Origin of the sequence: Streptomyces sp. NPDC048560, from assembly GCF_040650955.1 — a bacterium.
In the GTDB taxonomy this organism is placed as follows: Bacteria; Actinomycetota; Actinomycetes; order Streptomycetales; family Streptomycetaceae; genus Streptomyces.
The window spans coordinates 56,502-111,839 of record NZ_JBEZIJ010000007.1 but is presented as its reverse complement, the minus strand read 5'-3'; the positions used below and the strand labels follow the sequence as shown (position 1 = coordinate 111,839).

The 55,338-nt window shown below is 70.5% G+C and carries 57 protein-coding genes (2 of these 57 running past the window's edge); 35 read left to right on the top strand and 22 right to left on the bottom strand.

Annotated features, from left to right (window positions below; all coding sequences use genetic code 11):
- Positions 1-619: the start of an acetyl-CoA C-acetyltransferase gene (locus AB0C82_RS19775; protein WP_362844201.1), read on the bottom strand. Its footprint begins 659 nt before the window's first position; the window shows 619 of its 1,278 coding nt (coding positions 1-619); the start codon lies at positions 617-619; its stop codon lies off the left edge, out of view.
- Positions 620-736: 117 nt separating this feature from the next.
- On the opposite strand from AB0C82_RS19775, the gene AB0C82_RS19770 reads away from it, so the two are divergent.
- Both AB0C82_RS19770 and AB0C82_RS19765 read left to right on the top strand, forming a co-directional pair.
- Complete coding sequence (locus AB0C82_RS19770) at positions 737-2,062, top strand: 3-oxoacyl-ACP reductase (protein WP_362843466.1); 1,326 nt, start codon at positions 737-739, stop codon at positions 2,060-2,062.
- A 5-nt stretch (positions 2,063-2,067) separates the two neighbouring features.
- Positions 2,068-2,931 carry a MaoC/PaaZ C-terminal domain-containing protein gene (locus AB0C82_RS19765; protein ID WP_362843464.1) on the top strand — a complete coding sequence of 288 codons (864 nt, stop codon included), beginning with the start codon at positions 2,068-2,070 and terminating at the stop codon, positions 2,929-2,931.
- Positions 2,932-2,945: 14 nt separating this feature from the next.
- Here AB0C82_RS19765 and AB0C82_RS19760 read toward each other — a convergent pair whose 3' ends face one another.
- A complete protein-coding gene (locus AB0C82_RS19760; RefSeq protein ID WP_362844198.1) occupies positions 2,946-3,563 on the bottom strand; it encodes a TetR/AcrR family transcriptional regulator in 618 nt (205 codons plus the stop codon).
- A gap of 283 nt (positions 3,564-3,846) precedes the next feature.
- Here AB0C82_RS19760 and AB0C82_RS19755 point away from each other — a divergent pair, with 283 nt between their 5' ends.
- A complete protein-coding gene (locus tag AB0C82_RS19755; RefSeq protein ID WP_362843461.1) occupies positions 3,847-5,049 on the top strand; it encodes an alpha/beta hydrolase in 1,203 nt (400 codons plus the stop codon).
- 90 nt (positions 5,050-5,139) lie between these two features.
- Here the strand turns inward: AB0C82_RS19755 and AB0C82_RS19750 are convergent, their stop codons facing one another.
- The 5 genes from AB0C82_RS19750 to AB0C82_RS19730 all read right to left on the bottom strand — a co-directional run bounded on the left by AB0C82_RS19750 (position 5,140) and on the right by AB0C82_RS19730 (position 9,660).
- Positions 5,140-6,531, bottom strand: a complete 1,392-nt coding sequence (locus AB0C82_RS19750) for a dicarboxylate/amino acid:cation symporter (protein WP_362843458.1) — start codon at positions 6,529-6,531, stop codon at positions 5,140-5,142.
- Positions 6,532-6,958: 427 nt separating this feature from the next.
- Positions 6,959-7,252: a DUF4229 domain-containing protein gene (locus tag AB0C82_RS19745; protein WP_362843455.1), complete on the bottom strand. Its 294-nt coding sequence runs from the start codon at positions 7,250-7,252 to the stop codon at positions 6,959-6,961.
- Between the two features lie 110 nt (positions 7,253-7,362).
- On the bottom strand, positions 7,363-7,890 hold the full coding sequence (locus AB0C82_RS19740) for a GNAT family N-acetyltransferase (RefSeq protein ID WP_362843452.1): 528 nt from the start codon (positions 7,888-7,890) through the stop codon (positions 7,363-7,365).
- A 102-nt stretch (positions 7,891-7,992) separates the two neighbouring features.
- On the bottom strand, positions 7,993-9,156 hold the full coding sequence (gene mqnE, locus AB0C82_RS19735) for an aminofutalosine synthase MqnE (RefSeq protein ID WP_362843449.1): 1,164 nt from the start codon (positions 9,154-9,156) through the stop codon (positions 7,993-7,995).
- A 48-nt stretch (positions 9,157-9,204) separates the two neighbouring features.
- Positions 9,205-9,660 carry an Lrp/AsnC family transcriptional regulator gene (locus AB0C82_RS19730; protein WP_030803885.1) on the bottom strand — a complete coding sequence of 152 codons (456 nt, stop codon included), beginning with the start codon at positions 9,658-9,660 and terminating at the stop codon, positions 9,205-9,207.
- Between the two features lie 121 nt (positions 9,661-9,781).
- On the opposite strand from AB0C82_RS19730, the gene AB0C82_RS19725 reads away from it, so the two are divergent.
- On the top strand, positions 9,782-9,928 hold the full coding sequence (locus tag AB0C82_RS19725) for a hypothetical protein (protein WP_362843446.1): 147 nt from the start codon (positions 9,782-9,784) through the stop codon (positions 9,926-9,928).
- A gap of 10 nt (positions 9,929-9,938) precedes the next feature.
- Here AB0C82_RS19725 and AB0C82_RS19720 read toward each other — a convergent pair whose 3' ends face one another.
- On the bottom strand, positions 9,939-10,613 hold the full coding sequence (locus AB0C82_RS19720) for a UbiX family flavin prenyltransferase (RefSeq protein WP_362844196.1): 675 nt from the start codon (positions 10,611-10,613) through the stop codon (positions 9,939-9,941).
- 122 nt (positions 10,614-10,735) lie between these two features.
- Between AB0C82_RS19720 and AB0C82_RS19715 the strand changes: the two genes are divergently transcribed.
- Positions 10,736-11,347, top strand: coding sequence for a rhomboid family intramembrane serine protease (locus AB0C82_RS19715; RefSeq protein WP_362843443.1), 612 nt, complete (start codon positions 10,736-10,738; stop codon positions 11,345-11,347).
- On the opposite strand, the gene mqnP is transcribed toward AB0C82_RS19715, so the two are convergent.
- Entirely contained in the window at positions 11,337-12,239 is a 903-nt protein-coding gene (mqnP, locus tag AB0C82_RS19710) for a menaquinone biosynthesis prenyltransferase MqnP (protein WP_362843440.1), read from the bottom strand. The genes AB0C82_RS19715 and mqnP overlap by 11 nt on opposite strands.
- Positions 12,236-13,693: a menaquinone biosynthesis decarboxylase gene (locus AB0C82_RS19705; RefSeq protein ID WP_362843438.1), complete on the bottom strand. Its 1,458-nt coding sequence runs from the start codon at positions 13,691-13,693 to the stop codon at positions 12,236-12,238. Before AB0C82_RS19705 ends, mqnP begins: the two co-directional genes overlap by 4 nt.
- Before the next feature lie 90 nt (positions 13,694-13,783).
- Here AB0C82_RS19705 and AB0C82_RS19700 point away from each other — a divergent pair, with 90 nt between their 5' ends.
- The 3 genes from AB0C82_RS19700 to AB0C82_RS19690 all read left to right on the top strand — a co-directional run bounded on the left by AB0C82_RS19700 (position 13,784) and on the right by AB0C82_RS19690 (position 18,015).
- On the top strand, positions 13,784-14,191 hold the full coding sequence (locus AB0C82_RS19700) for a PLD nuclease N-terminal domain-containing protein (protein ID WP_362843435.1): 408 nt from the start codon (positions 13,784-13,786) through the stop codon (positions 14,189-14,191).
- A 133-nt stretch (positions 14,192-14,324) separates the two neighbouring features.
- Positions 14,325-16,463: a hypothetical protein gene (locus AB0C82_RS19695; RefSeq protein ID WP_362843433.1), complete on the top strand. Its 2,139-nt coding sequence runs from the start codon at positions 14,325-14,327 to the stop codon at positions 16,461-16,463.
- Positions 16,456-18,015, top strand: coding sequence for a hypothetical protein (locus AB0C82_RS19690; protein WP_362843430.1), 1,560 nt, complete (start codon positions 16,456-16,458; stop codon positions 18,013-18,015). Before AB0C82_RS19695 ends, AB0C82_RS19690 begins: the two co-directional genes overlap by 8 nt.
- Before the next feature lie 12 nt (positions 18,016-18,027).
- Here the strand turns inward: AB0C82_RS19690 and AB0C82_RS19685 are convergent, their stop codons facing one another.
- The 8 genes from AB0C82_RS19685 to hemL form a co-directional block, all read right to left on the bottom strand.
- Positions 18,028-18,492: an SRPBCC domain-containing protein gene (locus AB0C82_RS19685; RefSeq protein ID WP_362843428.1), complete on the bottom strand. Its 465-nt coding sequence runs from the start codon at positions 18,490-18,492 to the stop codon at positions 18,028-18,030.
- An 84-nt stretch (positions 18,493-18,576) separates the two neighbouring features.
- On the bottom strand, positions 18,577-19,662 hold the full coding sequence (ccsB, locus tag AB0C82_RS19680; RefSeq protein WP_362843425.1) for a c-type cytochrome biogenesis protein CcsB: 1,086 nt from the start codon (positions 19,660-19,662) through the stop codon (positions 18,577-18,579).
- Entirely contained in the window at positions 19,659-21,377 is a 1,719-nt protein-coding gene (locus tag AB0C82_RS19675) for a cytochrome c biogenesis protein ResB (protein ID WP_362843422.1), read from the bottom strand. Before AB0C82_RS19675 ends, ccsB begins: the two co-directional genes overlap by 4 nt.
- Positions 21,378-21,381: 4 nt before the next feature.
- The gene (locus AB0C82_RS19670) at positions 21,382-22,086 is read right to left on the bottom strand and encodes a cytochrome c biogenesis protein CcdA (RefSeq protein ID WP_362844193.1); all 705 of its coding nucleotides are present in this window, start codon (positions 22,084-22,086) and stop codon (positions 21,382-21,384) included.
- Between the two features lie 55 nt (positions 22,087-22,141).
- On the bottom strand, positions 22,142-22,747 hold the full coding sequence (locus AB0C82_RS19665) for a TlpA disulfide reductase family protein (RefSeq protein ID WP_362843419.1): 606 nt from the start codon (positions 22,745-22,747) through the stop codon (positions 22,142-22,144).
- A 67-nt stretch (positions 22,748-22,814) separates the two neighbouring features.
- Entirely contained in the window at positions 22,815-24,068 is a 1,254-nt protein-coding gene (locus AB0C82_RS19660) for a hypothetical protein (protein ID WP_362844189.1), read from the bottom strand.
- A 286-nt stretch (positions 24,069-24,354) separates the two neighbouring features.
- Positions 24,355-25,047, bottom strand: coding sequence for a histidine phosphatase family protein (locus AB0C82_RS19655; protein WP_362843416.1), 693 nt, complete (start codon positions 25,045-25,047; stop codon positions 24,355-24,357).
- On the bottom strand, positions 25,044-26,351 hold the full coding sequence (hemL, locus tag AB0C82_RS19650) for a glutamate-1-semialdehyde 2,1-aminomutase (protein WP_362843413.1): 1,308 nt from the start codon (positions 26,349-26,351) through the stop codon (positions 25,044-25,046). The genes AB0C82_RS19655 and hemL overlap by 4 nt, the downstream gene beginning before the upstream one ends.
- Positions 26,352-26,636: 285 nt before the next feature.
- Between hemL and AB0C82_RS19645 the strand changes: the two genes are divergently transcribed.
- The 4 genes from AB0C82_RS19645 to AB0C82_RS19630 all read left to right on the top strand — a co-directional run bounded on the left by AB0C82_RS19645 (position 26,637) and on the right by AB0C82_RS19630 (position 29,294).
- Positions 26,637-27,218 (top strand): hypothetical protein, encoded by a 582-nt coding sequence (locus AB0C82_RS19645; protein ID WP_362843410.1) that lies wholly within the window; start codon positions 26,637-26,639, stop codon positions 27,216-27,218.
- 66 nt (positions 27,219-27,284) lie between these two features.
- A complete protein-coding gene (locus tag AB0C82_RS19640) occupies positions 27,285-27,641 on the top strand; it encodes a metalloregulator ArsR/SmtB family transcription factor (protein WP_362843407.1) in 357 nt (118 codons plus the stop codon).
- Positions 27,642-27,737: 96 nt separating this feature from the next.
- The gene (locus AB0C82_RS19635; RefSeq protein ID WP_362843404.1) at positions 27,738-28,862 is read left to right on the top strand and encodes a hypothetical protein; all 1,125 of its coding nucleotides are present in this window, start codon (positions 27,738-27,740) and stop codon (positions 28,860-28,862) included.
- A 117-nt stretch (positions 28,863-28,979) separates the two neighbouring features.
- Positions 28,980-29,294, top strand: a complete 315-nt coding sequence (locus AB0C82_RS19630) for a hypothetical protein (protein ID WP_362843401.1) — start codon at positions 28,980-28,982, stop codon at positions 29,292-29,294.
- Here AB0C82_RS19630 and AB0C82_RS19625 read toward each other — a convergent pair.
- Positions 29,227-29,799, bottom strand: a complete 573-nt coding sequence (locus AB0C82_RS19625) for a TIGR03086 family metal-binding protein (protein ID WP_362844186.1) — start codon at positions 29,797-29,799, stop codon at positions 29,227-29,229. The genes AB0C82_RS19630 and AB0C82_RS19625 overlap by 68 nt on opposite strands.
- Before the next feature lie 80 nt (positions 29,800-29,879).
- Between AB0C82_RS19625 and AB0C82_RS19620 the strand changes: the two genes are divergently transcribed.
- The 4 genes from AB0C82_RS19620 (at position 29,880) to AB0C82_RS19605 (ending at position 33,005) form a co-directional block, all read left to right on the top strand.
- The gene (locus AB0C82_RS19620) at positions 29,880-30,695 is read left to right on the top strand and encodes a helix-turn-helix domain-containing protein (RefSeq protein ID WP_362843398.1); all 816 of its coding nucleotides are present in this window, start codon (positions 29,880-29,882) and stop codon (positions 30,693-30,695) included.
- Positions 30,696-30,782: 87 nt separating this feature from the next.
- A complete protein-coding gene (locus AB0C82_RS19615; protein WP_362843395.1) occupies positions 30,783-31,334 on the top strand; it encodes a GNAT family N-acetyltransferase in 552 nt (183 codons plus the stop codon).
- Between the two features lie 84 nt (positions 31,335-31,418).
- Positions 31,419-32,198, top strand: a complete 780-nt coding sequence (locus tag AB0C82_RS19610) for a phosphodiesterase (RefSeq protein WP_362843392.1) — start codon at positions 31,419-31,421, stop codon at positions 32,196-32,198.
- A 51-nt stretch (positions 32,199-32,249) separates the two neighbouring features.
- Positions 32,250-33,005: a Mut7-C RNAse domain-containing protein gene (locus AB0C82_RS19605; RefSeq protein ID WP_362843389.1), complete on the top strand. Its 756-nt coding sequence runs from the start codon at positions 32,250-32,252 to the stop codon at positions 33,003-33,005.
- Positions 33,006-33,076: 71 nt separating this feature from the next.
- On the opposite strand, the gene AB0C82_RS19600 is transcribed toward AB0C82_RS19605, so the two are convergent.
- On the bottom strand, positions 33,077-33,613 hold the full coding sequence (locus AB0C82_RS19600; RefSeq protein WP_362843386.1) for a hypothetical protein: 537 nt from the start codon (positions 33,611-33,613) through the stop codon (positions 33,077-33,079).
- 107 nt (positions 33,614-33,720) lie between these two features.
- Between AB0C82_RS19600 and AB0C82_RS19595 the strand changes: the two genes are divergently transcribed.
- The 3 genes from AB0C82_RS19595 (at position 33,721) to AB0C82_RS19585 (ending at position 35,981) form a co-directional block, all read left to right on the top strand.
- Positions 33,721-34,071 (top strand): YnfA family protein, encoded by a 351-nt coding sequence (locus AB0C82_RS19595; protein ID WP_362843383.1) that lies wholly within the window; start codon positions 33,721-33,723, stop codon positions 34,069-34,071.
- 97 nt (positions 34,072-34,168) lie between these two features.
- Positions 34,169-34,927, top strand: a complete 759-nt coding sequence (locus AB0C82_RS19590; protein WP_362843381.1) for an SDR family oxidoreductase — start codon at positions 34,169-34,171, stop codon at positions 34,925-34,927.
- Positions 34,928-35,096: 169 nt separating this feature from the next.
- Entirely contained in the window at positions 35,097-35,981 is an 885-nt protein-coding gene (locus tag AB0C82_RS19585) for a hypothetical protein (RefSeq protein ID WP_362843378.1), read from the top strand.
- Between the two features lie 50 nt (positions 35,982-36,031).
- On the opposite strand, the gene AB0C82_RS19580 is transcribed toward AB0C82_RS19585, so the two are convergent.
- Positions 36,032-37,225: an RtcB family protein gene (locus AB0C82_RS19580; protein WP_362843375.1), complete on the bottom strand. Its 1,194-nt coding sequence runs from the start codon at positions 37,223-37,225 to the stop codon at positions 36,032-36,034.
- 172 nt (positions 37,226-37,397) lie between these two features.
- Between AB0C82_RS19580 and AB0C82_RS19575 the strand changes: the two genes are divergently transcribed.
- The 13 genes from AB0C82_RS19575 to AB0C82_RS19515 all read left to right on the top strand — a co-directional run bounded on the left by AB0C82_RS19575 (position 37,398) and on the right by AB0C82_RS19515 (position 51,502).
- Positions 37,398-38,204 (top strand): DUF3558 domain-containing protein, encoded by an 807-nt coding sequence (locus tag AB0C82_RS19575; protein ID WP_362843372.1) that lies wholly within the window; start codon positions 37,398-37,400, stop codon positions 38,202-38,204.
- Between the two features lie 160 nt (positions 38,205-38,364).
- Positions 38,365-39,186, top strand: a complete 822-nt coding sequence (locus tag AB0C82_RS19570) for a DUF3558 family protein (protein ID WP_362843369.1) — start codon at positions 38,365-38,367, stop codon at positions 39,184-39,186.
- 236 nt (positions 39,187-39,422) lie between these two features.
- Positions 39,423-40,817, top strand: coding sequence for a DUF2637 domain-containing protein (locus tag AB0C82_RS19565; protein ID WP_362843366.1), 1,395 nt, complete (start codon positions 39,423-39,425; stop codon positions 40,815-40,817).
- 656 nt (positions 40,818-41,473) lie between these two features.
- Entirely contained in the window at positions 41,474-42,559 is a 1,086-nt protein-coding gene (locus AB0C82_RS19560; RefSeq protein ID WP_362843363.1) for an SMP-30/gluconolactonase/LRE family protein, read from the top strand.
- Complete coding sequence (locus AB0C82_RS19555; protein ID WP_362843360.1) at positions 42,556-43,992, top strand: MFS transporter; 1,437 nt, start codon at positions 42,556-42,558, stop codon at positions 43,990-43,992. Before AB0C82_RS19560 ends, AB0C82_RS19555 begins: the two co-directional genes overlap by 4 nt.
- A 49-nt stretch (positions 43,993-44,041) precedes the next feature.
- Positions 44,042-45,070 (top strand): AfsA-related hotdog domain-containing protein, encoded by a 1,029-nt coding sequence (locus AB0C82_RS19550; RefSeq protein WP_362843356.1) that lies wholly within the window; start codon positions 44,042-44,044, stop codon positions 45,068-45,070.
- Between the two features lie 9 nt (positions 45,071-45,079).
- Positions 45,080-45,736 (top strand): HAD-IA family hydrolase, encoded by a 657-nt coding sequence (locus tag AB0C82_RS19545; RefSeq protein ID WP_362843353.1) that lies wholly within the window; start codon positions 45,080-45,082, stop codon positions 45,734-45,736.
- 88 nt (positions 45,737-45,824) lie between these two features.
- Positions 45,825-46,529, top strand: coding sequence for a 3-oxoacyl-ACP reductase FabG (gene fabG, locus AB0C82_RS19540; protein ID WP_362843350.1), 705 nt, complete (start codon positions 45,825-45,827; stop codon positions 46,527-46,529).
- A 79-nt stretch (positions 46,530-46,608) separates the two neighbouring features.
- On the top strand, positions 46,609-47,052 hold the full coding sequence (locus AB0C82_RS19535) for an ester cyclase (RefSeq protein WP_362843347.1): 444 nt from the start codon (positions 46,609-46,611) through the stop codon (positions 47,050-47,052).
- A gap of 70 nt (positions 47,053-47,122) precedes the next feature.
- Entirely contained in the window at positions 47,123-47,389 is a 267-nt protein-coding gene (locus AB0C82_RS19530) for an acyl carrier protein (protein WP_362843344.1), read from the top strand.
- Positions 47,382-48,605, top strand: coding sequence for a beta-ketoacyl-[acyl-carrier-protein] synthase family protein (locus AB0C82_RS19525; RefSeq protein WP_362843342.1), 1,224 nt, complete (start codon positions 47,382-47,384; stop codon positions 48,603-48,605). Before AB0C82_RS19530 ends, AB0C82_RS19525 begins: the two co-directional genes overlap by 8 nt.
- Positions 48,602-49,726: a beta-ketoacyl synthase N-terminal-like domain-containing protein gene (locus AB0C82_RS19520; RefSeq protein ID WP_362843340.1), complete on the top strand. Its 1,125-nt coding sequence runs from the start codon at positions 48,602-48,604 to the stop codon at positions 49,724-49,726. Before AB0C82_RS19525 ends, AB0C82_RS19520 begins: the two co-directional genes overlap by 4 nt.
- 99 nt (positions 49,727-49,825) lie before the next feature.
- Positions 49,826-51,502: an NAD(P)/FAD-dependent oxidoreductase gene (locus AB0C82_RS19515; protein WP_362843337.1), complete on the top strand. Its 1,677-nt coding sequence runs from the start codon at positions 49,826-49,828 to the stop codon at positions 51,500-51,502.
- Positions 51,503-51,585: 83 nt separating this feature from the next.
- Here the strand turns inward: AB0C82_RS19515 and AB0C82_RS19510 are convergent, their stop codons facing one another.
- Positions 51,586-52,356 carry a 3-oxoacyl-ACP reductase family protein gene (locus AB0C82_RS19510; RefSeq protein ID WP_362843334.1) on the bottom strand — a complete coding sequence of 257 codons (771 nt, stop codon included), beginning with the start codon at positions 52,354-52,356 and terminating at the stop codon, positions 51,586-51,588.
- Between the two features lie 256 nt (positions 52,357-52,612).
- Between AB0C82_RS19510 and AB0C82_RS19505 the strand changes: the two genes are divergently transcribed.
- The 3 genes in view from AB0C82_RS19505 to AB0C82_RS19495 are tightly spaced (at most 39 nt apart) and all read left to right on the top strand, a layout consistent with a single transcriptional unit that may run on beyond the window.
- Complete coding sequence (locus AB0C82_RS19505; RefSeq protein WP_362843332.1) at positions 52,613-53,629, top strand: Gfo/Idh/MocA family oxidoreductase; 1,017 nt, start codon at positions 52,613-52,615, stop codon at positions 53,627-53,629.
- Positions 53,626-54,840 (top strand): ATP-grasp domain-containing protein, encoded by a 1,215-nt coding sequence (locus tag AB0C82_RS19500; RefSeq protein ID WP_362843329.1) that lies wholly within the window; start codon positions 53,626-53,628, stop codon positions 54,838-54,840. Before AB0C82_RS19505 ends, AB0C82_RS19500 begins: the two co-directional genes overlap by 4 nt.
- A gap of 39 nt (positions 54,841-54,879) precedes the next feature.
- A protein-coding gene (locus AB0C82_RS19495) for a hypothetical protein (RefSeq protein ID WP_362843326.1) crosses the window boundary here: on the top strand, positions 54,880-55,338 show its beginning. The gene runs 825 nt beyond the window's last position; 459 of the gene's 1,284 nt are visible here — the first part of the coding sequence; its start codon is at positions 54,880-54,882; the stop codon falls past the right edge of the window.

Sequence of the window (55,338 nt, the reverse complement as noted above, 5' to 3'; positions counted from 1 at the left end):
CCGCCAGAAGGTCCTGGTCCTCGCGGCTCACGGACCAGCGGCGGGCGGTGATCGCGGCGTGCTCGCCCATCGAAAGGCCCGTGCGGGGTTCGGCGTTGCGCGGGATGTCCGGGACGAGGTGGCGGGGGCGTACACCCGCGAGTGCCTTGATCCGGCCGCCCGTCGACTTCGCGCGGCGGGCCGCCAGAAGGATCCTGCGCAGTTCGTCGTTGACGCCGAGGGGCGCGTCGCTCGTGGTGTCCGAACCGCCCGCGACGGCGGAGTCGACGGCGCCGAGCGCGATCTTGTTCGCGGCGGCGATCACCGCCTGGAGCCCGGTGCCGCAGGCCTGCTGGAGGTCGTAGGCGGGGGTACGCGGGTCGAGGCGGGAACCGAGGACCGTCTCCCTGGCCAGGTTGAAGTCCCGGCTGTGCTTGAGGACCGCGCCCGCGACGAACTCGCCCACCAGCTCGCCCTCCAGGCCGTACCGCTGGACCAGCCCGTCGAGCGCCGCGGTCAGCATGTCCTGGTTGGATTCCCGCGCGTACGGTCCGTCGGAGCGGGCGAACGGGATACGGCTGCCGCCTACCACCGCCACCCTGCGCGGCTGCGGAAGTGCCAGGGGAATCAACGCGACCAGCTCGTCCCGGTCGATCCCGGGCAGCTCGTCTCTCTCGGGCAGCTCATCTCGACCTACTCCTGACTCCTGAGTAACCTTACTTAGGAGTAAATCTACGACCGAGCAGGAGTCTGGACAATGGCCGACCGCTATCTGCACGTCACCGGCACAGCACCTGGCCGATTCCTGACCCGCCGGCTCGGCCTGCCGCAGCCTGCGGCCCTGCGCCGCTGGTCCCTGGAGACTCCGTCCCTCGACGGCCCGTTGCTGCATCTGACCGCGGGGCCGTCGACCGTCACGGACGAACTCGCCGCGCTCCTCGGCAGGACCGGCCTGCGGATCGCCGAACGCGCCGAGCGCCCCGCCGGCATCGTCGTGGACGCGACGGCCGTCACCACCGCCGCCGGACTTGGCGATGTGCACGCGGCCCTCCACCCCGTCATACGCTCCCTCGCCCCGTCCGGCCGCGTCGTCGTCCTCGGCGTCCGGCCCTCCGGCGAAGACCACCACCAGGCCGCCGCCCAGCAGGCACTTGAGGGGTTCGTACGCTCCCTCGGCAAGGAAACCGGCAAGGGCTCCACCGTTCAGCTGATCCGGATCGCCCCCGGCGCCGAGGGCGTCGCCGCCGCCGAATCCACCCTCCGATTCCTGCTCTCCCCCAAGTCCGCGTACGTCAGCGGCCAGGTCGTCGAACTCACCGCCGCCGCCCCGGACCCGGTCCCCGACCGGCTCGCACCGCTCACCGGCCGCACCGCCCTGGTCACCGGCGCCGCACGGGGGATCGGGGCCTCGGTCACCTCCGTGCTCGCCCGGGACGGGGCCACCGTGATCTGCCTGGACGTCCCGCACGCGCAGGACGAACTCGTGCGCACCGCCAACCGGCTGGGCGCCACCGCGCTCCCCCTGGACATCACCGCACCCGACGCCGCCGACCGCATCGCGGCCGCCGCCCCGGACGGCCTCGACATCCTGGTCCACAACGCGGGCATCACCCGCGACCGCCGGCTCGCCAACATGCCCGCCGAACGCTGGACCTCCGTCATCGAGGTCAACCTCGACAGCGTGCTGCGCACCACCGACGCCCTGCTCAAGGCGGGCACGCTCAACCGGGGCGGCCGGGTCGTCGCCACGGCCTCCATCGCAGGGATCGCGGGCAACGACGGCCAGACCAACTACGCGGCCGCCAAGGCGGGCATCATCGGCCTCGTCCGCTCCCTCGCCCCGCGCGCCGCCGCCGACCACGGCGTCACGGTCAACGCGGTCGCCCCCGGGTTCATCGAGACGAGGATGACGGCAGCCGTGCCCTTCCTCATCCGCGAGGCGGGCCGCCGCATGAACTCCCTGTCCCAGGGCGGGCTTCCGGTCGACGTCGCCGAGGCCACGGCCTGGCTCTCCCATCCCGCGTCGAGCGCCGTCAACGGCCAGGTCCTGCGGGTCTGCGGCCAGAGCCTGCTGGGGGCGTGAGACGGATGCCGAGCCCGATCGCCTCCCTCGTACGCGGGGCCGTCACCTCCCCGTTCAAGCGGCCGGGCCGGCCCGGAGCCGGACTGCCCGCCGCCCGGATCACCCTCCCGCCGGCTCCCGTGGCGCCCGGCCACCTCGCCGCGTACAGCAGGATCTGCGGCTTCTCCGAGTCGGGCGCACTGCCGCTCACGTACCCCCACGTCCTGGGCTTCGCCCCGGCCATGCGGCTGATGACGGACCGGGCCTTCCCGCTGCCCGTCGTGGGGCTCGTCCACACCTGGATCGAGATCACCCGCCACCGGGTCCTGCGGCCGCAGGACGTGCTGGAACTCAGCGTGTACGCCGACGAGTTGACCGGCCACCGACGGGGAACCGAGGTCACGGTGGCGACGGAGGCGCGGATCGCGGGTGAACTGGTGTGGGAGTCACGGAGCGGCTACCTGTCGCGTCACGGGACTCCGCGCGGTACGGAGTCCGCGCCGCCGCCGGCGGCCCCGCCGCCCGCCCCGCCGCCCGCCGTCGCCGAGTGGCCGTTGGCCGCGGATCTCGGGCGGCGGTACGGCGCCGTGTCCGGCGACCGCAATCCCATCCACCTGTATCCGCTCACCGCCCGGCTGTTCGGATTCCCCCGGCCCATCGCGCACGGCATGTGGACCGTCGCCCGCTGTCTCGCCGAGACCGGCGAACCGGGCCGGGTCCGGCAGGTGCGGGCCGACTTCAGGGCGCCCGTCCCGCTGCCGTCCACCGTGACGTACGCGGCGGACAGCACGGACGGCCCTGACAGCACCCGCACGGGGAGCGCGTTCGAGCTGCGCGACGCCACCGGCCGCGTCCACCTCACCGGAAGGACGGCCCAGGACGCGCCCTGAGCAGGTGGTCCCTCTCAGGTCCGCGGCTGCCAGGGCCGGCCGTTCATCAGGCTCTCCAGGCCGGCCCAGGAGAAGTTCATCAGGGTCGCCGCGGCCTCCTTCGCCGAGACACCAGGGGTGTCGTTCGCCCATCCGGCCAGCGACTCCGCGGCCCCCACCAGCGCCTGCGCCAGCCCTGCGACATCCCGGTCCGGGAGCGCCGGATCGCGGTGCACCTCACGCGCCGCGGCACCGATCAGACCCGTCACGAACGCAACGATCTCGTCCCGCATCACCAGGACCTCGGTGGCGAACGGCTCCCCGTGCGTCCGCGCCTGGCGGTTCAGCACTGCCCAGCCGTCCGGGTTCTCCGCCGTGTGCGTGAAGAACGCCCGCAGCCCGGCCCAGAGTTGCCGGTCGGCCGGAAGCCCTGGATCCGCTCCGGCCTGTACCGCTTCCACCAGCGCCTTCGCCTCGCGGCGGATACAGGCGGTGAAGAGTTCCTCCTTGGAGTTCAGGTACAGGTAGACCAGGGGTTTGGACACCCCGGCCAGCTCCGCGATCTCGTCCATCGAGGCGGCCCGGTAGCCGAGCTGCCCGAACGTCCGCACCGCCGCATCCATCATCTGCCGCTCGCGCACGGCGCGTGGCATCCGTTTGCTCTTCACAACACCCACGACATAATCCTCCCACCCCCGGCTGTGCCACTCCTCGGCAAGAGTATGTCGCGGGACCCCCGCCCCCCGTACGAACAGTTCCGCTTCCCTGGCCGAAAGCGACCCTCGAGCGCCCTTCACTCACCACCCCCGCACCGCCCGGGCCTGCCCCCCGACGGCCATAGGGGAATCCGGCTCCCCGGCCTCCCTCCACGGTCTGACACCCCCTAGCCCGCGGGACGGATGTGGCGTCCACACCGCCCGTCCTAGCGTTGCGCGCATGACCAGTCACCGCAGCCGGGCAGCCGTCACGGCGCTCGCCCTGACCCTGCTCCTCGCGACACCCGCAACGGCCACCGCCGCCACCACGGCACGATCCACGGCGACCACCGCGCCGGCCTCCGAACCCGCCCCCCTCGCCGCCTCGTTACTCGAACTGCCCCGCCCCACCGGCCCGTACGCGACCGGCCGCGACACCCTGCATCTGACCGACACGAGCCGCCCCGACCCCTGGGTCCCCGAAGCGGGCGCACGGGAGCTGATGGTGTCCGTCACCTACCCGGCGCGCCCGGGCACCGGCGGCGGACCCGCTCCGTACATGACCACGGAGGAGGCCAGGCTGCTGCTGGCGGCCAACGGACTGGAGGACGCCGTCCCCGCCGCCGCCGTCGCGACCACCCGCACGTACGCCCGCACCCACGCCCCCGCCGCCCGGGGCCGCTTCCCGCTGGTGGTGCTCTCCCCCGGCTTCTCCACCCCGCGTACGACCCTCACCGGCCTCGCCGAGGAACTGGCGAGCCGTGGATACGTCGTGGCACTCGTCGACCACGCCTACGAGTCGTCCGGCTCAGCCTTCCCCGGAGGAAGGATGCTCACCTGCGTCGCCTGCGACCGGGTGAGCGGGACCGGGCGCGAGGGCATGAAGCTGGTCTCGGAGGGCCGGGCCAGGGACCTGTCGTTCGTCATCGACCGGCTGACCGGCCGCCACCCTGCCTGGCGCGGGTCCGGCGTCATCGACCATCGGCGGATCGGGGTGGCGGGGCACTCCATCGGCGGCGCCGCCGCCGTGTCGACGATGGCCACCGATCCGCGCGTGCGCGCCGGGATCAACATGGACGGTACCTTCGCCGACCCTGTGCCCTCCTCCGGCCTCGGCGGCCGGCCGTTCATGATGCTCGGCTCCACCGCCGGCCACAGCCCCGGCGGCGACGACAGCTGGGACGGCGGCTGGCCGGCCCTGGACGGCTGGAAGCGCTGGCTGACGGTCGACGGCGCCGGCCACTTCACCTTCACCGATACCCCCGTGATCGCCCAGCAGCTCGGCATCGAGGACCCCGCGACGCCCATCTCCGGCGACCGTTCGATGACCCTCACACGGGAGTACGTCACGGCCTTCTTCGACCAGCACCTGCGCGGCATCCACCGGCCGCTCCTGGACGGCCCGACGCCGGGCAACCCGGACGTCAGGTTCGTCAGCCCCTGACCCGCACGGGCGCCGGACCCCACGGGCGCCGGACGCACGAGTGCCCCGGATCGGCTGATCCGGGGCACTTGAGCGTCACAGCGTGGTGCGTTACGCGGGGACCGGTACCGCGTCCTTGACGTCCGCATCCGCGTCCGCGTCGACGTCCGCCCGGGCGTCGGCGTCCTCGAACGCGTCGACCGGGGAGGCCGAGGCCGAGTTGTACGCGTCGTGGTCGAGGATGCCCTCGCGGGAGGCGACGATCACCGGGACCAGCGCCTGTCCCGCCACGTTCGTGGCGGTACGCATCATGTCCAGGATCGGGTCGATCGCCAGCAGCAGGCCGACGCCCTCCAGCGGGAGGCCGAGCGTCGAGAGGGTCAGCGTGAGCATGACCGTCGCTCCGGTGAGACCGGCGGTGGCCGCCGAACCGATGACCGAGACGAACGCGATCAGGATGTAGTCGCCGATACCCAGCTGCACGTCGAAGATCTGCGCGATGAAGATCGCCGCCAGCGCCGGGTAGATCGCGGCGCAGCCGTCCATCTTCGTGGTGGCGCCGAACGGCACCGCGAAGGACGCGTACTCCTTCGGGACACCGAGACGCTCGGTGACCTTCTGGGTGACGGGCATCGTGCCGACCGAGGAGCGGGAGACGAAGGCCAGCTGGATCGCGGGCCAGGCGCCCTTGAAGAACTGCAGCGGGCTGACCTTGGCGACCGTCGCGAGCAGCAGCGGGTAGACGACGAACATCACCAGGGCGCAACCGATGTAGACGTCGGCGGTGAACGTCGCGTACTTGCCGATCAGGTCCCAGCCGTAGTCGGCGATCGCGTAGCCGATGAGGCCGACGGTGCCGATCGGGGCGAGGCGGATGACCCACCACAGGGCCTTCTGGAGGAGCTCCAGGATCGACTCGCTGAGGGCCAGGATCGGCTTGGCCTTGTCACCGAGCTGGAGCGCGGCGATACCGGCGACGGCGGCCATGAAGACGATCTGCAGGACGTTCAGCTCGGTGAACGGCGTGATGACGTCCGTCGGGATGATGCCGGTCAGGAAGTCGAGCCAGGAACCCGCGCTCTCGGGCTTGGAGCCGTCCTTCGGGGTGAGGCCGGTGCCCGAACCCGGGTTGGTGACCAGGCCGATCCCGAGGCCGATGGCCACGGCGATCAGTGAGGTGATCATGAACCAGAGCAGGGTGCGGCTGGCCAGCCTTGCGGCGTTGTTGACCTTGCGCAGGTTGGTGATCGACACCAGGATCGCGAAGAAGACGAGGGGCGCGACGGCCAGCTTCAGCAGCTGGACGAAGATGTGGCCGACCTGGTCGAGCGTGGTGTAGAGCCAGTCGATGTCCTGGCTGCGGGCGAGCCAGCCGAGGAGGACACCGAGGAACAGACCGGCGACGATCTGGACCCAGAAGGGGACCTTGGGTATGCGGAAACCGGTGCCGGTACCGGTGGGCTCACCGGTGCCGGTGGTGGTGGACGCGGAGTTCGCGGACACGTACACACTCCTGTTGGGGACGCAGCGGGACGCACGGGACATACGTACGGACGTGCGGTCGAACGGGGACGGGGTGCGGCGCCCGCGAAGGGGGGCGGCGCCGCTGCATGATGCCGGTTCAGACGTTGCGGCAACAGACCGCGGACATACAGCGGCAGAGATCGACATGCAGGCGCGCCACGAGCGGAGTGCTCGCGGCATGACGGGGGCGCACAGCTGTCTTCATGTCGAACACGTTAACACTTGTACTTTGAGAACCTCAAAGGTCTTCTTTGGCACGAAGGCGGCCCGAGACCCGCTCGCGCCTCGCCGGAAACGACGGAACCCCAGCACTGGAGCGGTGGCTCCTGGCTGGGGCTCGGGGTGCCCGAGGGCACGGAAGTGCGCGGATGTGAGGAAGCTTACGTTCCGCTTACCGTCGGACGCCTTACTGGACGGCGTCCTCGCGGGTCCGGTTGGACTCCAGGCGCGCCTTCGTCCGGTCGACCTTCGTGACGAGCTGCTCGGACATCTCGTCACGCTGCTTACGCAGGAGCACGAAGCTGAGCGGCGCCGAGAGCAGCAGGCCGAGCAGCATGACCCAGATGAAGTTGGAGCCCTTGAGGCCGGCCGGCAGGAGTCCGAAGTGGACCGCCACACCGGCGGCGAAGAAGCAGCCGACGAAGATCAACAGGCGCAGCGCGGTGTACCGGATCGTTGCGCTCGGCTTGGCAGCGGACACGGCTGACCCTCTCTCTACGTACTACACGTCGAAAATCCTGCCCGACCAGTGAAGCATGACCCGAATTCACGTGGTTCAGGGGGCTCCCGCGCGGGGCCGGGGGAAGGGGTTCAGGGAACCAGCGGCAGCAGCATCGTGATGTCGTCGCGGTCGTCGCCGGGAGCGACCCGGATCGCGCCGGGCACGCGGCCCACCTCCTTGTAGCCGCAGGAGGCGTAGAAGCGGTCGGCCCCGGTGCCGCCCCGGCAGGTCAGGCGGATGGCCTCGATGCCGTCCATCCCGCGGGCCGCGCCGGCCGCCGCCGCCATGAGTTCCCGGCCGAGGCCGTGACCCTGGAGGCGCGGATGGACCATGACCGTGTGCAGGAGGACCCAGTGGGTCATCAGCCGGTGGGTCGTGCGGGCGAGGAAGGCGGTGGCGGCGACGGCGCCGTCCTCGTCGTGGCCGACGAGCAGCCGCGTGCGGCCCTCGGTGATCGCGGTGAGGTGCTTGAGCAGTTCGTGCCGGATCTCCTCGGGCTGCGCGGGCGGCACGAAACCGACGGCGCCGCCCGCGTCGGTGACATCGGCCCAGAGCGCGGTGATGCCGTCGTGCAGGGGCCGGTCGAAGACGGGGTCCAGCTCGAACGTAAGCGTCATAGTTGAATATTAACTATTACATCCAGGGCCCTCAAACAGTGTCCGAAAGGCGAGAAAGCCCCGGCCGGCGGCCGGGGCTCTCCCACAGGTCACACAGGGGCCTCAGACACGCATCGGCTGCGGCTCCTCGCGCCGGCCCGCCTCCGGGCCCGGGTACTCGCGCAGGATCTCGTACCGGGTGTTCCGCTCGACAGGCCGGAAGCCCGCGTCTCGGATCAGCTCCAGCAGGTCCTCACGGCCCAGCTTGCTCGGCGTGCCGTAGTTGTCGGCGTCATGCGTGATCTTGTACTCGACGACCGAGCCGTCCATGTCGTCGGCGCCGTGCTGCAGCGCGAGCTGGGCGGTCTGCACGCCGTGCATGACCCAGAAGACCTTGACGTGCGGCACGTTGTCGAACAGGAGCCGCGAGACCGCGAAGGTCTTCAGCGCCTCCGCGCCCGTCGCCATCGTCGTCCGCGCCTGGAGCTTGTTGCGGACCTTGCCGTCCTTCATGTCCACGAAGTCGTGCTGGTAGCGCAGCGGGATGAAGACCTGGAAACCACCGGTCTCGTCCTGCATCTCCCGCAGCCGCAGCACGTGGTCGACGCGGTGACGGGGCTCCTCGATGTGCCCGTACAGCATCGTCGCCGGGGTCTTGAGCCCCTTCTCGTGCGCGAGACGGTGGATGCGCGACCAGTCTTCCCAGTGGGTGTTGTGGTCGACGATGTGCTGGCGGACCTCCCAGTCGAAGATCTCCGCGCCGCCGCCGGTCAGCGATTCCAGACCGGCCTCGATCAGCTCGTCGAGGATCTCGGAGGCGGTGAGCCCGGAGATCGTCTCGAAGTGGTGGATCTCCGTCGCCGTGAACGCCTTCAGCCCCACGTTCGGCAGGGCTTCCTTCAGCGCGCTGAGCGAGCGGGGGTAGTAACGCCACGGGAGGGTGGGGTGCAGCCCGTTGACGATGTGCAGCTCGGTGAGGTTCTCGTTCTCCATCGCCTTGGCGAGGCGGACGGCCTCCTCGATACGCATCGTGTACGCGTCCTTCTCGCCCGGCTTGCGCTGGAACGAGCAGTACGCGCAGGACGCGGTGCAGACGTTCGTCATGTTGAGGTGACGGTTGACGTTGAAGTGAACGACGTCGCCGTTCTTACGCGTGCGCACCTCGTGCGCCAGTCCGCCGAGCCACGCCAGGTCGTCGGACTCGTAGAGGGCGATCCCGTCCTCGCGGGTCAGCCGCTCGCCGGCCCGGACCTTATCCTCCAGCTCGCGCTTGAGTCCCGCGTCCACTAGGGCGCCTCCCATATCTCCGTGTAACAGGCTTCGACCACCGTACGCCTACGACTCCTCAGGAAGTTCCCCGACCCGGTTCTCCCACTTCGTGGACAGCACGATCGTCGTACGCGTCCGGGAGACCCCCTTCGTGCCGCTCAGCCTGCGGATCGTCTTCTCCAGGCCGTCCACGTCACCGACCCGGACCTTGAGCATGTACGAGTCGTCGCCCGCGATGAACCAGCAGTCCTCGATCTCCGCCAGGTCCTTCAGCCGGTGCGCCACGTCCTCGTGGTCGGCCGCGTCGGAGAGCGAGATGCCGATCAGTGCCGTGACGCCGAGACCCAGCGACGCGGAGTCGACGGTGGCGCGGTAGCCGGTGATGACACCGGCGGTTTCCAGCCGGTTGATGCGGTCGGTGACGCTGGGCCCGGAGAGCCCTACGAGCCGTCCCAGCTCGGCATACGAGGCCCTGCCGTTCTCCCTGAGGGCCTGGATGAGCTGCCTGTCCACCGCGTCCATATGACTGAAACCTTCCATTGTTCAGCAGTACCGCGAGTTTACGTATAGAATCTAAGGCACGCAGGCCTCAAGCCCTGCAAATCTTTCAGAACATCCCAGAAACGCTTTCGAATCTTCAGGAGTGATCTTCACCGTGTACACGATCGAGATGGCCTACGCCCGGATGCGCGAGCTGCAGGACCTGGCCAACCGCTCGCGTGCCCACCAGCCCGCCGCCGCTTACCGGATCGACAAGGCCCGGACCCCGCGCCCGGCCAAGAAGCGCTGACGCCCACCCGCTACGAGGACCGGGAGCCACCGAGCTCTCCCTCCCAGCGGCGGTAGAGCTGATGCGGCACCCCCGCCGCGTCCAGCACCCGGCCCGCGACGAAGTCCACCAGATCCTGGATGTGCGTCGCACCCGCGTAGAACGCCGGAGAGGCGGGCAGCACCACGGCGCCCGCCTCGTCCAGGGCCACCATCTGCTTCAGCGTCTGACCACTCAGCGGGGTCTCGCGCACCGCGACGACCAGCTTCCGCCGCTCCTTGAGCGTCACGCTCGCGGCCCGCTGCAGCAGATCCTTCGACAGACCCAGCGCCACCCCGGCCACACAGGCCGTCGACGCCGGCACGATCAGCATCCCCTGCGCCGGGTACGACCCCGAGGACGGCCCGGCCGCCAGATCACCGGCCGCCCAGTGCCGTACCCGGTCGAGTTCCGCCTGGCTCACCGCGAAGGTGTCCGGCTTCCCGTCAGCTCCCCGCGCCAGCCATCCGCGCAGATCCTCGCGCCAGTGCGCGTCCCGGAAGGCGATCCCGGTCTCGTCCAGGAGGGTCAGCCGCGAGGCGCGGCTGACCACGAGGTCCACGCTCTCCCCCGCTGCCAGCAGTCCGCGCAGAACCGAGGCCGCGAACGGCGTCCCGGACGCACCGGACACCCCGACAATCCAAGGCCGCCGCTGCTGTTGACTCATCGAAGTCCCGGAATTCACATCTGTGAGCCTATCCGGCGCCCCGCATGAGGAACCGAGCCAGGGCCCCGGGGCGTTCCGACAGATGAGGGCCAGGACCGTGCGGGCCCCGGACAGGGGGAGCCATGACCGGCATCCGTAACTCCGCCACCACCAGGACCACCGGCGCGCGGGCCGTCGCCGCCGGCGCGCTGATGCTGGGCTGGGTGGCCCTGCTGTGGGTGCTGGAAGGCATCGACACGGCGGCGGACCACTCGCTCGACACCTACGGCATCAGCCCGCGCGAACCCTCGGAGCTGCTCGACGTCGTACCGTCCGCCTTCCTGCACAGCGGCTGGGACCACGTGGCGTCCAACAGCGTCCCGCTGCTGGTGCTCGGCTTCATCGCGGCGCTCGCCGGACTGCGCCGGTTCGCCGCCGTCGTCCTCACCGTCATCGTGATCGGCGGCCTGGGCGTCTGGCTGACCGCCCCGTCCCACACCGTGACGCTCGGCGCGTCCGGAGTGGTCTTCGGCCTCTTCGGCTATCTGCTGGTCCGCGGCTTCGTCGACCGGCGCCCGCTCGACATCGTGACCGGCGTGATCATCGCCGCGGTCTACGGCTCGATCCTCTGGGGCGTCCTGCCGACCGACTCCGGAATCAGCTGGCAGGGCCACCTGTTCGGGCTGATCGGCGGGGTGACGGCGGCCTTCGTCTTCCGCCGTCCCCGCGCGTCCGCGACCACCGTCACGGCGTGAGGCCACGCACCAGCAGATCCAGCAGCGCGCACGCGAACAGCGCCATGCCGATGAAGCCGTTCACCGAGAAGAACGCCCGGTTGAGCCGGGACAGGTCGTGCGGGCGCACCACCCGGTGCTCGTACACGAAGGCGACGGCGACGATCACCATGCCGATCCAGTAGAGGAGCTCCGCCCCGGTGGCGAGGCCGAACCAGACCAGCATCCCGGTCGTCACGACGTGGCAGACCCGCGCGCCCCACAGGGCCGCCGGAATCCCGAAGCGCGCGGGGAACGAACGCACGCCGTGCGCCCGGTCGGCCTGCACGTCCTGGCAGGCGAAGATCAGGTCGAAGCCGCCGATCCAGATGCCGACGGCCAGCCCCAGGATCACCGCGTCCCACGACCAGGTGCCCGTCACCGCGAGCCAGGCGCCGACCGGCCCCATGGCCTGGGCGAGACCCAGGATGGCGTGCGGGAAGTTCGTGAACCGCTTGCCGTACGGGTAGACGACCATCGGAACCACGGCGAGCGGCGCCAGCGCCAGGCAGAGCGGGTTCAGCAGGGCCGCCGCGCCGAGGAAGACGACGAGCGCGATCAGGGCCCCGGTCCACGCCGACCTCACGGACACCGCGCCGGTGACCAGCTCACGGCTCGCGGTACGGGGGTTCCGGGCGTCGATCTCCCGGTCGATGATGCGGTTGGCGGCCATCGCGAACGTGCGCAGCCCGACCATCGCGAGCGTGACGAGCAGCAGCGTGCCCCAGTGGATGTTCTCGTCCAGCTGGAACATGGCGGTCAGTGCGGCGATGTACGCGAAGGGCAGCGCGAAGACCGAGTGCTCGATCATCACCAGCCGGAGGAACGCCTTGGTCCTGCCGGGCACGGGCAGGGCGGCGGCCGATGCGGTCACAGGCCGTACTCCTTCCAGCGCCGGTCGACCTTCGCGGCCGTCTCCGCGTCGGACTCGACCATGTCGGGCCAGCCGCCGTCGCGGGTGTAGCCCTCCTCGGGCCACTTCCTCGTCGCGTCGATCCCCGCCTTGCCGCCCCAGAACTGCTGGTAGGAGGCGTGGTCGAGGTGATCGACCGGCCCCTCGGCGACGGTCAGGTCACGCGCGTAGTCGGTGTTCCCGAGCGCCCGCCAGGCCACCTCGTGGAGGTCGTGCACGTCGCAGTCGGAGTCCACGATCACGATCAGCTTGGTCAGCGACATCATGTGCGCGCCCCAGATGGCACTCATGACCTTCTGCGCGTGCTTCGGGTACTTCTTGTCGATCGAGACGATCGCGCAGTTGTGGAATCCGCCGGCCTCGGGCAGGTGGTAGTCCACGATGTCCGGCACGATGATCTTCAGGAGGGGCAGGAAGAAACGCTCCGTGGCCCGGCCGAGCGGCCCGTCCTCGGTCGGCGGCCGGCCCACGACGATCGACTGGATCAGCGGACGCTTGCGCATGGTGACGCAGTCGATCGTCAGCGCGGGGAACGGTTCCTGCGGCGTGTAGAAGCCGGTGTGGTCACCGAACGGCCCCTCCGGCAGCATCTCCCCCGGCTCCAGCCACCCCTCGATGACGACCTCGGCGTGCGCGGGGACCTGGAGCGGCACGGTCTTGCAGTCGACCATCTCGATCCGCTTGCCCTGGATGAAGCCGGCGAAGAGGTACTCGTCGATGTCGCCGGGCAGCGGCGCGGTGGAGGCGTACGTCACGGCGGGCGGCGCCCCGAACGCGATCGCGACGGGCAGCCGCTCACCGCGCTTCGCTGCGACCTGGTAGTGGTTGCGGCTGTCCTTGTGGATCTGCCAGTGCATACCGATGGTGCGCTTGTCGTGGCGCTGGAGGCGGTAGAGCCCCAGGTTCCGGATGCCGGTCTCGGGGTGCTTGGTGTGCGTGAGCCCCAGGTTGAAGAAGGAGCCGCCGTCCTTCGGCCAGGTGAAGAGCGCGGGCAGCTGGTCCAGGTCCACGTCGTCGCCGGTGAGGACGACCTCCTGGACGGGAGCGTCCCCGGACTTCACCTTCTTCGGCGGCACGTGCACCATCGAGCCGAGCTTCCCGAACGCCTCGCGGACCCCGACGAAACCGTGCGGCAGCTCCGGCCTGAGCAGCCCGCCGATCTTGTCGCTGATCTCGGCGTACGACTTCAGCCCGAGCGCCTTGAGGAGCCGCCGGTCCGTCCCGAAGACGTTCATGGCCAGGGGCATGGTCGCCCCCTTGACGTTCTCGAAGAGCAGGGCTGGCCCGCCCGCCTTGTTCACCCGGTCGACGATCTCGCCGACCTCCAGGTGCGGGTCGACCTCGGCCTTGATGCGCTTGAGATCGCCCTCGCGCTCCAGAGCCCGGAGCAGGGAGCGAAGATCGTCGTAAGCCATGCCACCCAGTATCGGCCACCCGCTACCCTGGGCCCGTCACCGGGGCGGGACAGTGCGCCCCCTCACCTCTTCTCGGGGGACCCTTCCACCATGCTCAGGGCCTTGATCTACCTCCTGCCGCTGGCACTGACGATCTACGCGTTCATCGACTGTCTGAACACCCCGGAGGACGAGGCCAAGCACCTGCCGAAGGTGGCCTGGGTCTTCATCATCCTGCTGTTCTGGATCGTGGGCCCGATCGTGTGGCTCGCCGCCGGAAAGCTGCGCGTTCCGCCCGAGGGAGGCCGTACGCCTTCGGAGTGGCACCGCAACCACCGCCGGACGTGGGTGGCGCCCGACGACAACCCGGACTTCCTGAAGTCGCTCAAGGACGAGAACGAGAAGGACGAGTCCGTCCTGAAGGACTGGGAGGCGGACCTGCGCCGCCGCGAGGAAGAGCTGAAGCGCGGTGACGGCGAGGGCGGGACCGCCGAGGACCCGACGCCCCCGAAGGGCTGAGCCACGACGCCGGGCGCCGCCGGTCACGATTGGGCTCAATCGTTCGAAAATCTTCACCCGCCCCCAACGCCCCGCGTCTACGCTGTTGTTGACGCTGTGACAGGTCGTACGGGGTGTCGGCACTGGGGGTGCGGTGGACAGAGAGCTGTACGGACGCGAGGCGATTTTCGGCAACGACGGCCTGGCCGCACGTCTGACGGGTCTCACTCCGTACGGCTCGGCCAAGGCGCCGTACGAGCACCGTGACGATCCGCCGGTGGTCGCGCTGACCGGTGGCCGCGGCATGGGCAAGACCGCGACGCTCAAGCAACTGCGCCATGTGTACCGGGAGATCACCCCGGTCGCCCTGATCGACTGCGAGGCGGTCGCGCCGCCCCAGGAGCCGGGGCCGGGCTGGACGCCGGTCACCGGGGCGCTGCCCGAGCTGGCCGTACAGCTGACGCCGAGGGTGCGGGCGGCGAAGCCGGTGCAGTTCCCCCGGCTCAGCCTGGGCCTCGTGGCAGTGGCCTCGATCGCCTGGAGCCGTGAGGACGAGACACAGGCTCAGCGTGACCTCCAGTCGCTCGGTCCGGTGCTCGCGACCGTGGACTCCCGCCCGGGAGCGGCGCAGGGCTGGGTCACCAAGGTGCTGACGAAGCTCGCGGCGACGGCGTTCGACGCGGTGGCGCCGCTGGCCGGGCTGATCGCCGAGGCGACCGTGGAGTCGGTGCTGGAGGAGACGTTCAGCCGGTTCCAGCGCCGTACCGTCGACTGGTACGGCGCCTATCCGCACGCCGGGGGCGACGGCCGGATCGGGCTGCGGCAGCTCGCGGTCGACTTCGAGCGGGGCGGGGACCTGCGCCGCCGGGCCGAGGACCACCTCGTCGGGGCGCTGGTCGAGGACCTGTACCGCGCCTACCGGGGAACGGCGCTGGGAATGCGCCGGGGCCGCCCGGTGATCCTCCTCGACAACGCGCACAACGCGCTCGGCCGGCAGCTCGTCGAGCCCGTGCTGCGGGCGCGCGCGGCGGGCCGCCGCGACCAGATCGTCTTCTTCGCCGCCTCCCGCACCCGTGACCACGAGGGGCTGCGGCACGCCGTCCACCACCGGCTGCCGGAGGTCGCGCACGCCTCGCACTGGACCCGCGGCACGGAGGTGACCTCGGGGATTCTCGCGGTCGGCCTCACCCCGCTGAGCGCCGCGCACACCCAGGCGGCACTGGAGCGCCACGATCCCGAGGCCCGTACACCGGCCGGTCTGGCACGCGGGGTGCACCGGCTGACGGGCGGCCGGCCGCTGGGTGTGGCGCTGTTCGCCCAGGCGGCGGGCGATGCTGACCGGCCGGGCTCGCTGGTGCCGGGCGCGCTGCTGGACCGCACGGTGCGGATCCGCGAGGACACGGAGCCGGTACGGCTGGCGGACGAACTGCTGCGGCGTCTGCTGCCCGGACAGCGCCTGGACGTCCTGTGCGTGCTGGCCGCGGCGCACGGCGAGGAGTCGGCCAGACTGCTGGCCAGGCTCCGGCTGCGCGGCGAGTCCATGGACGGTGACGTGGCGCTGAGGGTGCGGGACGTACTGCGCGCGGAGGACTGGCAGGTGGGCCCCGACCACTTCGTGGCCGACCCGCTGCTGCGGTCGCTGCTGCTGCACCGGCTGCGCTTCCAGGACGACGACCATCCGCTGTACGCCGTGTGGCGCGCGGTCCACGAGTCGCTCCGCGAGGTGTACCAGGCGGGGAGCGCGGCGAGCGCCCCGCACCGGCTGCACGAAGAGCTGCTGCTGGGCCGGGACGCGGCGTGCGTGACCCATCTGCGGGTGCGTTTCCCGCGTCCCGACGTCCAGGGCTGGCTCGGCGAGCTGCGGCTCATCGCCTCGGCGCCCTGCCCACGCGAACGCGGGGCGCACGGGCCCGATCCACGGCGGGCGGTGGCACTCGGCCAGGACGTGGCCGCGGGGCCGCTGCCCGACGTGCGGACGGGTCTTGCCGGGCTGGACGAGGAGGCGGCCGAGCTCCAGCTGCGGATGCGGCGGCTGCTGCACGGCGTGTGGCTGCTCTCCGATCCGCTGGCCCTGCCGGACGACGAGGTGACCGACAAGATGGCGCACGAGCTGCGGCAGCTGTCCGGTAGGCATCTGACGGGCAACGCCGTGCTGTGGGACGCGGCGACGCACTGGCCGCGGGACATCAGGGCATGGCGACCGCTGTCCATGCCGCCGGGAAGCCCGCCGGACGGGGCGCAGGACCGACGGGACCGACGGGACCGACAGGGGGACGGTGACTCCGATGCGTAATCCGCTGCGTTATCGCGTCTGGTACACGACCCGGCAGAGGATCGTCACGGGCGTCCTCGTCGGCGCGCTCGTGACGGGTGCCGGGTGGTACGGCGTCGACCGCGTGACCACGCCCGAGGACCGGGGCTGCGTGCCCGGCGTGGAGCGCCCCGCGGGCAGCGACGAGTGCGTGGGGGTGTCCGGCTCGGGCTACGACTTCGGGATGGACAACCTCACGGAGGTCGCCTCGGCGATCGGCCGGGAGAACCGGGGGCTGAAGGCGGGCGAGTACGCCACCGTCGCCCTCCTGCTGCCCCTGACGTCGAGCGATCCGTCCCTGGGGACGAAGATGCGGCGCGAACTCCAGGGTGCGTTCGCGGAGCAGTACCGGGCCAACCACCTGTCGAACGCGCAGGTTCCGAAGATCCGGCTGGTGCTGGCCAACACCGGTAAGAACAACGCCTTCTGGGAACCCACGGTCGACCGGCTGAAGACCATGACGGACGCGCCGGACCATCTGCGGGCCGTGTCGGGGGTCGCCACCAGCAGCTCCGAGGTGAAGCTCGCGGTGCAGGCGCTGACGAAGGCCCGGATCGCCGTCGTCGGCACCACGATCACGGCCGACGACATCGCCAACGGGCCGGGCGGGGACCCGTTCCCCGGCCTCGCGCGGGTCTCGCCCACCAACCGGGACGAGGCGCGGGCGCTGGCGCAGTTCGGGAAGGTCGAGGCCGACAAGGCGTTGCTGGTCGAGGACACGCGTACCGGGGACCACTACACGGACACCCTGAAGGCGGCGTTCACGGCGCTGGTGAAGGGCACGAAGTACGAGGCGCAGCTGTTCACCTCGCCCCCGGACGCCACGGACGAGGGCACCACGTCCAACACGTTCAAGCAGATCACGCACCTGATCTGCGACACGGACGCCGAGACGGTGTTCTTCGCCGGCCGGCACACCCAGCTGCGGCAGTTCATCAACGAGCTGGGGCGGCGCGGCTGTCAGAACCGGGCGTTCACCGTGCTCACCGGCGACGAGGGTTCCTACCTCGGCGGGGACGAGAAGCTGGACCGGAAGGCGCTCACCCGGAAGGTGACCGTTCGCTACGCCTCGCTGGCGCACCCGGACGCCTGGGTCGCCAGGAAGGGCGCACCGGTCCCGGCTACGGGCGGCTCGGCCCAGGACTTCCGGGCCTTCGAGGAACTGCTCGCCCAGGTGGCGAAGAAGCCGGCCGGCCCGATCGGCCCGACGGGCCGGGCCACCATGACGGACGGCCAGGTGATCATCGCGTACGACGCGATGGCGATGGCCGTGCACGGCATCCGCCAGGCGACCCCGGACGGCAGGCGCCTGCCCACGAAGACGGATGTGGGCAACCAGTGGCCCCAGGTGAAGTCCTCGCTGAAGGTGGCGGGGGCCAGCGGCTGGATCTGCCTGGACAACCACGGGAACCCGTACAACAAGGCCGTTCCGGTGGTCGAGCTGACGGACCGGGGTGTGCAGCGCTTCGTGGAGATCGCCTGGCCGGAGGGCCACCCGCCGGACCGCCGTTGTCTGCCGCCGTCGGGCCGCTGAGGGAGACAGCCCTCAGCGGAGGGCTGCCGCGTCCCGCCCGTCGAGTGCGGCGACGAGCCGTGTGAAGCGCGCGTCCCAGACGTCGGCCCGTCGCGCACGCTGTTCTTCGTCGCCGGAGAACTCGTGCGTGAAGCGGAGTACGACGTGGTCGCCGCGCGGCGGTTCCAGATGGAAGCGGATACGGCCGTGCGGCGCTCCGAAGGTGTACTCGGCGACCCGCTCGACGTCCCAGGCGGTGACAGTGCCGGAGACGTCGGCGCCGGCCTCCTCAGGTCCGGCGCCCAGCCCGCGCAGGGTGACCGCCCCGCCGATGCGCGGCTCGAACGGCTCGGCGACGGCGAGCCAGCTCGCCAGCCCCCCGGAACCGGCAACGGCCGCCCACACCCTCGGAACGGGATGGGGCAGCCGCACCGTGAACCTCAGCACCTGCGTACCGTCGTCGCGCGTCTCGCCGGGGCCGCGCTCGATCGCACTCATACATCCAGGGTGCCGCACCCGGACAGGTCCGGCGCGACAGCCCGGCCCGCCCCGGTCAGGCGACGGCCCCGCCCACGCCCTCCGCTACACGCCCGCGTACGAGTGCTTGCCGGTGACGAAGATGTTCACGCCGTAGTAGTTGAACAGCCAGCAGCCGAACGCGATGAGCGCCAGGTACGCCGCCTTGCGCCCCTTCCATCCGGCAGTGGCCCGCGCGTGGAGGTAGCACGCGTAGGCGACCCACGTGATGAAGGACCAGACCTCCTTGGGGTCCCAGCCCCAGTACCGTCCCCACGCGTCGCCCGCCCAGATCGCCCCCGCGATGATCGTGAACGTCCACAGCGGGAAGACGGCGGCGTTGATGCGGTACGAGAACTTGTCCAGGCTCGCCGCCGACGGCAGCCGCTCCAGCACGGACCGGGCGAACGCGCCGGGCGACCCGCCGTTGGCGAGCTTGCTCTCGTAGCTGTCGCGGAACAGGTAGAGCAGCGTGCCCACCGCACCGAGGTAGAACACGGCGCCGCAGATGATCGCGGTGGAGACGTGGATCCACAGCCAGTAGGAGTGCAGCGCGGGCACCAGCTGGTCGCTGTCCGTGTACAGCGTCGTGGTCGCGATGCCCAGGTCCAGCAGGACCGTGGTGACGAGCATGAGGCCCATCCACCGGACGTTCTTCTTCAGCGCGAGCAGGATGAGGTACGTGCCGACCGCCACCGTGGAGAAGGTGATCGAGAACTCGTACATGTTGCCCCAGGGGGCCCGCTGCACCGACATCGCGCGGGCGACGACCCCGCCGGCCTCGACGAGGAAGGCCACCACGGTCAGCGAGACCGCGATCCGCCCCCACAGGTCACCCTTGAACGTGCCGCCGGCCGCACCCGGACCGTCCGGGACGTCCCGGGTCCCGGCCGCGGAACGCGTCACGACCTTCGGGCGGTCCATGACGGCGGTGGCGCCGCCCTTCTGCGCCACCTGCACCGTCACCGCGGGCCCCGCGGCGGCCTGCTTCCCGGCCAGCGCGGCGGCGGTACGGCCGACCTTGCTGCGACTGCCGAACACCCACTCCGCGATGTGCGCGAAGAAGGCCAGGGTGTAGACGGCCATCGACGAATAGATCAGCACATTGCTGGTGTGCGCCAGGCTCTCGTTGGTTGCGGCGGCGAGATTCACTTCTCAGCCCCTTCGGCAGGTTCTTCGGAAGGTACTTCGGGACCGGCCCCGGAATCGCTCCCCGGGTCGTTCGTGGCATCGGGCGCCGTGGGCGCCACACTGTTGAGCTCGACCGCGAGATCGGCCAGCTCCTCGGGGAGTTTCGCGGACTCGGACCGGCCCAGACCGGCCATCTCGACGACGGTGACGCCGTCCGCTCCCCGTACCGCCCGGACCCAGACGCGGCGGCGCTGGATGAACAGCGAACCGGCGAGCCCGGCGATCGCGGCGATCGACCCGCCCAGCGCCCAGCCGGTGCCGGGCTGCTCGGAGACCTGGAAGCTGGCCCATTCCTCGACGCTCTCGAAGGTGATCGAGCCGGCGCCGTCGGGCAGTTCCATCGTCTCGCCGGGCAGCAGCCGCTTCTTCAGCTTCTGCCCGCCGGCGTCCTTGAACTCCTTCATCTTGGTGGAGTCCAGCTGGTACACGTTCTGCGGCAGGCCCGAGTCCACGCCGAGGCTGCCGTGGAAGCCGTTGAGGGCCAGCACCGGGAACTCCGCGCCGGGGAACTGCGAGAACATCGTGCCCTTGCCCGCACCGGCGAACGTCGGGACGAAGAACGCCTCGAAGCCCAGCTGGGTCTTCTCACCGTTCCTGTCGCGGTAGCCGTCCATCACCTTGATCGCACCGGTCGAGGTGATGTTGTTGTCGATGGGCAGCAGGGGTACGGCGGTCCGGTAGACCTCCTTGCCCTTGCCGTCCTTGACGGAGACGACCGGGGCGTAGCCGTGCGAGATCAGATAGATCTTGGTGCCGTCGACGACCAGCGGTTCGTTGACGCGGATGACCGACTTGACCGGCTTCCCGTCGACGCCCTCGGAGTACGTCACCCGGGCCTCGAAGGTGCGCGGGGTGCCGCGCTGCGGCCCGTTCTTCTCGTACGTCCCGACGAAGTCGTCGAGGGTGAAGCTGAACGGGGCGAGCGAGTCGGTGTCGTACAGCGAACCGGACTTGAAGTCGTCGTACTGCGTGAGCGTGTTGGAGAAGCCGTCGCCCTCGACGATCAGCTTGCCGCCCTCGGACTTGAACAGCTGCCCGGCGGCGAAGGCCACGAGCATCACGATCAGCGCGATGTGGAACATCAGGTTCCCGGCCTCGCGCAGATAGCCCTTCTCGGCGGCGACCGCGTCCCCCACAGCGTGCGAGCGGAAGCGCCGCTTGCGCAGGATGGCGGCCGCGGCCTCGTGGACCTGCTCCGGCCCGGCTTCGGTACGCCACGTCGTGTACGCGGGAAGCCTGGTGAGCCGCTTCGGGGCGCCGGGCGGGAGGCTGCGCAGCTGGCCGACGAACTGGCCGGTGCGCGGGACGATGCAGCCGATGAGGGAGACGAACAGCAGGATGTAGATCGCGGAGAACCACACCGAGCTGTAGACGTCGAACAGCTGGAGCTTCTCGTAGATCGGCGTGACCGTGGTGTGGGCGTCCTGGAAGGTCTGCACCTTCAGCTCGTCCACGCTGTTCTGCGGGATCAGCGAGCCGGGGATCGCGCCGAGCGACAGCAGGAACAGCAGGATCAGTGCGACCCGCATCGAGGTGAGCTGCCGCCAGAACCAGCGGGCCCAGCCGATGACACCCATCGCGGGAAGCGCGCCGGCGGACTCCTCGCGCGGCGCGGTGGAGAGCTCCTCCCCGGCCGCGCCGAGCTCGCGCTCTTCCGTGGTGTTCGTGTTGCTCATGGACTCAGATCCCCACAGTGAAGCCGGTCGACCAGAGCTGCATCTCCTGCATGAGCGTCTCCCAGACGCCCGTCAGCAGGAGGATTCCGGTCGCGATCATCATGCCGCCGCCGATGCGCATGACCCATGCGTAGTGCCGCTTGACCCAGCCGAACGCGCCGAGTGCCTTGCGGAAGGCGACCGCCGCCAGGACGAACGGGACACCGAGTCCCAGACAGTACGCGACGGTCAGTATCGCCCCGCGTCCGGCGGTCCCCTGGTCGAGCGCGAGCGTCATCACGGAGGCGAGCGTCGGGCCGATGCAGGGTGTCCAGCCGATTCCGAACAGGGCGCCCAGCAGCGGCGCGCCGGCAAGACCGGCCGCCGGCCGCTTGTGGAAGCGGAACTCGCGCTGCGTCACGCCCGGCAGGAGCCCCATGAAGAAGACGCCCATGAGGATCATGAGCACACCGAGGACGCGGTTGAGCACGACGGTGTGTTCCAGGAGGTCACGGCCGAAGTAGCCGAACAGCGCTCCGCTGGAGACGAACACGGCGCTGAAGCCGAGGACGAAGAGCGAGGCCCCCGCCACCACCCTGCCGCGCCGGGCCTCCGCCAGGTCGGTGCCGCTGACCCCGGTGACGTAACTCAGGTAGCCGGGCACGAGCGGCAGGACGCAGGGCGAGAAGAACGAGACGAGACCGCCCAGCAGGGCGATGGGGACGGCCATCAGCAGGGCGCCGCTGAAGACGGTCTCGTTGTACGCGGCGAGGGTGATCACCGGATCACTTCTCCGCGATCAGCGGGTCGATCATCTTGCGCAGCTCCTCCGCGCCGAGGGCCTGCAGGGTGCGGGCGGCGATCTTCCCGTCCCGGTCGATGACCACGGTCGACGGGATGGCCTGCGGGTTCAGCGTGCCCTTGGGGAAGCGGAGGATGAGCTTTCCGATCGGGTCGAAGAAGCTCGGGTAGGTGACTCCGTAGTCCTTCTCGAAGTTCACCGCGGCGGCCTTCTGGGCGTCCCGGGTGTTTATGCCGATGAACTGGACGCCCTGGTCCGCGGTCTCCTTCGACACCTTGGCGAAGTGAGCGGCCTCGGCACGGCAGGGACCGCACCACGAGCCCCAGACGTTCAGGACGACGACCTTGCCCTTGTAGTCGGCGACGTCGAGGCTCTTGCCGTCCAGGGTGGTGCCGTCGAGCTTCGGGGCGGCGACGCGCTCACCCTTGGCCACGGTCGAGATTCCGCCGCTGCCGGTAACGAAGTTCGTGTTGCCGCCGCCACCGGCCTTGTTGCCGTCTCCAGTGCACGCGGACAGGGTCAGCGTCGCAGCCGCGGTCGCGGCGGCGAGCAGGATGAAGCGGCGTCGGGGTGCGCGGCCTGGGCTCATGTGAAAAGTTTCGCATGACGGTTTCGGGGATCTTGCGCACCCCCCTCGGTGCCCGTAAAGCCCCTTGTCAAGGCTGTTTAAAGAAGGCATTCCAGCCGCCGGCGGGTGACTGGCCGACATCAAGGGTACGGAGCTTCGCGAGCACCGCCGGGTCCTGGACGTCGAGCCAGTCGACGAACTGCCGGAAGGAAACCAGTCGTACGTCCGGCTCCCCGGCAATGCGCTTGATCACTTCTTCGACGGCATCCATATAGATCCCGCCGTTCCACTCCTCGAAGTGGTTGCCGATGTAGAACGGCGCACGATTCGACTCGTACGCCCGCCGGAAACCGCTCAGATAGGCCCCGGCCGCCTGCTTGCGCCAGCCCGGATAACGGGACGGCATCCCATTGGTCGAATTCAGCGACTGATTGGCGAGGATGTTGTAGTCCATGGAGAGGACTTCGAAGGAGTGGCCCGGGAAGGGCATGCCTTGCAGAGGAAGATCCCACACCTCCTGCCGCTTCTCCGGCCACATCTGACGGCCGCCGGGTGAGCTGGCGTCGTAACGCCATCCCAGCTTCTTCGCCGTCGGCAGCAGATTGTCCTGACCGAGCAGGCACGGAGTGCGTCCGCCGATCAGTTCCTTGCGGTAGTCGAAGGGGAGCGGATCAAGGTTTTCCCAGCCGGTGTTGGTCTTCCATTCGGTGACGAAGGAGACCGCCTGATCGATCTCGCTCCGCCATTGCGCCGGAGACCAGGAGGCGACGGAACCGGAACCCCCGCAGAAGTGGCCGTTGAAGTGGGTGCCGATCTCGTGGCCGTCGAGCCATGCCTCACGGACGTATTTCAGCGTGTCCTTCACGTGGCCGTCGGTGAGGTAGCCGATATCGGAGGCGCCTCGCGGGTTGTTCGGCGGCCGGTACAGCGACTTCTTCGACTCGGGCAGCACATACAGCCCGGAGAGGAAGAAGGTCATCGCGGCGTCGTGTTCCCTGGCCAGTTCGAGAAAGCGCGGGAAGAGTCCGTTGCCGACCTCACCCGCCCCGTCCCAGGAAAAGATCACGAACTGCGGCGGCTTCTGACCGGGTTCGAGGGGAACGGGGGCGGAAGGCTGATGCGGCTGCTTACCGGTATCCGCGGTCGAGCCGTCACCGATCAGCTTGATCTTCTTCTCGGGGGCGCCGGTGCGGGGCGCGTTCCCGTCCGCTCCGTGACCACCCCCGGAACTCTTCCGGTCCCCCTGCCCGCCCTTACCGGAAGAACCGCAACCGGCGATACCGATTGCGGCCGCGGCTCCCAGCCCGGCACCCAGCAGACCTCTTCGCCTGATCTCCCGCATATCGTCCCCATCCGCGTCGTTCACCTCACGCCCATACAAACCGGCGAAGGCTTAGATGACCGCGGCAACACAGGGGTTCCGGGAACGGGGACAAATGTCGAGCCGAGACCGGACCCTTACGGAATCCGCACACATGGAAGATCGAAAACGCCTGTCGGCCTCGGCCCGTGCCCGTCGCCTCGCCCGAGGATCATGACCGGGAACAGCCGAATGGAGCCCGTCCCGCGTTCGGGGACGAAACGGCACCCGGACGCATCCGGGCACCGCCTCTCCGTTTCCGTCGGTCTCAGGCGCCGAACGCCTTCGACTTGCCCTTCACCGGCTTCGCCCCCGCCAGGAGGTGCGCCGGTACGAGATCGCGCGCCGGCTCCGTGTACGCGACCGACACGATCTTGTCGCCCTGGTACGTGAAGCTGGTCAGCGAGGCCAGCGTGCACTGCCGCCGCCGCGGGTCGTGCCACAGCCGGCGCCGCTCCACGAAGCTCCGCACGATCCAGATCGGCAGCTGGTGACTGACGCACACCGCCTCGTGCCCCCGCGCCGCGTCCCGCGCCGCGTCGAGCGCGCCCATCATCCGCACGACCTGCTCGATGTACGGCTCCCCCCACGAGGGGGTGAACGGGTTGGTGAGGTGCTTCCAGTTCTCCGGCCTGCGCAGCGCCCCGTCTCCAACCCCGAACGTCTTGCCCTCGAAGACGTTGGCCGCCTCGATCAGGCGCTCGTCGGTGGCCAGCTCCAGGCCGTGCGAGGCGGCGACGGGCGCCGCCGTCTCCTGGGCCCGCTCCAGCGGCGAGGCCACAACGTGCGTGACGTCGCGCTTCTTGAGGTGCTCGGCCACCCGGTCGGCCATCTGCCGGCCCAGCTCGGACAGGTGGTAGCCCGCTCGCCGCCCGTAGAGCACACCGTCCGGGTTGTGCACCTCGCCGTGGCGCACGAGGTGCACCACGGTCGTCTCGTCACGGCTCACGTCCTCGCTCATGCCGTCGCCTCCGCCGCGGCCCGCGCGGCAGCCGGCAGAGCCGCCGCGACGCGCTCGACGGCAGCGGTGTCGTGGGCGGTGGAGACGAACCAGGACTCGAAGGCGGACGGCGGCAGGTAGACGCCCTGCGCCAGCATCGAGTGGAAGAAGGCGGTGTAGCGGAATGCTTCCTGCTTCTTCGCGTCGTCGTAGTCGCGGACCGGCTGGTCGGTGAAGAAGACGGAGAACATGCTGCTCGCCGCCGAGACGGTGTGCGCGACGCCCTCCTTGGTGAACGCCTCGCCCACCAGCCCGCGCAGTTCCGCGGAGACCGCGTCGATCTTCGTGTACGCGGCGTCGTCCAGCAGCCGCAGCTGCGCCAGCCCGGCGGCGGTCGCGACCGGGTTCCCGGACAGCGTGCCCGCCTGGTAGACGGGCCCGGCCGGGGCGAGGTGCGCCATGACGTCCGCGCGCCCGCCGAAGGCCGCGGCCGGGAAGCCGCCGCCCATGACCTTGCCGAAGGTCATCAGGTCGGGCCGGACGCCGTCGATGCCGTACCAGCCGGCCTTCGAGGTACGGAAGCCCGTCATGACCTCGTCGGAGATGTAGAGCGCGCCGTTGGCCGCGCAGAGCTCCTTGAGCCCGGCGTTGAAGCCGTCCAGCGGAGCCACGACGCCCATGTTGCCCGGCGACGCCTCGGTGATCACACAGGCGATCTCCCCGGGCTGCGCGGCGAACGCGGCGCGCACGGCATCCAGGTCGTTGTACGGCAGCACGATCGTGTCGCCCGCCTGGGCGCCGGTGACCCCGGGGGTGTCGGGCAGCCCGAACGTGGCGACACCGGAGCCGGCGGCGGCCAGCAGCGCGTCGACGTGGCCGTGGTAGCACCCGGCGAACTTCACGACCTTCGCACGGCCGGTGAACCCGCGGGCCAGCCGGATCGCGGACATGGTCGCCTCCGTACCGGAGGACACCAGCCGTACCTGCTCGACCGGCTCGATCCGCGCGACGATCTCCTCGGCGAGCGCGACCTCGCCCTCACCCGGCGTACCGAAGGAGGTGCCCTTCGCGACCGCCTCCTGGACGGCCGCGATGACCGCGGGATGGGAATGGCCGAGAATCATCGGCCCCCAGGAGCACACGAGGTCGACGTACTCACGACCGTCGGCATCGGTGAGGTACGGACCGGTACCGGACACCATGAACCTGGGCGTACCGCCCACGGCCCGGAAGGCACGTACGGGAGAGTTCACGCCGCCGGGCGTCACGACGGACGCACGGTCGAACAGCGACTGCGAAACTGGGGCTTCGTATGAATACGCCACTTTGGTCCTGATCTGCGATTCGGGGGTCGGGAGGCCGGGCCGGAAGTCCTGGCCAACGGTGAGCAAGGAGCGCGCCGCCCTCGTATTACGAAAGGGCGTCAGCCGCCTCGCGTCTGCGAAACTGGGGCGTCATTAGGGAAAGCTCACACATGCCATGGTGTCAGAGGCTCGGACGGACTTGCGGACAGGTGTTTCACCGCACGCCCGTGGGGGAGGTCACTGACACGATGATCGGGTTGCGCGGCCTGGGCCACGTCTCCTAAGAAGTAGTCGGGTGGATGAGATATGCATCGCGGTGGCGGAGTGGGCGAAGGGACCGACGACCTGGGGCCCGAGCCTGCCCGACGGGGGCGGCACCGGCGCGAGGCAGAGCGCGTGCAGGGCACGCAGGCAGGGCACGAGAGAACCGGAAGCAGGAGCAGTGGCCGCGTGGGGGTGACCTACAAGTACTTCGGGGCCCCCGACGGGGCCACGGCGGCACGTGTGCCCATTTCGATGCGCCCCGAGGAGCTCGGCGGCGACGAGCTGGGCATGGGCGGCATGTTCAGCAAGATCAAGCCGGAGACGGTGGCCGCGATGGTGTTGACCGGCATACAGGGCATACCCCTGCACAAGGTCCCCCCGCTGGAACTGGTCGTCCTGCACCCCGACTACGCGGTGGTCAAGCTCCCCATGACGGTCGTCGACCCCCTGCGGGACGTCGGCGAGGAGTCGGTCGGCGCCGCCGCCTTCATCTGGTCCACGGTCCCGGACCGGGGCGGCCCGCGTGACGCTTACAACGTCTACCAGCTGCTCCACGAGTGGCAGGACTTCTCCCACCGCCTGCACGACGCGGGCCACCAGGCGTACTGCCTGGTCTGGCCGTAGCCCCCATCACACTCCCCCCACACTCGGCTCGCCCCCACTTGATTCGACGTGTGTCAACATAGACACATGTCGAATGTGAAGGCGTTGCCCCTGCTGGAGTCACCGGCGGCCCCCTGCTGCCCGCCCCTCTCCGAGCGCCCGCTGACGGCCGAGGAGTCCGTCCGTACGGCCACGATGTTCAAGGCCCTCGGCGACCCGGTACGGCTGCGCCTCTTCTCACTGGTCGCCTCGCACGAGGGCGGCGAGGCGTGCGTGTGCGACATCTCCGACGTCGGGGTCTCCCAGCCGACCGTCTCCCACCACCTCAAGAAGCTCAAGGACGCGGGCCTGCTGACCTCCGAGCGCCGCGGCACCTGGGTCTACTACCGGGTCGAGCCGTCCGTGATCGCCGCCATGGGCCAGTTGCTGACCCCGCGCGGCTGAGCTCCGCGCCCCTCGACGCCTCGCCCGCCGCACACCCCTGTCGGACCCCCGCCCTACAGTTCCCGTAGATCATCAGGCACTTCGGGAGGGGACCCCATGACCGGCGCAGTGACCGCTCGGCCCGTCGCTACACTCACGGCTCCCCTGGGCCCGGCCGGGAAGACGGCCGACGCGCCCTCGATCCTCCGGTGGCCCACCGGCCGCCGGCTGCTGGTGCAGCGCGGCGACACGGAGGTGGCCGTCGTCGACCTGGACGCCGAGGGCACCCCCCAGACCCGCTTCCCGGCCCCCTGGCCACGCGCCTTCGGCACCTTCACCGTCTCCCCCGACGCCGGCCTCGCCGTCTTCGCCGGCCTGCACGCGGTGCGTGCGGTCGAGCCCTCGGGCGCGCGGCACTGGGAGGTCCGGCACGGCTGCTGGGACGGCGGCTGCCGCGTCCTGCACCGCTCGCACGAGGAGTACGCGACGGGAAGCCGCTCGCATCTGCACGCGGACAGCGGCTCGGCGATGTTCTCGGCGGACGGCTCCGTCGTCTGGGCCCACATCCGCGGACCGGTCGCCGCCGCCGGGCCCGACCCCGAGGCCGTGGACGAATGGCTGGTCATCGACGCCTTCGACGGCAGCGTCCTGGGCCGGGCGGACGCCGGGACCGTGGCCGCCGGCTCGGACCACGTACCGCACCCCGACCCCGCCCTGATGGGCCTGAGCGTCGGCGAGGGACAGGACGGGTCGCCACTCCTGCGGGGCCGGTGGGACGGCCAGGAGCTCACCGTGGACCACTTCTGCGACAGCGAGCGCATCCTGGCCTCGGTGAGCCCCTCCGGCAAGCACTTCCTGACCGTGGGCCACGACCAGGCCTCGATCGCCCTGCACGAGACGGGCGACGCCGCCGTGGTCACCGAGCTGGACGCCGAGGACAGCCTCCCGCGCCACCCGGACGCCGACGAGGACGACCCCGACGCGGACCACGTCATGTGGGACTACGTGTGCGGCCACATCGACGAGGAGTGGGCCGTCGCCGGCACGACGGAGCACGACGAGGAGTACGGCGCGGCCCGGCACTGGCTGCTGCGCACGGCGGACATGGACCCCGCACGGCCCCTCGCCTATCCCACGCCCGTGTCCGGTGTGCCCTGGGGCCTGGGCGACGGCACCTGGTACACGACGTCACCGGACGGGGGCGCGTTGCACCTCTGGGCGTTGCACACCCCCCGGCCCTGAGCCCGGCGCACGCCCCCGTTCGGCCCAATCCGGCCAGTCATTGGCCGAAGAACCGTCTTCAGCCGCCCTCTCGAACATGCCGATGTAAGGGGCATCCGCACTGAGGGAGGGCCCACCGTGGACGACATCCTGCTGGCACTGTCCATCCCCGTACTGGTCTTCGCGAGCGGCATCTACGGAGCGTGCGACCACTGGCGGCGGCGCCGTCGTCCGACGGCGCCGTCCCCGTACGCCCATCAGGCGGCCCGGCTGGCCGAGCGCGCGATGCTGGCGCGGGCGCAGGACATCGTCGACGGGGCGTACGAGACCCTGGCGCCCCTCTACGACACCCCTGGCGCACGCACGCCCACGGAGGCCGCCGACGTCACGCCCGGGGCGGACGCCAGCCGGGATCACGGCCGGTCAGCGCCAGCAGCTGCTCGAAAGGGCTAGCCCCGGCCGGGAGCGGGACCGGCTCGCCGAACACCTTGCCCTCCCGTGCCTGCGGCGCCAGCTCCGCCAGGGCGGGTCCCGCCACGTCCACCGCCGCCGGATCGGGCACGAAATCCTGACCCGTGGCCCGCGCCAGGTCCCAGGCGTGCACGGTCAGATCCCCCAGCACCATGAGGCCGACGGTCCTGGCGGGCAGCTTCATCCCGCCCGTGACCCCGTCCTCGGCGCCGGGCGCGCCCCACGCCGTCACCAGCTCCGCCGTCTCCCGCGCGAACGCGCCACGCCAGTCGCCCGTCACGACGTCGGGCGTCTCGCCGAAGTCGGCCGGCCGCTTGGCCGCGAGCGCCTTGAAGTTGACGACCACCTGGAAGAGGTGGTTGACCAGCGCGCGGACCTCGTACTCGCTGCACGGCGTGGGGTCCCCCAGTTGCCCGTCGTCGATGCCCGCCACCACAGGAAGGGCCTGGGCGCGGGCGGCTGCCAGCAATTCACTCATCTTCTGCATGTCCCAGACCGTGCACCGGGCGGCCGTCGACGTCTTGAAGAAACGCGTCACGGGCCCGGCACGCTCCTAGGATCGCCCGCATGGCCGCACCTCGACCCGACACCCGGGGCATCGTCGACGCCCCCGAACTCTTCACGCGGGTACGCTTCCGGCGCCGCGAACCGGCACCCGCTCTGCGGCCCTACCTGGAGCACTACTGGCTGATCGACTGGGACCTGCGCAGGCCGTACGTCACGCACGTCGTGCCGCACCCCTCGGTGAACCTCGTCCTCCAGCGGTATGAGAGCGGTGACGAGGGGAAACGGGCCGGCTTCGCGGAGATCTCCGGCATCGGCCCCGGTCTGTTCGCCCAGAAACTGGAAGGCCGGGGGCGGGTCTGCGGCGTGCAGTTCCGGCCCGGCGGATTCCGTCCGTTCGCCCCCGGGAAGCCGGTCTCGGAGTGGACGGGCCGACGGGTTCCCGCAGACCAGGTGCTGTCCGTGCGGCCGTCCCCGGCGGACGTACTGGACCCTCGGGACGAGGACGCCCGGGTCGCCGCACTCGACCGCTACCTCCTGTCGCTCCGCCCCCACGCCGACCCGCTGGCCGACCGGGCCATGGCCGTCGCCGAACGGGCCCGCACGGACCGCTCGTTGCGCCGGGTCGGACAGCTGGCCCGCACCGAGGGCCTGTCCCCGCGCTCGCTTCAGCGGCTCTTCTCGACGTACGTGGGTGTCGGCCCCAAGTGGGTCATCCTCCGCTACCGCATCCACGAAGCCCTGGAGCGCGCCGAGTCGGACCCGGAGACCGACTGGGCGGCCCTGGCCGCGGACCTCGGATACAGCGACCAGGCGCACCTGGTCAGGGACTTCACCGCGACCGTGGGCGTGCCACCGACCGCGTTCGCACCGCGCTGACGACATCGCGCCCACAGCACCGCGCCGGCCCGGCCTGCCCTGCGCAGCCACCCCCCGTTGTCTGTGCCCCGCCCTACAGTTTCCGGCATGGACAACGCCGCGGCCTCAGCGTCCCCGCCCGACCACACCCCTTCCCCGGTCCGGATCGTGCCCTGGTCCGACGGTGACCTGGAGCTGCTCCGCCGGGCCAACACCCCGGAGCTGATGGATCACCTCGGCGGACCCGAGAGCGAAGAGCAGCTGGCGGTCCGTCACGACCGCTACGTGGCGCTGAGCGCGGACCGCACGGGCAGGGGCCGGATGTTCCGGATCGTCCTGACGGACGGCGGCGAGGACGTCGGAACGATCGGCTTCTGGGAGCGCACCTGGCAGGGCCAGGAGGTGTACGAGACGGGCTGGGCCGTCTTCTCCGGCTTCCACGGACTCGGCATCGCGACCGCGGCGACCGAGGCGGTCACGGCCGAGGCCCGCGCCGAGCACAAGCACCGCTACCTGCACGCCTACCCGTCCGTGGAGAACGGCGCGTCGAACGCGGTGTGCCGAAAGGCCGGCTTCTCGCTCCAGGGCACCTGCGAGTTCGAGTACCCGCCGGGCAACCCCCTGACGACGAACGACTGGCGGCTGGATCTGGAAGCATGAGGGGCGGAGCCTTGCGCCGCCCGCCGTCTAATGGATGAATACGCACGATCCATTAGCTGCTTTCACCGAGGGACGGGCACCCCGATGTTGCTGGCACACATCAGCGATCTGCATCTCGACGGAACCGACCGGGCCACGGACCGGGCCACCCGGGTGGTGACCTACCTCAACTCCCTGGCCAGACAGCCGGACGCGGTCCTGGTGACCGGCGACATCGCCGACCACGGCGCCCCCGGGGAGTACGCCGAGGCGGCCCGGCTGCTCGCCTCGCTCACCGCACCGGCCTTCCCCTGCCCGGGCAACCACGACGACCGGGCCACCTACCGCAAGGTCCTGCTCGGCGACGAGCACACGGAAGAGGAGGGCGACGCCACCGCCCCCATCAACCGACTGCACCTGGTGGGTGGTTACGCGCTCCTGCTGTGCGACTCGACGATCCCCGGCGAGGACGCCGGACGGTTCGACGACAAGACCCTCGACTGGCTGGCCCGCACCCTGGACGACCTGGGTGACACCCCGGCCCTCCCGGCCTTCCACCACCCCCCGGCCACCGTCCACCACCCGTACCTGGACTCCACGAACCTCACCAACGCGGCGCGCTTCGCCGAACTGCTCGCCGACCGCTCCTTCGACAACGTCCCGGCGATCCTCACCGGCCACGCGCACACCTCCATGGCGGCCACCTTCGCCGGCCGCCCCCTGCTCGTGGCGCCCGGCGTGATCTCGACGCTGCGGCTGCCCTGGGAGAGCGGGGAGGGCCTCGTCGACACCGTCGCACCGCCCGGAGTCGCCTTCCACGTCCTGGACGAGGGCGTCCGAGGCGCGGGCGGACGGATCACCACGCACTACCGGGTCGTGCCGTGACCGCACGGAAAGCCCTCGCTGCCGCACCCCCGGCAGTGGCATCCTGGCCAGGTGAACGGACCGGAGATCGACCTCGAAGTTGCCCCTGAGCTGCGACTCTTCGTCGCACACGAACGCCGGGGCGGACGCACGAGCGTCACCACCGACGGCTCGTCCACACTCGGCCACGTCGTGGAGTCCCTCGGAGTCCCGCTCACCGAGGCCGGACAGCTGCTCGTCGACGGCCGCCCCGTGCCCGTGTCGCACATCCCCAGCGCGGGCGAACTGGTCGAGGTCCGTGCCGTGGAACGCCCCCAGCGCGTGCCCGGCGCCCCTCTGCGCTTCCTCCTGGACGTCCACCTCGGCACGCTCGCCCGGCGCCTGCGGCTGCTGGGCGTCGACGCCGCGTACGAGAGCGAGGACATCGGCGACCCCGCGCTGGCCACGCTCTCGGCCGAGGAACAACGGGTGCTGCTCTCCCGGGACCGGGGGCTGCTGCGGCGCCGGGAGATCTGGGCGGGCGCGTACGTCTACAGCGACCGCCCGGAGGCCCAGCTCCGCGACGTGCTGGGCCGGTTCGCACCGGTCCTCGCACCGTGGACGCGGTGCACCGCCTGCAACGGGAAGCTGGCGGATGCCGACAAGAGCTCGGTGAGCGCCCAGCTGGAACACGGCACGCAGAAGTCCTACGACGTGTTCGCCCGGTGCACGGAATGCGGCCGGGTGTACTGGCGCGGAGCCCACCACTCGCACCTGGAGACCATCGTCGCGGACGCCGTCCGTGAGTTCGGCGGACTGGACGCCGGGACCCCGACCACCCAGGCATAGGGCCGTCGGGCCCCGGACCGCTCCCGCGACCGCCCGTCCGTACGGCCCGCCGGACGCACGGCCGCAGCCCGTCAGAAGACGTAGGCGTCCCCCGTGGCCGGCGCCAGTACCCTGTGCTCGTTGTTGCGCGGATCGCGGTCCGGCACACCACCGCTCCACAGCGTGTCGACCCGCACGACAACCTCCGCGTGCCTCGCTCCGAGCCGCAGATCGAGCGCGGCGCGCCGGGTCTCCCCGTCCGCCGACAGCGGGCCCGTCCGGCACAGGACCGTGCTGCGGCCACTGCGGAGACATCTCTCCGGCAGCTCCTGACGTCCCTCAAGGGGCGCCGAGAACCGCAGCCGCACCGTGCCGTCCGCCAGATCCCACGGACCGTTGTTCACACTCTCCAGCCAGATCCTCAGCCGGTCGCCCCAGAGGGAGACATGCCCGTGGTGGGACACATCCGCCTCCGGCCCCACGCCGTGGGGCACGGGCATGACCACGGGCGGGGCAACGGGCGGGGCAGCGGGCCGGGCCGCCACCGAGGGACCCGCCCCCCACAGCACAGTCGCCGACATCGCCGCCGCGGCGGGCACCACCAGCAGAGCTCTACGCGTCGCTACCATGCGGCGAACATACCGATCATCACCAATCATCCATATTTAATGACCGGTTCGACGCGCCTCACCCCACCCGCACGGCCCACCCGGGCTCCCCGTGAAACGCTCCCCCCATGCTCGTCGCGCGCTCCATCGCCCTCTTCGCCGTCGCCGCCCTCTTCGAGATCGGCGGAGCCTGGCTCGTCTGGCAGGGGGTCCGGGGCGGCGAGTCGCAGGGCGGGCGGGGATGGATCTGGATCGGCGCGGGTGTCGTCGCCCTCGGTCTCTACGGATTCGTGGCGACGCTCCAGCCGGACGGCGAGTTCGGCCGCATCCTCGCGGCGTACGGCGGCGTGTTCGTCGCGGGCTCCCTGGCCTGGGGCGTGGTCGCCGACGGATACCGCCCCGACCGCTGGGACGTGATCGGCGCACTGGTCTGCCTGGCCGGGATGGCCCTGATCATGTACGCCCCCCGAGGCCGGTAGCCCGGGCCTGGCCACCGCCCCCGCCGGCCGGTGACCGGACGTTCCGCCGGCTTGCCTATCCTTGGCCCGTACCGATCAGCCGTCCGAGGAGATCGCCATGGCCGCCACCCCCATCGCCGTCATCACCGGTGCGAGCAGCGGCATCGGTGCCGCGACCGCCCGGCAGCTCGCAGCCGCCGGCTACCGCGTCGTGCTCACCGCCCGCCGCAAGGACCGCATCGAAGCGCTCGCCGCGGAGATCACCGAAGCGGGCCACGAAGCGACGGCGTACGCCCTGGACGTCACCGACCGGACCGCGGTCGACGAGTTCGCCACGGCCTTCCGTTCGCTGGCCGTCCTCATCAACAACGCGGGCGGCGCGCTGGGCGCCGACCCCGTCGCCACGGGCGACCCCGAGGACTGGCGCCAGATGTACGAGACGAACGTCATCGGCACCCTCAACGTGACCCAGGCCCTGCTGCCCGCGCTCACCGCGAGCGGAGACGGCACGATCGTGATCCTCTCCTCCACCGCGGCCCTCACCTCCTACGAGGGCGGCGGCGGCTACGTGGCCGCCAAGCACGGCGAGCACGTCATCGCCGAGACCCTCCGCCTGGAGATCGTCGGCACCCCGGTCCGCGTCATCGAGGTCGCCCCCGGCATGGTGAAGACCGAGGAGTTCGCGACCACCCGGTTCCGTGGGGACACCGAGAAGGCCGCCAAGGTCTACGCGGGTGTCGACGCCCCCCTCACCGCGTCCGACGTGGCCGACACGATCACGTGGGCGGTCACCCGCCCCAGCCACGTCAACATCGACCTCCTGGTCGTCCGCCCCCGCGCCCAGGCCTCCAACTCCAAGATCCACCGCTCGCTCTGACCAGGACGGCAACCACGGCCTGATCCCCCGTGCGGGTGAAGCGAACCGATCACCCGCACGGCGGCCGAATCCTCTGCCTAGGCTCCTTCACAACAGCACACACGACGGCCCTCGGTCAGGACGGCAATCCCGACCAAGGGCCTCACCATCAAGGAAGTGACGCTTCCCCATGGCTGAAGGTGACCCTAGCGCGCCTGCGCTTTTCGAGATCAGCGATCTCACGCTCACATCCACGTCCTTCATGGACCTCGAGGACCCACGCTATGCGTACATGTTCGGCTTCCTGCAGGCCGACGGCCACCTCGCCGCAGGAACCGGGCAGAAGGGGCGACTCACCGTCGAGATCAACGTGCGGGACATCGCGATCCTCCGCGAGTTCCAGCACCTGACGCCCTACAACAGCAGCATTACCGAGCGAATCCGCTCCACGAATTTTTCGGAGCGCCATCACTCCGCGACATGGACCGTGTGCTCCCTCGAAGCCCGGACCACGATCAACCAGCTCGGCATCCCGTACGGCTGCAAGTCGAAGAAGATCACTCCACCACGTACGGAGTTCTCGCGCCGTGACTACCTTCGCGGCGTCATCGATGCCGACGGCTCGGTCGGGTACACGGGCCAGGGATTCCCGTTCCTCTCCCTGGCGACCGCGAGCTCTGCCGTAGGGGCCTACCTGTGCCACTACGCGAAGAAGGTCACAGGTGCCGGACGTCAGATCAAGCGCAACAACCGCGACGCGATCTACAACATCATGTACGCGAAGGAAGCAGCCATGAAGCTGGCTGCCCACCTCTATTACCCGGGCTGCCTGGCCCTGGAACGCAAAAGAACAGCCGCCGAGTCTCTCGCCTCCTGGGAGCGTCCACCAGGTATGCGCAAGGAGCGATCGACCCGACGGTGGAAAATCTGGGAAGACCGCATCCTGCTGAGTCTGAACGACGACGCCGCATCAGCTGCCGAGCTGGGCCGCACCGAGGCCGGCTGCTCGGTCCGCCTCTGGCGACTGAAGACCGGAGCAGTGAAGCGGCCCCCGCCCGCCCCGACCGAGCTGTAACCCGATTGCCCCATCCGAGGGGGCTGGCGGACCAGGCCGCCTCCCTCGGCTCAGCCCTTGACGCAGACGAACTGCTTGAGCTTTGCGACGACCTCCACCAGGTCACGCTGCTGCTCCATCACCTGCTCGATCGGCTTGTAGGCCGCAGGGATCTCGTCCACCACGCCGGAGTCCTTGCGGCACTCCACGCCCCGCGTCTGCTCCTCCAGGTCCTTCGCCGTGAAGCGGCGCTTCGCCGCGCTGCGGCTCATCCGCCGACCAGCTCCGTGCGAGGCCGAGTTGAAGGCCTTCTCGTTACCGAGGCCCTTCACGATGTACGAGGACGTCCCCATCGATCCCGGGATGATCCCGTACTCGCCGGAGCCCGCACGGATGGCACCCTTACGCGTCACCAGCAGGTCCATGCCGTCGTACCGCTCCTCGGCGACGTAGTTGTGGTGACAGCTGATCTCCGGCTCGAACGTCACCCGCGCCTTCTTGAACTCCTTACGGACCACGTCCTTCAGGAGGCCCATCATGATCGCGCGGTTGAGCTTCGCGTACTCCTGCGCCCAGAACAGGTCGTTCCGGTACGCGGCCATCTGCGGAGTGTCCGAGACGAAGACGGCCAGATCCCGGTCGACCAGACCCTGATTGTGCGAGAGCTTCTGTGCCACACCGATGTGGTGCTCAGCCAGCTCCTTGCCGATGTTCCGAGATCCCGAGTGAAGCGTGAGCCACACAGAACCATCACCATCCAGCGACGTCTCAATGTGATGGTTTCCCGATCCGAGCGTTCCCATCTGCTTTGTGGCACGTTCCTGACGGAATTTGACCGCATCGGCGATCCCGTCGAACCGCCCCCAGAAGTCGTCCCAGCCCGCCGTAGGGAAACCGTGCAGCCGCCCCGGCTCGACCATCTCGTCGTGCATCCCCCGGCCCACCGGAATGGCCTGCTCGATCTTCGAGCGCAGCCGCGACAGATCACCCGGCAGATCGTTTGCTGTCAGGGACGTCTTCACCGCGGACATCCCGCAGCCGATGTCCACGCCCACCGCCGCCGGACAGACCGCGCCGTGCATGGCGATCACCGAACCGACGGTGGCGCCCTTGCCGTAGTGAACGTCCGGCATGACGGCGAGACCCTTGATCCACGGCAGCGTCGAGACGTTGCGCAGCTGCTGCATCGCCCCGGCCTCGACCGACGCCGGATCCGCCCACATGCGAATCGGAACCTGCGCCCCCGGTACCTCTACATACGACATAACCCCTCAATTCCCCCGTAAAAGAATGAAAACGCAAAACTGGCACCAAGATCGACGAACACGTCGGTCGACCGGCATTCACAGCTGCGCGTGCGATACACATTGTGTCCACCGGCCGCTGTCGAGCGGCAACCTGTTTTCATAGCGAACGGAGCATGGAACCGTGCGACACATGGCGTATGTACCCGGCGTCGCGCTGCTCGCAGCGCTCGTCGCCGGCTGCAGCGCGGGCTCGGACGGCGCGACCGACGACGCCGACAGCAAGCCGGGCGGCCCGGCGGCCCCGGCCGCCCAGCCGGGCAAGTACCGGACCCTGCCCGAGCCCTGCCGCGCGGTTCCTCGTGCCACCCTCAAGGACCTCCTGCCGGGCCTCGCCGAACTGCCCGAAGAGCAGCAGGAGAAGGTGTACGAGGGCACGGCCGCCGTCACCTACGACACCGACCGCAAGGTCGGCTGCCGCTGGAAGGCCGACTCCCCGGACATGTCCCGGAACCTCGTCATCGACTTCGAGCGCGTCGTGTCGTACGACCCCGCGGTGAGCGACGACAACCGGGCCGCCGAGGTCTACACGAAGAAGGAGACCGCGGCCGATCTGCCGGCCGCCGCCACTCCCGGCGGGGAGACGGCGACGGGCGGGGGCTCGACGCCGACCACCCCGCCGGCCGGCGAGAACACGGGCGCGGACGACACGACCGCCCCCACCGGCACCACAGGCACCCCCGGCACGCCTGCCGAGGACCTGCAACCGCGTGTCCTGGACGGCCTCGGGGACGCGGCGTTCCTGGACGACGCGCTCACCCGGGCAGGTTCCACGGCACAGCACCGCACGGTCAGCGTGGTATTCCGCACATCGAACGTCATCGTGACCGTCCACTACACCGAGCAGCCGGCCCTCGTCACCAAGGTCCCGGACAGCAAGGAACTGCAGGAAAAGGCACGGGCACTGGCCCGGAAGCTGGCCGAGACGCTCAGCGAATAGCCTTCCCCCGGCGGCCGGCGACCCACGGCGTCCGCCTTCGCGAGGTATACGGCCGAGGCGGCATCCGGCCGCCGTCCGTCGTACCGTGGCCCTTCGGCCACCCTGCCCGACCCGACCGAAGACCCGCACGAGACCGCCGTGCCATCCGAGTGAAGGAACCATGCACCGATCAGCTCCGCGCCTGTCCCGCATACTCGCCTGCGCCGCCGTCCCGCTGATGCTGGTCGTCGCCGGCTGCTCGTCGGACGACGGCAAGAAGGACTCGGACGCCTCCGCCTCGGCGAACGCGAAGCCGACGGTGCCGACCGTCCAGCCGGCGAAGTTCGACAGCCTTCCCGACCCGTGCAAGGCGCTCGCGAAGAAGACGGTCTCCTCCCTGGTCCCCAAGGCGAAGACCAAGAGCGGCACCCCGGGCAAGTCCAGCGACGTCTCGGCACGCGCCGGCTGCTCCTGGAACGGTCTGGACGACAACGGCGTCAAGGGCTCGCAGTACCGCTGGCTCGACGTGGGCTTCACCCGCTTCGCCTCGGACCAGTCCCTCGGCAGCGGCTCCGAGCGCGCCACGGCGGACTACACGAAGCAGGTCGCCAAGGCCCAGGCCACCGAGGACGCGCAGAAGCTGGAGACCACGGCCGTCGACGGTGTCGGCGAGCAGGCCTCCGCCGTCACGTACGACCTCAAGAAGACGAGTGAGAACTTCGAGTACGCGACGGTCGTCGCGCGCACGGGGAACGTCGTCGTGACCCTCACCTACAACGGCGCGGGGTACGCGGGCGCGAAGACGCCTTCCGCCTCCGACATCCTGAAGGGTGCCCAGAAGGCGGCGAAGGAAGCCGTCGCGGCCGTCGCCGCCGCCAACGCGGCCGCCGACGACGATGACTCCGCGGGCACCAAGGTGCCCTCGAAGGGCAAGACCTCGGCCGCGCCGACCTCGAAGTCGTCCAAGTCGACGTCCAAGTCGTCCACCAAGACCAGGTCCTAGGCACCGGGGACCGGGGCGCCGGAAACCGTCCGCACATCGTGACGTAGCCCGGCGCGAACCCCAACGCCCCTGCCCACAGGCGCTTTCACGAAGCCCGGCTGCCCCTCGGGAGCCGGGCTTCCCCCCTCCCCGCGCAACCGCCGCGCCGCGCATGTGCCAGGCTGTGCCCGCGCCGGACGTCCTGAGTCGGGCGAGAGGGCAGCAGTCAAGGACAGAAGTCGGGGAGGGGATCGCGCGTGGCCGCGATGCAGCTGACACGCACGCACCGGATACTCATCGGAATCGTCGTCGCCGGTGCGGTGCTCATCGCCGCGATCGGGTTCGCGGGCTCGTACGCGGCGGTCCGTGAACTGGCCGTGGAAAAGGGCTTCGGCTCCTTCTCGTACGTCTTCCCGATCGGCATCGACGCGGGCATCTGCGTCCTGCTCGCCCTCGACCTGCTGCTGACGTGGATGCGCATCCCGTTCCCGCTGCTGCGCCAGACCGCCTGGCTGCTGACCGCCGCGACGATCGCCTTCAACGGCGCCGCCGCCTGGCCCGACCCCCTGGGTACGGGCATGCACGCGGTCATCCCGATCCTGTTCGTCGTCTCCGTCGAGGCCGCCCGCCACGCCGTGGGCCGGATCGCGGACATCACGGCCGACAAGCACATGGAAGGCGTACGCCTCACCCGCTGGCTGCTCTCCCCGATACCCACCTTCAAGCTGTGGCGCCGGATGAAGCTGTGGGAGCTGCGCAGTTACGAGCAGGTCATCAAGCTCGAACAGGACCGGCTGATCTACCAGGCGCGCCTGCAGGCCCGGTACGGCCGGAGCTGGCGCCGCAAGGCCCCGATCGAGTCACTGATGCCGCTGCGTCTGGCGAAGTACGGCGTCCCGCTCGCCGAGACCGCCCCCGCGGGACTCGCCGCGGCCGGCATCGAACCCGCCCTTCTGCCGCCGGCCCCGGCGCAGGCCGCCGCCCCGGCTGTCGCCGCCGCCGTGGAAACGGCCCCGCAGGCCGAGCTCGCGTACGCCCCGCAGCAGGAGCAGCGCGAGCAGCAGGAGCCGCAGGAGCAGTACGCCAAGACGATGCCCGGCGAGTGGGCCGAGGAGCAGCAGCCGGTTCAGCAGGCCGTGGAGGGCCCGGTCTCGCATGACAGCCCGTGGTTCGCGGCGCAGGCTGTGGACGGGGTGTACGAGGGTTCGTACAACCCGACGTACGTGGAGGGGCTGGAGCCCAGCCCGGTGATGATCCCGTCGGGCCCCGGGGGCCGCACCCGGCCGCTGGGCAACGTCGGCACGATCGGTGCGGTGCCCGGTCCGCGTACCGAGCAGGTGCCGCCGGCTCCCGAGGCCGACGAGGTGCGGGACCCGGTTCAGGAGCAGCAGCCGAAGCCTGTCGTCGATGCCGCCGAGGAGTGGGCCGAGGAGTGGGTGCAGGAGGACGCGGAGTTCAGCGAGATCGCCTACCAGGTCTTCGCCGCGTTCGTGACCCAGCACAGCACGTATCCCAGCATCGAGGTCCTCGACATACACCTGTCGGACGGGCACAACGTGCGGCACCCGCGCAGCACGGCTCTCCTGCGCCAGTTGATCCAGGGTTTCAAGAACCGCTACCACGCCGAACTCGAGGCCGAACACATCGCGTGACCTCGCCGGACCACGGCGAGAGCAACGACTGAGGGCCGTCACCCGTGTCACCGGGGTGGCGGCCCGGCTGCGTTCGCGGCCTGACAGGCCGTCGCGTACGCGCTGTGGGTGTCAGGCGTCCTGATGGCCGAGGGGTGCGCACCCTCCATGCGGTGATCGCCGGCCGGGCCAACGCCCCCGCTCATCGCTCAGGCCGGTTCTGCGGGACGTGCGCGGGCTCGCGGAGACCGGCCCGGGTGGTCACGTCCGCCGCCCGCCGCCGGCACCCGATCGCGCACGCCACCAGGGCCTTTGGACCGGTGTGATCACCGATGTCCCGGCACGGCACGAAGCTCTCCCGCGGGCAGGCCGCCCCTCCGGCAGGAGCCGTGGAACCCGGCGCCCCGCCCGACGGGAATGTGTCGAAGGAGGCATTCCCGGTACGTCCTAGGTCCTCTACATATCGCGCGGCGGCCGACCTAAATTCGATGGTGTGCCGCAGTGGACGCGCCCCAGGGCGAGTCGCGGCACGGCATATGCACCGTCCTTGCACCGACCGTTGCGCCGCCGCAGTCCGCATTCTCCGTGCGCATTCTTCCCCCCATTTTCACGGAGTCCGGATTCCGCCGACCCACCATGAGAGGAACACCGTGTCCCGCGCCCTTCCGCTAAGAGCCGTGCTCGCCTCCGCGGCCGTTCTCACGGCGATCGCGCCGATTGCCCTCCCGGCCCCCGCCATGGCGAATTCGCCCGCCCCGGCGGCTGCTGCCGCCGGCCGTCACGCCGGTCCGGATGTGATCAGCACCCAGGCGGCCGACGTCTACCCGGAGGGCGTCGCCTGGGACCCCACGCGTCGCGCCTTCCTGGTGGGCTCCGCCCTGAAGGGCACCCTCTCGGTGATCCGGCTGGACGGCACCGTCAAGGAGCTCGCGCCGAGCATCGGCATGGTGTCCACACTCGGCATCCGGGTGGACACCGCGCGCAACCGCATCCTCGTCGCCTACAGCGACTTCTGGATCCGCCAGCGTCTGGAGGTCGGGGACCAGCCCCCGACCTCGGGTGTGGCCGTCTTCGCTCTGGACACCGGCAAGCTGCAGCGCCGTATCGATGTCGCCCAGGGTCTCCCGCGGACGTTCGCCAACGACCTGACCTTCGACCCGCAGGGCAACATCTACGTCACGGACTCCGTGTCGGACACGCTCAAGCGGATCGACCTCGCCGGCCACGTCACCCCGGTGGTGACGGACCCCCGCTTCGCCGCGCAGATCGTCGGTCTGAACGGCATCGTGTGGCACCCGGACGGCTATCTGCTGGCCGTTCGCTACGACGACGGCCGCATGTTCCGGATCCGTCCGGACGCCCCGGCCGACCGCAAGGTGGCCGAGGTGAACCTCCCTGAGCCGCTGGTGGGCACGGACGGGCTCGGACTGCGTTCCGACGGTTCCCTGGTCGTCGTCACCAACTCCATCGGTGCCGCCGTCGGCGCGCCGGGCGGAGTGGACGCCGTCAAGGTCGTGGGTTCGCGCGACGGCTGGCGCAGCGCCACCGTCCGTTCCCGGGTGGATCCGTGGCCCGTCGGCGGCCCCACGACGGTGGCCGTGACGCCGTACGGCGACTACGTCCTCAGCGGCGAGGTGGGCACGGTTCTGGTCGGGAACACCTCGGACCGGATCGTCCTGCGTCGCATTCCCTGCTCGGCCGCCAAGTTCGAGGGCCAGGTCACGAGCAGCACCTCCACGAGCAGTAAGGGGAACGTCCGATGACGACAACCAAGAGCCGAGGCGTTCTCTGGGCGTTGATCGCCACCTCTCTGCCCATGTTCATGGTCTCGCTGGACAATCTCGTCGTCACGAACGCGCTGGCGGAGATCAGCCAGGACTTCGACGTCAAGCAGTCCGAACTGCAGTGGGTGATGAACGGCTATGTGCTGGCCTTCGCGGGTCTGCTGCTGGCCGGTGCGGCGCTGGGTGACCGGTTCGGCCGCCGCCGGGTGTTCCTGGGCGGCATCGTCCTGTTCACCGTGTCCTCCGTGGCCTGTGCGATGGCCGACTCGGTCGTGACGCTCGTCATCGCCCGGGTGTTCCAGGGCGCGGGCGCGGCAGCCATCCTGCCGGTGTCACTCACTCTGGCCGTCGGCGCGGTCTCCCGTGCGCAGCGGAACCTGGCTGTCGGGGTGTGGGGCGGCGTCAACGGCCTCGGTATCGCGGCCGGTCCGCTCGCGGGCGGTCTGGTGACCGAGAAGATCTCGTGGAGCTGGATCTTCTGGATCAACGTGCCGGTCGGCGTGATCGCCCTGCCGCTCGCGCTCTGGGCGGTCAGCGAGAGCCGGGGCAAGGAGCGGAGCCTCAACGTCCCGAGCATGGTGCTGGTGACCGCTTCGGTCGTGTCGGCCGTCTGGGGCATCGTGTCGGCCGCCGACCACGGCTGGACCCACACCGCCACCCTGACCGGGCTGTCCCTCACGGTGGTTCTGGCGGTGGCGTTCATCGTGTCCGAGCGGAACAGCAAGCACCCGCTCATCCCCTCTCACATGTACCGCGCGCCGGCCTTCGTGCTGAGCAACGTGGTGTCGATCACGATGTACTTCGGCGTCTTCGGGTCGATCTTCTTCCTCACGCAGTTCCTGCAGGGCCCCATGGGTTACTCGCCCTTCGAGGCGGGTCTGCGGACCATCCCGTGGACGCTGGCGCCGATGTTCGTGGTGCCCATCGCCAGCCAGTTCGTGGACCGTATCGGCGGCGGAGTGCTGCAGGCCGCGGGCTGCGCGCTGCAGGGCATCGGGCTCGGCTGGATCGCCCTGGTCGTCACGCCCGACGTCGGTTACGGCGCTCTGGTGCCCGCGCTGGCGCTGGCCGGCATCGGTATGGGGCTGGTCTTCGCGGGCAACCCCGCCACGGTGATCTCGGCGGTCCCGGAGAACGAGCAGAACAAGGCGTCCGGCGCCAACAACACCAGTCGCGAGTTCGGCGGTGCGCTGGGTGTCGCCGCACTCACCACGGTGTTCAGCCGCCAGTTCGCCGACAACACCTCGGGCGACCCGGCCGCGGCGTTCACCGACGGCCTGGAGGCCGCCCTGTGGATCGGCGTGATCGTGGTGATGATCGGCACGGTGAGCGGCCTGTTCATCAGGCGGAGCGCGGAGCGGGCCGGCGACGAGGCGGCCGAGGAGAACCAGGTGTCGGTCCCGGTCAGCTGACCGGCCCGCCGCCCGGCAGACCACCCCGAGAACTGGTTCGGAGGAACTGATGACCACCCAGGTGATGGAAGACGCCACGACGTCCGTGGTCCCCGCCATCGAGTACGGCCGCACGATCGAGCGCTCCCTCGCCCACCGCTCCGCGATCTCCGAGGTCTTCGTCACGGACGTCAGGAGCCTGCGGCCGATGGCGGTGACAGCGGGCATCCACCTGCCGCTCACCCACCTCTACTACAGCGACCACCGGCAGCAGCCGAAGCTGCACGACTCCCTGCTGCTGCTGGAGGCGGGGCGTCAGGCGGCGATCGCCGGTTCCCACACCAACGCCGGAGTTCCGGCGGGAACCATGGCCATCGTGCACGCCTTCCAGTTCTCTCTGCGGAATCTGCACGCGCTGCGGATCGGCGGCGAGCCCGGGCCGCCGAGGGTCGACACCGACTTCTTCGGCAAGACCGCGCGGCACAGCGGGCGTTACCGCAAGGGCCGGCTGGAGCAGCGGATCTTCATGGGTGACGTGCACGTCGCCGATCACTCCATGGACGTGCTCTTCCTCAAGGGGGACGAGAACGAGATCCTGCGGCACGCCCAGCGCGGTACGCCCGCGCCGCTCAGCTCGGACTTCACCGAGGCGCCGGGCGCGGTGAAGCGGGTGGCGCCGGAGCTGGTGGGCCGGGACAACCCGTTGAACGTCGTGCTCACCGAGCCGGAGTTCTCCGCGGACTCCGTCACGGCCCGGGTCGCGGCGCGCTTCGACAACCCGGCGCTGTTCGACCACGTCTACGACCATCTGCCGGCCATGACCCTGGTGGAGGCGGCTCGCCAGCTGGCGCTGCTGACGGTGGGGGCCGCCGGGGCCGCGACGTCCGCGGTGTCCGGCTCCGGCTCCCTCTGCGCGGTCGGTTACGAGGGCGGGTTCGAGCGTTTCGCCGAACTGGACGTGCCCCTGACGGCGACCGCGACCCCGGTCGCCGCCGGGGCGGGGCAGCACGCGATACGGGTCCGCTTCCGCCAGGACGCACAGGACATCGCGGAGCTCACCGTCACCGTCGCCGACGTCTCCCACCTCAACGGATCCTGAGGACCTGCCATGTCTGACACCACACCACCCCGACTGGCCGTCTGGTCGGACTTCGGCGGGGTCCTCACCCCTCCGCTCGCGCACACCATGAAGACGTTCTGCGCCTCGGTGGGCGTCGACCAGCAGGTGCTCTCGCAGGCCCTGGCCACGGTCACCGCCCGTTACGGCACCAGCGACATCATGGAGCCGATCGACACCCCGCTGGTGACCGAGGAGGAGTGGCTCCGGGAGATCGGCGACGTGCTGGAGGCCGAGCACGGCGTCACGCTCCGCCTCACCACGATGGCGGATGCCTGGTTCGACGGGCGGGAGACCAACCACGACTGGGTGGCCCAGCTGCGCAAGGCGCGGGAACGCGGGGCGTTCGTCGGGATGCTGTCCAACATGGTGCCCGCCTGGGACCCGTACTGGCGGCGCATGATCGAGCCCTCCGGGCTCTGGGACGACGTGATCCTCTCGTTCGAGGTGGGCCACCGCAAGCCGTCACCCGGCATGTTCGAACTCGCCGCGCGGCGGGCCGGCGTTCCCGCGGAGCGCTGTGTGCTCGTGGACGACCTCCCGCAGAACTGCGCCGGCGCCGAGGCGGCCGGCTGGCAGTCGGTGCTCTTCCTCGACGCCGAGAGCGCCGGCGCCCAGCTCACATCCCTGTGGGAGGGCGTCTCGTGAGGCGCCCTTCCCCGAACCCGAGCACGGGCCCGACCGCGGTCCGGCCCCGGCCGACAGGCCCGCGGTACCCCACCAGGAGGAAGTACATATGAGCCGCTCCGTACTCGTCACCGGCGGAAACCGGGGCATCGGGCTCGCCACCGCGCGGGCTCTGGCAGCCGAGGGCCACAAGGTGGCCGTCACCTACCACAGCAGCGAGCCCCCGCCCGGTTTCTTCGCCGTACGGTGCGACGTGACCGACCCCGCCCAGGTCAAGGCCGCGGTCGAGGAGGTGTCCATCCAGCAGGGTGCCGTCGAGGTCCTGGTCTCCAACGCGGGCATCACCCGTGACCAGTTGCTGATCGGGATGCCGGAGGAGGACTTCCGGGCCGTGATGGAGACCAACTTCCAGGCGGCCGTGACCGTCACCCGCGAGGTCGTCCCGGCGATGATCAAGGCCCGCTGGGGCCGGCTGATCTACATGTCGTCCATCAACAGCATGTCCGGCGCGCCGGGGCAGACCAACTACGCCTCCGCCAAGGCGGCGTTGATCGGCTTCGCCCGCTCGCTCGCCATCGAGCTGGGGCGGCGCAACGTCACCGTCAACGTGGTGGCCCCCGGAATGATCGAGACCGACATGGTCGAGCACGTCACCGACGCGCGCCGGGAGGCGGCCCTGGCGAGGACCGCCCTGGCCCGCACCGGCACCCCCGAGGAGGTGGCCGCGGCCGTGCGCTTCCTCGCCGGCGAGGACGCCTCGTACGTGACCGCCGGGGTCATTCCGGTGACCGGCGGGCTGGGCGCCGGGCACTGAGCTGCCCCGCGGGCCCGCGACCGACAGATTTCCGGGGTATCGCCCCGGGTTCCCATCCCACCGTTCGAGGAGCAATCAGATGAGCACGGAAGCACTCGACCTCTCCATCAACATGGGCCTGATCTTCAACGACCTGAGCGAGGAGGCCGCCCTGAAGTACGTCGCGGACGACTTCGTCGACCACGAGGCGCAGGCCGGCGTCCCCGGGGGCCCGTACGGCTACCTCGGCACCGCGCGCTGGGTGCACAGCGCGTTCAGCGGTGCCAAGTGGGAGCACCTGGACAGCTTCTCCGAGGGGGACCGCGCCGTCCTGCGGCTGCGCTTCACCGGCAAGCACACCGGCGACTTCCTGGGCATCGCGGCGACCGGCAACGACGTGGACGTCGAGCAGAGCCACATCTACCGGATCGAGAACGGCAAGGTCATCGAGCACTGGGGCTTCCGCCAGGACCTGCTGCTGCTGACGCAGATCAACGCGATCACCCTCGTGCCGCCGACCCCGCCGGCCCCGCCGGCCGTCTGATCCGTCCGGCCCGTCTTCTGAGACCTGTCCCGAAACCCCTTCACGTTCTCTCCTTACGAAAGGACCCATCATGACCGTGCAGACCGTGGACCTGGATGCCGAGCTGCGGATCCGCGTCATCGACATCGTCAACGAGGAACTGGAACTGGAAGAAGGTGAGCTGACCGAGGACGGTCTGTTCATCGAGGACTACGACAGCGACTCGCTCACGCTGATAACCGTGGTCTCCCGGATAGAGAAGGAGCTCGGCTTCGTCCTTCCCAAGGAGGAGCTCGAGTCCCTGACCACGCTCCGCGCGCTGCTGCTCGCCGTCGAGGGATGCGCGCGGAATGCCTGAGTCGACCTTGCGCCGAGTCGTCATCACGGGGCTCGGAGCGGTCAGCCCGGTCGGAATCGGCGTGCGTGACTTCGCCGATTCCCTCCGGGCGGGCCGGGTCGGCATCGGGCCGGCCCGCAGCTTCGACGCCACTCCGTTCCCCAGCCGCAAGGCCGCCGAGGTCGACGACTTCGATCCGGCCGCCCTCCTCCACCACCTCGATCCCGAGCGCTGGGGCCGAAGCGCGCTCCTGGCCGCCGCCGCCTCCCGGCTGGCGGTCGAGGACTCCGGCATCGACCCGCTGCTCCTCTCCGCTGGCCGTTCCGGCTCGATCATGGGCACCACCAGCGGCGAGTCCGCGGTGGCCCAGAGTCTGGGCGGCCAGTGGGTCACCCAGGGCCTGAAGGGCCTGGAGCCGCGCCTGGTCGGGCAGTTGCCCGCCGGCCAGATAGCGGGCGCCGTCAACGCCGAACTCGGCCTCAGCGGCGACGCGCAGACCATCCCGACCGCCTGCTCGGCCAGCAACTACGCGCTGGGGTACGCCTTCGACATGGTGCGCCTGGGCGAGGCCGACTTCATGCTGGCAGGCGGCGCCGACTCGGTGAACCGGCTGACCCATGCCGGGTTCTACGCCCTGGGCGCCATGGCGGAGGACCTGCCGCAGCCGTTCGACGCCAACCGTTCGGGCATCATCACCGGCGAGGGCGGGGCCGCGCTGCTCCTCGAACCCCTCGACCACGCACTGGCCCGCGGTGCCCGCATCTACGCCGAGGTGCTCGGGTACGCCGCGAACTGCGACGCGTCCCACATGGTGCACCCGGACGCCACGAGCATCGCGGACTGCATCAAGGCCGCGCACCGCAACGCCGGTGTCGTCCCCGAGCAGATCGACTACATCTGCGCCCACGGCACCGGCACGCCGACCAACGACGCGACCGAGGTCCGGGCGGTCCGCCAGGTCTTCGGTGACCGGCTGCCGCCGATCAGCTCGATCAAGTCGATGCTCGGCCACACCATGGGCGCGGCAAGCGGCTTCGGCGCCATCGCCTGCTGCACCGCCCTGGAAGAGGGCTTCCTGCCGCCGACCGCGAACCTGGTCGAGACCGACCCGGAGCTGGGGCCCGGCGTGGACTGCGTCCCGGGCCGGGGCAGGGACGCCCGGGTGGAGATCGTCCAGAACCACGGCTTCGCCTTCGGCGGCAACAACGTCATCACCATCCTCGGGAGGTACCTGTGACCACGGCCGCGCGCGTGCAGCCCCTGCCGGTCGTCGGCGTCGGAGTGGTCTCCAGCGCGGGCTACGGTCTGGCGCCCCTGGCCGGAGCGCCGGCCCGGGACTCCGCGCCGGCGCCCGGGGCCGGAGCGGACGCGGCGTACCCGCCGCGTCCGGTCCGGCCGGTCCCCGATTTCAGTGCCGCCGAGCACCTGGGGCGCAAGGGCACCAAGAACCTGGACCGGCTGGCCGGTCTGAGCCTGGTCGCCTGCAAGCAGGCGCTCGAAGCGGCAGGCCCGGCCGCGGCCGGTACGGACCCGGCCAGGACCGGCGTGGTGCTGGCCACGAACACCGGCAGCATCGCGGGGTACTCCGACCTGCTGTACGAGACGCTCACCCTGGACAAGCCCTACCTGATCAACCCGGGCAAGTTCGCGGGCAGCGTCATGAACTGCAGCGCCGGCCAGATGGCCATCCGGCACGGGCTCAAGGGCCTGAACGCCACGGTGGCCGGCGGTCGCAGCGCCAGCCTCTACGCCTTCCGGCACGCGAGGCTCGCCATGGCGGCGGGGCGCGCCGAGGAACTGCTCGTCGGCGGCGCCGAGGAGCTCAGCGCCCCGACGGCCTGGGCCTGGCACCACGCCGGAACGCTGCGGGAGGCCGCCCCCGTCGGCGAGGGCAGCGCCGTCTTCGTCGTCAGGGCCGAGGAGTCGGCCGGGGAGCCGGTCCTCGCGGAGCTGCTGGCCTGTGAGGTCGGTTTCTTCGGCTGGACCGGGGTCCACCGTCGGGCCGGAGTCCACCGCGGCCTGACGAACGGCCTGGTCACCGCGATCACCCGGGCACTGGAGCGCAGTGGGGTGGCGGCGGAGGAGGTGGCCGACGTGTCACTGGGCGCCGGCGACCACATCGGGCTCGACCGGGTGGAGGAGCGTGCTGTGCGGCTCGCCCTCGGCCGGGTGCCGGAGCCGGTGCGGGTCACCGAGGTGCTGGGCGAGACGTACAGCGCCGGCGGTGCCATGCAGCTCGCGGCTCTCCTCGCCCGCTGGCAGAGCTCGCCCGGCAGCGGCGGGCCGCGCATCGGTCTGATCACTTCGGTCGGCCACGACGGCAACGCCGGTGCGCTGGTCGTACGCGAGCGGGTCTGAGCCCGCCGGCAGGGAGCCGGCAGGAACCTGAGCGGCCCGGCAGTTGACGGCAATCGGGGGCCCTGAGTCCCGCCTACAAGAACAGGACGGTTGAGCCGCATGGTGAAGCGGGATGAGTGGGACGCCATCGTCGTCGGAAGCGGCATGGGCGGCCTGGTGTGTGCGGCGTACCTGGCCGTGAGCGGCCGCCGCGTGCTCGTGCTGGAGCAGCACGACGTGGCGGGTGGCAACAGCCATGTCTTCCGCCGCCGCCGGGCCTACGAGTTCGACGTGGGCGTCCACTACCTGGGCGACTGCGGTCCGGGCGGGCTGCTGCCGGCGATCTTCTCCGGTCTGGGGCTCGGCGGACGGGTGAGGTACCGGGAGATGGACCGGGACGGCTTCGACCGGATCGTCCTGCCCGGTCTCACGGTGGACGTGCCCGTGGGGTGGGAGGCGTACACGCAGCGGCTGACGGCGGCGCTGCCGTCCCAGCGCGAAGGCATCGAGCGGTTCACGCGGATCTGCGCGGCCGTCGCCGCGGAGACCCGTTCGATGATGCTGTCGGACGGTGAGCCGTCGCTGGCCGATCTGCTGGCGCGCACGCCGGTCACCGCCGAGTGGGGCCGTCGTACGCTCACCGAGCTCTTCGACCACTGCGGGCTGACGCCGCGGGCCCGTACGGTGCTCGCCGCCCAGTCGCCCAACTACGGGATGGGGCCGCGCCAGGCGACCGTCTCCACCCACGCGGCCGTCACGGACCACTACCTGCGGGGCGCCTACTACCCCGAGGGCGGCGGCCAGGTGCTCGCCGCCGCGCTGGTCGAGGCGCTGGAGGCGCACGGCGGGGAGCTGCGGACCAAGAGCCGGGTGGAGCGCATCCTCGTCGAGGACGGCAAGGCCACCGGGGTGGGGATGACGGGCGGTGACGTCCACAGCGCTCCCCTGGTCGTGTCGAACGCCGACTACTCCCGGACCGTGTTCGACCTCGTGGGCGAGGAGCACTTCGGCCGCAGGGTGGTGTCGAGGACCCGGCAGGCGAAGATGGCGCTGCCCCTCGCCACGCTCTACATCGCGACGGACAAGGAGCTGCCGGCCCGCCCGAACGCCAATCTGTGGTGGTACCGGGACGACGACATCGAGGGCTACTACGAGCAGGTGGCGAAGGAGAGCATCAGCCCGGTGCCCTTCCTGTTCGCGTCGTTCGCCTCGCTGAAGGACCCGGGCACCGCGGCCGTCGCCCCGCCGGGGCACAGCAACTTCCAGGTGATGACGCTGTGTCCGCCCGGGTACGACTACTGGGGGGTGAACAAGGGGCCGGCGGCCGGCGAGCGCTACCGGCGCAACGACGGCTACCAGCGGCGCAAGGCCGAGCTGACCGAGTCGATGCTGAGCGCGGCGGAGGAGGCACTCGGCCCGTTCCGCGAGAACATCGTGCACCTGGAGACGGCGACCCCCATCACGCACGAGCGCTACACGCTCGCCACCGGCGGGACGCCGTACGGACTGGCCGAGTGGGGTGGCACGGGCAGCCGCCCGGACACCCGCACCAGCATCGAGGGTCTCCACATGGTGGGCACCAACACCCGGCACGGCACCGGGATCACCGGCTCCGCGGCCGGCGGCATGGCGCTGGCCGGACAGATCCTGGGCCGGGGCCTCATGGCCGAGGTCCACCGGGGCGCGCTCCTGGGCGACCCGGATCTGCTTCCGGAGCGCGAGGAGGGCTGGGACCCGCTGGCCGTCTCCCGCGGTTCCGGCCGGCGCAACGCCCGTGGACTGGCCCGGATCGGCTGATGCGAAGGATGGGACCGAGGAAGCCCCGGGGAGCATCTCCCCGGGGCTTCCTCGGTCCCTGCGCGTTCCGCGGGCCCGGCCCGCTACTTGGGCCGGCCGAGTCCCAGCTGGCTCGCCCAGCCGCCGTCCACACGCAGCAGTTCACCGGTGATGTACGTGGAGTCCTCGCCGGCCAGGAAGGACACCGCTCCGGCCACCTGCTCGGGTGTCGCGAACTCGCGCAGCGGCAGCTGCCGTTTGATGGTCCGGCCGCCGTCCTTCTCCAGCAGTCCGCCGATCAGGTCGGTGGTGGTGAACCCGGCGAGGACCGCGTTGACCCGGACCTCGAAGCGCGCCAGTTCGACGGCCGCGGCCCGGGTGAATGCGTTGACGGCCCCCTTGGATGCGGAGTAGTTGGACTGCCCGACCCAGCCGCCCTCACCCATGACCGAGGAGATGTTGATGACGTTGCCGTCGCGCTGGGACATGAAGTGACCCGCGACTGCCCGGGTGCAGTGGTAGACGCCGCCGACGTTGACCTTGAGCACCTCCCACCAGTCCTCGGGCGACTGGTCGAATATGAGTCCGTCCTGCGCGACTCCGGCGTTGTTCACCAGGATGTGCAGCCCGCCGAGGCCGGCCATGGTCTCGTCCACCAACCGCTGGGCGGCGTCCGCGTCCGACACGTCGGCCTGCAGGGCGATCGCCCGCCCTCCCAGGGCGGAGATCTCCTCGACCGTTCGCTCGGCCTCGTCCTTGCGGGAGCGGTAGTTCACGGCGACCGCGGCACCGTCGGCCGCGAGACGGAGCGCGATGGCCCGTCCGATGCCGCGGGAACCGCCGGTGACCAGGGCGACCCGGCCTTCGAGGCTCATCAATTGACTCCTTTTCCAGACGAATTAAATGGGTACAGCAATTTCGAATACGTCGAACAAGCGTATCCACCGCCCTTGTCGGGACGGGGGCCCGGCCGATATCACTTCGGCGGCAGGCCATGTTCCGTTCGAGGCAGCACCGGCCGCGAGAAAAGCCTTACAAGTGGTCCGCCAGGGGTCGGCGGAATTGGCCTGGCACCATCTCACCGCCCACTGCCAAGCTCCTTTCACTACGACAGCGAAGGGCGGTAAACAGATGAGGAAGAAAGGCAATTCACCTTCCGTCATCGTCGGATACGGACACGCGGGCCGCGATCTGCACCATCGCGCGCTGCGGGACATCACCGGCGGCCGGTCGACGGTGATAGCCGTCGATCCACGCCCCGCCGAGGTGGCGGGTGGAGAGTGGGTGCCGGACGTCCGCGGCGCGGTGACGGCGCTGTGGGCAGCCGGACACCGGGTGGCCGACGCCGTGTTCCATGTGGCGGTGCCGCCCGACGCCCACCGGGACTGCCTCGAACAGCTCCTGCACGCCGGGGCCCGGAACTTCATCCTGGAGAAGCCGATCGCGCACACCGTGCAGGAGGCCGCCCACCTCGTGGACCTCGCGGAGGCAACCGGGGCCACGGTGCTGCCGATGAGCGTCTGGCCGGCCAGCAGGGTCACCGAGGCCGCCGAGGAGCTCGTTGCCTCGGGGACGATCGGTGAGCCGGTCTCGTACCACATGGAGCAGAGCAAGCCCCGCTTCCGCCGTTCGCTGCAGAACCGGGGTCACGGCAGCGCCTTCGAGGTCGAGCTGCCGCACCAGCTGCTGCTCGCCCTGCACCTCGCCGGGCCCGTCGCGGAGGTGACCGGCTCGCGCGGATGGGATCTCCCGCTGCCCTCCGGCCGGCTCGCCCGGCTGGGCGGCGCCGAGGTCACGCTGCGCCACACCTCCGGCGTACGGACCACGCTGTACACCGATCTCGCCTCGCCGGTACGCCGGCGCCGGCTGCACATCCACGGCACCGAGGGCACCCTCGTGGCGGACTACCCGGTCTCCGGCGACGACGACTTCGGTCAGGTCCGCATCGCCGGGCGCCCGGTCCGCAAGGTCGTCCAGGACGCCCCGCTGACCCGGTTCATCGAGCAGGCGTACGCACACTTCCGCGGCGAGTGCCCGGCACCGCGCAGCGACCTCGCCCTGCACCTGGAGTCCATGGAGCTCCTCGACACCGCCCGCGCAGCCGCGTTCGCGGACTCCGGCACCCCGGCCCCGCAGGAAGCGGCATGAGCACCGTTCTGATCATCGAGCCCCGGTCCTCCGGACTGGAACTGGTGACCCGGGCCCATGAGCTCGGGCACACCACCCTCGTCCTGAGCGCCGGCACCGGGCCCGGCACCGCCCCGGCGAAGGCCGACCGGGTGATCACCGCCGACACCTCCGACCAGGCCGCCGTACTCGGCCTCATCCGAGCCCTGCACGCCGAGACCCCGCTGCACGCGGTCCTGCCCGGCTTCGAGCACTTCGTCTCGCTCGCCGCCCACGCCGCCGACGCGCTCGGCCTGCCCGGCATCGACCCGGCGGGCGTGGAGTCGCTGCGCCACAAGCACCGGATGCGCCGGGCCGTGGACGCGGCGGGACTCGACCAGCCCCGGTACCGGGTCGTCTCCAGCTCCCGGGCCGCCGCCTCCGCCTACGCGGAGCTGGGACCGGTGTGCGTGGTCAAGCCGGTCGACCAGTCGGGGAGCCTCGACGTCCGCAGGGCCGGCTCCGAGGCGGAGGCCGTGGCCGCGTTCCGCAAGGCGCTGCGCTCCGGCCGGGCCGACGGGTCGCGCGGCGGTCTCGGACTGGTGCTGGTCGAGGAGTACGTCGAGGGGCCGGAGTACAGCGTCGAGGGGTACGTCGAGGACGGCCAGGTGCACATCCTCGCCATCACCGAGAAGATCCTCGGGGCCGAACCGCACTTCGTCGAGGTCGGGCACATCGTGCCGGCCCAGCTGAAGACGTCGTCGGCCCACACGATCAGGACGTACATCGCCCGCGTCCTCGACTCCGTCGCCCTGGGCATCGGCCCCTTCCACGCCGAGCTGCGGATGTCCGCCCGCGGCCCGCTGCTGATGGAGGTCGCGGCCCGGCTGCCCGGCGACCGCATCCCCGACCTGCTGCGGCTCGCCTGCGGCCACGACCTGTACGAGATCATGCTGCGCTGCTACCTGGGCCTGCCCAACCCCGAACCGGCCGCACCCCGCACCGGCTCCCGGGCCGGCATCCGCTACTTCCTGCGGCCCGGCCTGGACACCTACCGCGAGTTCAGCGTCGACCCGTTGATCGAGTCCGATCCGAGGGTGCGGGAGATAGGCGTGCTCCTGCCACCGGGCAGTGCCCTGCCGGACCCCGGCAGCTCGGCGGGCCGGCTCGGATACGTGCTAGCAGCGGGCGCCTCGTACCGGGAGACGGCGAGGGTGCTGCTACGCGCCGAGAACGCCGTGACCTTCAGCTGAGCCATCCGCGGGACCGTCAGCCAACTATCCGGAGACCCGATGAACCGCCATATCCTCATCATCAACCGATGGACCAACTCCTTCGCGGAGTACCACCGTTACGTCGACCACACCGTTGACCGCGTCGCCTATCTGACCACCGCGGCGGGCCGTCCGCCGCTCGACGAGGAGCTGGCCGAGGACATCCGGGTACTGACCGATCTCTCCGACACCGGTGAGGTCCTGGCGCAGGCCACGGAACTCGTCGGCCTGTACGGCCCGTTCACCCACGTACTCGCGCTCTCCGAGTTCGACCTGGAGCCCGCGGGCGAGATCCGCCGGCACTTCGGCATCCCGGGGCGCGGCCCCCAGGAGGTGGCCGCCGTGCGGGACAAGGTCGTGATGAAGGGCCTGGTCGCGGCGGCCGGACTGCGGGTGCCCGTCTTCCAGGAGACGCCGACGGCCGGCCGGGTACGGGAGTTCGCCGCGCGCCAGGGCTTTCCGTTCGTGCTCAAGCCG

Bases quoted from the DNA above. Each gene is read 5' to 3' on its own strand.
- AB0C82_RS19770 (WP_362843466.1), top strand. From the start codon at position 737: ATGGCCGACCGCTATCTGCACGTCACCGGCACAGCACCTGGCCGATTC.
- AB0C82_RS19765 (WP_362843464.1), top strand. From the start codon at position 2,068: ATGCCGAGCCCGATCGCCTCCCTCGTACGCGGGGCCGTCACCTCCCCG.
- AB0C82_RS19760 (WP_362844198.1), bottom strand. From the start codon at position 3,563: ATGCCACGCGCCGTGCGCGAGCGGCAGATGATGGATGCGGCGGTGCGG.
- AB0C82_RS19755 (WP_362843461.1), top strand. From the start codon at position 3,847: ATGACCAGTCACCGCAGCCGGGCAGCCGTCACGGCGCTCGCCCTGACC.
- AB0C82_RS19740 (WP_362843452.1), bottom strand. From the start codon at position 7,890: ATGACGCTTACGTTCGAGCTGGACCCCGTCTTCGACCGGCCCCTGCAC.
- AB0C82_RS19730 (WP_030803885.1), bottom strand. From the start codon at position 9,660: ATGGACGCGGTGGACAGGCAGCTCATCCAGGCCCTCAGGGAGAACGGC.
- AB0C82_RS19720 (WP_362844196.1), bottom strand. From the start codon at position 10,613: ATGAGTCAACAGCAGCGGCGGCCTTGGATTGTCGGGGTGTCCGGTGCG.
- AB0C82_RS19715 (WP_362843443.1), top strand. From the start codon at position 10,736: ATGACCGGCATCCGTAACTCCGCCACCACCAGGACCACCGGCGCGCGG.
- AB0C82_RS19705 (WP_362843438.1), bottom strand. From the start codon at position 13,693: ATGGCTTACGACGATCTTCGCTCCCTGCTCCGGGCTCTGGAGCGCGAG.
- AB0C82_RS19700 (WP_362843435.1), top strand. From the start codon at position 13,784: ATGCTCAGGGCCTTGATCTACCTCCTGCCGCTGGCACTGACGATCTAC.
- AB0C82_RS19690 (WP_362843430.1), top strand. From the start codon at position 16,456: ATGCGTAATCCGCTGCGTTATCGCGTCTGGTACACGACCCGGCAGAGG.
- AB0C82_RS19685 (WP_362843428.1), bottom strand. From the start codon at position 18,492: ATGAGTGCGATCGAGCGCGGCCCCGGCGAGACGCGCGACGACGGTACG.
- AB0C82_RS19675 (WP_362843422.1), bottom strand. From the start codon at position 21,377: ATGAGCAACACGAACACCACGGAAGAGCGCGAGCTCGGCGCGGCCGGG.
- AB0C82_RS19670 (WP_362844193.1), bottom strand. From the start codon at position 22,086: ATGGCCGTCCCCATCGCCCTGCTGGGCGGTCTCGTCTCGTTCTTCTCG.
- AB0C82_RS19665 (WP_362843419.1), bottom strand. From the start codon at position 22,747: ATGAGCCCAGGCCGCGCACCCCGACGCCGCTTCATCCTGCTCGCCGCC.
- AB0C82_RS19660 (WP_362844189.1), bottom strand. From the start codon at position 24,068: ATGCGGGAGATCAGGCGAAGAGGTCTGCTGGGTGCCGGGCTGGGAGCC.
- AB0C82_RS19655 (WP_362843416.1), bottom strand. From the start codon at position 25,047: ATGAGCGAGGACGTGAGCCGTGACGAGACGACCGTGGTGCACCTCGTG.
- AB0C82_RS19645 (WP_362843410.1), top strand. From the start codon at position 26,637: ATGCATCGCGGTGGCGGAGTGGGCGAAGGGACCGACGACCTGGGGCCC.
- AB0C82_RS19640 (WP_362843407.1), top strand. From the start codon at position 27,285: ATGTCGAATGTGAAGGCGTTGCCCCTGCTGGAGTCACCGGCGGCCCCC.
- AB0C82_RS19635 (WP_362843404.1), top strand. From the start codon at position 27,738: ATGACCGGCGCAGTGACCGCTCGGCCCGTCGCTACACTCACGGCTCCC.
- AB0C82_RS19625 (WP_362844186.1), bottom strand. From the start codon at position 29,799: ATGCAGAAGATGAGTGAATTGCTGGCAGCCGCCCGCGCCCAGGCCCTT.
- AB0C82_RS19620 (WP_362843398.1), top strand. From the start codon at position 29,880: ATGGCCGCACCTCGACCCGACACCCGGGGCATCGTCGACGCCCCCGAA.
- AB0C82_RS19615 (WP_362843395.1), top strand. From the start codon at position 30,783: ATGGACAACGCCGCGGCCTCAGCGTCCCCGCCCGACCACACCCCTTCC.
- AB0C82_RS19610 (WP_362843392.1), top strand. From the start codon at position 31,419: ATGTTGCTGGCACACATCAGCGATCTGCATCTCGACGGAACCGACCGG.
- AB0C82_RS19600 (WP_362843386.1), bottom strand. From the start codon at position 33,613: ATGGTAGCGACGCGTAGAGCTCTGCTGGTGGTGCCCGCCGCGGCGGCG.
- AB0C82_RS19595 (WP_362843383.1), top strand. From the start codon at position 33,721: ATGCTCGTCGCGCGCTCCATCGCCCTCTTCGCCGTCGCCGCCCTCTTC.
- AB0C82_RS19590 (WP_362843381.1), top strand. From the start codon at position 34,169: ATGGCCGCCACCCCCATCGCCGTCATCACCGGTGCGAGCAGCGGCATC.
- AB0C82_RS19585 (WP_362843378.1), top strand. From the start codon at position 35,097: ATGGCTGAAGGTGACCCTAGCGCGCCTGCGCTTTTCGAGATCAGCGAT.
- AB0C82_RS19580 (WP_362843375.1), bottom strand. From the start codon at position 37,225: ATGTCGTATGTAGAGGTACCGGGGGCGCAGGTTCCGATTCGCATGTGG.
- AB0C82_RS19575 (WP_362843372.1), top strand. From the start codon at position 37,398: ATGGCGTATGTACCCGGCGTCGCGCTGCTCGCAGCGCTCGTCGCCGGC.
- AB0C82_RS19570 (WP_362843369.1), top strand. From the start codon at position 38,365: ATGCACCGATCAGCTCCGCGCCTGTCCCGCATACTCGCCTGCGCCGCC.
- AB0C82_RS19555 (WP_362843360.1), top strand. From the start codon at position 42,556: ATGACGACAACCAAGAGCCGAGGCGTTCTCTGGGCGTTGATCGCCACC.
- AB0C82_RS19550 (WP_362843356.1), top strand. From the start codon at position 44,042: ATGACCACCCAGGTGATGGAAGACGCCACGACGTCCGTGGTCCCCGCC.
- AB0C82_RS19545 (WP_362843353.1), top strand. From the start codon at position 45,080: ATGTCTGACACCACACCACCCCGACTGGCCGTCTGGTCGGACTTCGGC.
- fabG (WP_362843350.1), top strand. From the start codon at position 45,825: ATGAGCCGCTCCGTACTCGTCACCGGCGGAAACCGGGGCATCGGGCTC.
- AB0C82_RS19535 (WP_362843347.1), top strand. From the start codon at position 46,609: ATGAGCACGGAAGCACTCGACCTCTCCATCAACATGGGCCTGATCTTC.
- AB0C82_RS19530 (WP_362843344.1), top strand. From the start codon at position 47,123: ATGACCGTGCAGACCGTGGACCTGGATGCCGAGCTGCGGATCCGCGTC.
- AB0C82_RS19525 (WP_362843342.1), top strand. From the start codon at position 47,382: ATGCCTGAGTCGACCTTGCGCCGAGTCGTCATCACGGGGCTCGGAGCG.
- AB0C82_RS19515 (WP_362843337.1), top strand. From the start codon at position 49,826: ATGGTGAAGCGGGATGAGTGGGACGCCATCGTCGTCGGAAGCGGCATG.
- AB0C82_RS19510 (WP_362843334.1), bottom strand. From the start codon at position 52,356: ATGAGCCTCGAAGGCCGGGTCGCCCTGGTCACCGGCGGTTCCCGCGGC.
- AB0C82_RS19505 (WP_362843332.1), top strand. From the start codon at position 52,613: ATGAGGAAGAAAGGCAATTCACCTTCCGTCATCGTCGGATACGGACAC.
- AB0C82_RS19500 (WP_362843329.1), top strand. From the start codon at position 53,626: ATGAGCACCGTTCTGATCATCGAGCCCCGGTCCTCCGGACTGGAACTG.